39 protein-coding genes and 1 pseudogene (1 of these 40 only partly in view) are annotated in these 45931 nt (G+C 58.6%); 12 read left to right on the top strand and 28 right to left on the bottom strand.

The features are described 5' to 3' along the window. Window positions 1-24 precede the first annotated feature (24 nt). Window positions 25-1604: pseudogene (locus tag BN1115_RS20510) on the top strand (alpha-glucosidase). On the opposite strand, the gene BN1115_RS20505 reads toward BN1115_RS20510, so the two are convergent. Then, window positions 1605-2981, bottom strand: a complete 1377-nt coding sequence (locus BN1115_RS20505; RefSeq protein ID WP_175566100.1) for an MDR family MFS transporter — start codon at window positions 2979-2981, stop codon at window positions 1605-1607. Window positions 2982-3165: 184 nt separating this feature from the next. Here BN1115_RS20505 and BN1115_RS20500 point away from each other — a divergent pair, with 184 nt between their 5' ends. Next, window positions 3166-3762, top strand: a complete 597-nt coding sequence (locus BN1115_RS20500) for an HAD family hydrolase (RefSeq protein ID WP_042658629.1) — start codon at window positions 3166-3168, stop codon at window positions 3760-3762. An 89-nt stretch (window positions 3763-3851) separates the two neighbouring features. Here BN1115_RS20500 and BN1115_RS20495 read toward each other — a convergent pair whose 3' ends face one another. The 19 genes from BN1115_RS20495 to tapM form a co-directional block, all read right to left on the bottom strand. Continuing rightward, window positions 3852-4112: a hypothetical protein gene (locus BN1115_RS20495; RefSeq protein ID WP_042063871.1), complete on the bottom strand. Its 261-nt coding sequence runs from the start codon at window positions 4110-4112 to the stop codon at window positions 3852-3854. A 233-nt stretch (window positions 4113-4345) separates the two neighbouring features. Beyond that, window positions 4346-5143 carry a DUF1338 domain-containing protein gene (locus BN1115_RS20490; RefSeq protein ID WP_042658628.1) on the bottom strand — a complete coding sequence of 266 codons (798 nt, stop codon included), beginning with the start codon at window positions 5141-5143 and terminating at the stop codon, window positions 4346-4348. Window positions 5144-5334: 191 nt separating this feature from the next. Continuing rightward, window positions 5335-6804 carry a succinylglutamate-semialdehyde dehydrogenase gene (gene astD, locus BN1115_RS20485; protein WP_042658627.1) on the bottom strand — a complete coding sequence of 490 codons (1470 nt, stop codon included), beginning with the start codon at window positions 6802-6804 and terminating at the stop codon, window positions 5335-5337. A gap of 72 nt (window positions 6805-6876) precedes the next feature. Further along, the gene (gene astA / locus BN1115_RS20480; protein ID WP_042658626.1) at window positions 6877-7896 is read right to left on the bottom strand and encodes an arginine N-succinyltransferase; all 1020 of its coding nucleotides are present in this window, start codon (window positions 7894-7896) and stop codon (window positions 6877-6879) included. Window positions 7897-7972: 76 nt separating this feature from the next. Continuing rightward, window positions 7973-9190, bottom strand: coding sequence for an aspartate aminotransferase family protein (locus BN1115_RS20475; protein ID WP_042658625.1), 1218 nt, complete (start codon window positions 9188-9190; stop codon window positions 7973-7975). Between the two features lie 276 nt (window positions 9191-9466). Then, on the bottom strand, window positions 9467-10048 hold the full coding sequence (locus BN1115_RS20470; RefSeq protein ID WP_042658624.1) for an aminodeoxychorismate synthase component II: 582 nt from the start codon (window positions 10046-10048) through the stop codon (window positions 9467-9469). 21 nt (window positions 10049-10069) lie between these two features. After that, window positions 10070-10285, bottom strand: a complete 216-nt coding sequence (locus BN1115_RS20465) for a hypothetical protein (RefSeq protein ID WP_033137571.1) — start codon at window positions 10283-10285, stop codon at window positions 10070-10072. A 117-nt stretch (window positions 10286-10402) separates the two neighbouring features. Next, window positions 10403-11407, bottom strand: a complete 1005-nt coding sequence (trpS, locus tag BN1115_RS20460) for a tryptophan--tRNA ligase (RefSeq protein WP_042658623.1) — start codon at window positions 11405-11407, stop codon at window positions 10403-10405. Between the two features lie 42 nt (window positions 11408-11449). After that, on the bottom strand, window positions 11450-12118 hold the full coding sequence (locus BN1115_RS20455; RefSeq protein ID WP_042658622.1) for a phosphoglycolate phosphatase: 669 nt from the start codon (window positions 12116-12118) through the stop codon (window positions 11450-11452). Next, the gene (rpe, locus tag BN1115_RS20450) at window positions 12105-12779 is read right to left on the bottom strand and encodes a ribulose-phosphate 3-epimerase (protein WP_042658621.1); all 675 of its coding nucleotides are present in this window, start codon (window positions 12777-12779) and stop codon (window positions 12105-12107) included. Before rpe ends, BN1115_RS20455 begins: the two co-directional genes overlap by 14 nt. Before the next feature lie 189 nt (window positions 12780-12968). Beyond that, entirely contained in the window at window positions 12969-13841 is an 873-nt protein-coding gene (locus tag BN1115_RS20445; protein ID WP_042658620.1) for a Dam family site-specific DNA-(adenine-N6)-methyltransferase, read from the bottom strand. Window positions 13842-13911: 70 nt separating this feature from the next. After that, window positions 13912-15492, bottom strand: a complete 1581-nt coding sequence (locus tag BN1115_RS20440) for an SPOR domain-containing protein (RefSeq protein ID WP_042658619.1) — start codon at window positions 15490-15492, stop codon at window positions 13912-13914. Then, window positions 15482-16564 carry a 3-dehydroquinate synthase gene (gene aroB, locus BN1115_RS20435; protein ID WP_042658618.1) on the bottom strand — a complete coding sequence of 361 codons (1083 nt, stop codon included), beginning with the start codon at window positions 16562-16564 and terminating at the stop codon, window positions 15482-15484. The genes BN1115_RS20440 and aroB overlap by 11 nt, the downstream gene beginning before the upstream one ends. A gap of 14 nt (window positions 16565-16578) precedes the next feature. Then, window positions 16579-17097, bottom strand: a complete 519-nt coding sequence (gene aroK, locus BN1115_RS20430) for a shikimate kinase AroK (RefSeq protein WP_005335014.1) — start codon at window positions 17095-17097, stop codon at window positions 16579-16581. A gap of 191 nt (window positions 17098-17288) precedes the next feature. Beyond that, the gene (locus BN1115_RS20425; protein ID WP_042658617.1) at window positions 17289-19508 is read right to left on the bottom strand and encodes a type IV pilus secretin PilQ; all 2220 of its coding nucleotides are present in this window, start codon (window positions 19506-19508) and stop codon (window positions 17289-17291) included. A 16-nt stretch (window positions 19509-19524) separates the two neighbouring features. Further along, window positions 19525-20058: a pilus assembly protein PilP gene (locus BN1115_RS20420; protein ID WP_042658616.1), complete on the bottom strand. Its 534-nt coding sequence runs from the start codon at window positions 20056-20058 to the stop codon at window positions 19525-19527. Then, on the bottom strand, window positions 20055-20654 hold the full coding sequence (gene tapO / locus BN1115_RS20415; protein ID WP_042658615.1) for a PilO family type IV pilus biogenesis protein TapO: 600 nt from the start codon (window positions 20652-20654) through the stop codon (window positions 20055-20057). Before tapO ends, BN1115_RS20420 begins: the two co-directional genes overlap by 4 nt. Beyond that, the gene (tapN, locus tag BN1115_RS20410) at window positions 20651-21229 is read right to left on the bottom strand and encodes a PilN family type IV pilus biogenesis protein TapN (RefSeq protein WP_042658614.1); all 579 of its coding nucleotides are present in this window, start codon (window positions 21227-21229) and stop codon (window positions 20651-20653) included. The genes tapO and tapN overlap by 4 nt, the downstream gene beginning before the upstream one ends. After that, window positions 21217-22278 (bottom strand): PilM family type IVa pilus assembly protein TapM, encoded by a 1062-nt coding sequence (tapM, locus tag BN1115_RS20405; protein WP_042658613.1) that lies wholly within the window; start codon window positions 22276-22278, stop codon window positions 21217-21219. Before tapM ends, tapN begins: the two co-directional genes overlap by 13 nt. 300 nt (window positions 22279-22578) lie before the next feature. Here tapM and BN1115_RS20400 point away from each other — a divergent pair, with 300 nt between their 5' ends. Beyond that, window positions 22579-25050, top strand: a complete 2472-nt coding sequence (locus tag BN1115_RS20400) for a penicillin-binding protein 1A (RefSeq protein WP_042658612.1) — start codon at window positions 22579-22581, stop codon at window positions 25048-25050. Between the two features lie 49 nt (window positions 25051-25099). Here the strand turns inward: BN1115_RS20400 and oxyR are convergent, their stop codons facing one another. The 4 genes from oxyR to BN1115_RS20380 form a co-directional block, all read right to left on the bottom strand. Beyond that, window positions 25100-25999, bottom strand: a complete 900-nt coding sequence (gene oxyR / locus BN1115_RS20395) for a DNA-binding transcriptional regulator OxyR (RefSeq protein ID WP_042658611.1) — start codon at window positions 25997-25999, stop codon at window positions 25100-25102. A 156-nt stretch (window positions 26000-26155) separates the two neighbouring features. After that, window positions 26156-27793, bottom strand: coding sequence for a methyl-accepting chemotaxis protein (locus BN1115_RS22925; RefSeq protein ID WP_042658610.1), 1638 nt, complete (start codon window positions 27791-27793; stop codon window positions 26156-26158). Between the two features lie 175 nt (window positions 27794-27968). After that, window positions 27969-28613: a DsbA family protein gene (locus BN1115_RS20385; RefSeq protein ID WP_042658609.1), complete on the bottom strand. Its 645-nt coding sequence runs from the start codon at window positions 28611-28613 to the stop codon at window positions 27969-27971. A gap of 74 nt (window positions 28614-28687) precedes the next feature. Beyond that, window positions 28688-29548 (bottom strand): Vmh family MBL fold metallo-hydrolase, encoded by an 861-nt coding sequence (locus BN1115_RS20380; protein ID WP_042658631.1) that lies wholly within the window; start codon window positions 29546-29548, stop codon window positions 28688-28690. Between the two features lie 126 nt (window positions 29549-29674). Between BN1115_RS20380 and BN1115_RS20375 the strand changes: the two genes are divergently transcribed. Continuing rightward, complete coding sequence (locus BN1115_RS20375; RefSeq protein WP_042658608.1) at window positions 29675-30574, top strand: LysR family transcriptional regulator; 900 nt, start codon at window positions 29675-29677, stop codon at window positions 30572-30574. A gap of 66 nt (window positions 30575-30640) precedes the next feature. Here BN1115_RS20375 and BN1115_RS20370 read toward each other — a convergent pair whose 3' ends face one another. Further along, window positions 30641-31420 carry a BPSS1780 family membrane protein gene (locus BN1115_RS20370; RefSeq protein ID WP_042658607.1) on the bottom strand — a complete coding sequence of 260 codons (780 nt, stop codon included), beginning with the start codon at window positions 31418-31420 and terminating at the stop codon, window positions 30641-30643. A gap of 296 nt (window positions 31421-31716) precedes the next feature. Between BN1115_RS20370 and BN1115_RS20365 the strand changes: the two genes are divergently transcribed. Next, the gene (locus tag BN1115_RS20365) at window positions 31717-32538 is read left to right on the top strand and encodes a peptidoglycan DD-metalloendopeptidase family protein (protein ID WP_042658606.1); all 822 of its coding nucleotides are present in this window, start codon (window positions 31717-31719) and stop codon (window positions 32536-32538) included. Between the two features lie 73 nt (window positions 32539-32611). On the opposite strand, the gene BN1115_RS20360 is transcribed toward BN1115_RS20365, so the two are convergent. Beyond that, complete coding sequence (locus tag BN1115_RS20360) at window positions 32612-33949, bottom strand: MATE family efflux transporter (protein ID WP_042658605.1); 1338 nt, start codon at window positions 33947-33949, stop codon at window positions 32612-32614. Between the two features lie 154 nt (window positions 33950-34103). Here BN1115_RS20360 and mscM point away from each other — a divergent pair, with 154 nt between their 5' ends. From mscM to frdD, 7 genes are all read left to right on the top strand, one after another. After that, on the top strand, window positions 34104-37385 hold the full coding sequence (mscM, locus tag BN1115_RS20355) for a miniconductance mechanosensitive channel MscM (RefSeq protein WP_042658604.1): 3282 nt from the start codon (window positions 34104-34106) through the stop codon (window positions 37383-37385). 24 nt (window positions 37386-37409) lie between these two features. Next, complete coding sequence (locus BN1115_RS20350) at window positions 37410-38093, top strand: glycerophosphodiester phosphodiesterase (protein WP_042658603.1); 684 nt, start codon at window positions 37410-37412, stop codon at window positions 38091-38093. 151 nt (window positions 38094-38244) lie between these two features. Then, window positions 38245-40122, top strand: a complete 1878-nt coding sequence (locus BN1115_RS20345; protein WP_042658602.1) for a methyl-accepting chemotaxis protein — start codon at window positions 38245-38247, stop codon at window positions 40120-40122. A gap of 509 nt (window positions 40123-40631) precedes the next feature. Then, entirely contained in the window at window positions 40632-42416 is a 1785-nt protein-coding gene (gene frdA / locus BN1115_RS20340; protein ID WP_042063911.1) for a fumarate reductase (quinol) flavoprotein subunit, read from the top strand. After that, window positions 42409-43143, top strand: a complete 735-nt coding sequence (locus tag BN1115_RS20335) for a succinate dehydrogenase/fumarate reductase iron-sulfur subunit (RefSeq protein WP_042063912.1) — start codon at window positions 42409-42411, stop codon at window positions 43141-43143. Before frdA ends, BN1115_RS20335 begins: the two co-directional genes overlap by 8 nt. A 16-nt stretch (window positions 43144-43159) precedes the next feature. After that, entirely contained in the window at window positions 43160-43558 is a 399-nt protein-coding gene (locus BN1115_RS20330) for a fumarate reductase subunit C (RefSeq protein ID WP_042063913.1), read from the top strand. 10 nt (window positions 43559-43568) lie between these two features. Continuing rightward, window positions 43569-43925, top strand: coding sequence for a fumarate reductase subunit FrdD (gene frdD / locus BN1115_RS20325; RefSeq protein WP_042063914.1), 357 nt, complete (start codon window positions 43569-43571; stop codon window positions 43923-43925). Window positions 43926-44062: 137 nt separating this feature from the next. Here the strand turns inward: frdD and BN1115_RS20320 are convergent, their stop codons facing one another. Together BN1115_RS20320 and BN1115_RS20315 are read right to left on the bottom strand one after the other, a co-directional pair. After that, window positions 44063-44812 (bottom strand): substrate-binding periplasmic protein, encoded by a 750-nt coding sequence (locus BN1115_RS20320; protein WP_128821605.1) that lies wholly within the window; start codon window positions 44810-44812, stop codon window positions 44063-44065. A gap of 91 nt (window positions 44813-44903) precedes the next feature. Then, window positions 44904-45931, bottom strand: partial view of a winged helix-turn-helix domain-containing protein gene (locus BN1115_RS20315; protein WP_042658600.1) — the 3' portion only. It continues 199 nt past the right edge of the window; 1028 of the gene's 1227 nt are visible here — the last part of the coding sequence; the start codon falls outside the window, past its right edge — the gene reads right to left on this strand; the stop codon is at window positions 44904-44906.

Here is a 45931-nt window from a genome sequence, read left to right as displayed (position 1 = left end):
AACCGGGGCGACCATCTATGCGTCATCTACCAGATCTACCCCATGAGTTTTCAGGACAGCGATGGCGACGGCATGGGGGATATCAACGGCATCCGTCAGCGCCTCGACTATCTGGCACAGCTTGGTGTCGATATGCTGTGGCTCACCCCCATCTATCGCTCCCCCAAGCGGGACAACGGCTACGACGTGGCGGACTACCGCGCCATCGACCCCGCCTTCGGCACCCTGACCGAGATGGAGCAGCTGATAGCCGACGCGGCCGCTCACGGCATCGGCCTTATGATGGATATCGTCGCCAACCACACCTCCACCGAGCATGAGTGGTTTGTGCAGGCGCTGGCCGGCGATCCCCGCTATCAGGGCTACTACGTGTTTCGCGACCAGGCCTTTGTAGATGCCCACCCGGTCACCTCCATCTTCGGTGGCAGCGGCTGGCAGTATGTGCCGGCGCTTGATCGTTACTACCTGCACAACTTCGATGTGAGTCAGGCCGATCTGGACTGGGACAACCCGGCGGTGCGCGCCGAAATGGCACAGGTGATCAACTTCTGGCTGGGCAAAGGGATCAAGGGATTTCGCTTCGATGTGATAGACATGGTGAGCAAGGATTGGGACCGGCTTGCCATGAGCAACGGCCCGCACCTGCACGACTATATCCGCGAGCTCAATGCTGCCAGCTTCGGCGGCAAGGGGATCATCACGGTGGGGGAGACCTGGGGGGCCGATCTCGCCCATATGCAGTGCTACTCCAGCACAGATGGCAGCGAGTTCAGTATGGTGTTCAACTTCGAGCATCTGGGGCTGGGCAGTGACAAGTGGACCTCCCGCTTCGATCCTCTCGCCTTCAAACGGGCCATGGCCCGCCACCAGCAGGGCTGCACGGGCGGGGTTGGAACAGCCTGTTTCTGAATAACCACGACCTGCCCCGCGCCGTCTCCCGCTTTGGCGATGACAGACCCGAGTGGCGTGAAACCAGCGCCAAGCTGTGGGCCACGGTGCTGCACATGATGCAGGGCACCCCTTTTATCTATCAGGGGGAGGAGCTGGCCATGACCAATCGCCACTGGCAGGCCGACGAGCTGCGCGATGTGGAGGCAATCAACTACCGCGCCAGCCAATCGGGGCTGGCTCCTGCCGAGCTGAACCGGCGACTCGATGCCATCGGCCGCGACAACGCTCGCACCCCGATGCAGTGGGACGCAGGCCCCCACGCCGGATTCAGCACGGCCGCGCCCTGGATTGCTCTCAACGCCAACCACCTCGAGATAAATGCCGCCGAGCAGCTGGCCCGCCCCGACTCGCCGTTTCACTGCTATCGCCAACTCATCGCCCTGCGCAAGGCTCACCCGGTCATTCGCCACGGCGAGTTCGAGCTGCTGGATGGGGATGACCCCGAGCGCATTGGCTATCGCCGCCACTGGCAGGATCCGGCCAGCGGAGCGAGGCACACCCTGCTGCTACTCGCCAATCTCACCGCGAATCCCTTGCCGATGCCGCACGTTGAACAGGTGGAACAAGGCGCCACCCTGCTGATCAGTAACTACCCCACTCAGCCTGAACCGCTGTTTGCTCCTTACCAATGCGCGGTATGGCTACACGGCTGATCAGGCGCTGATAGTAGCCAGCTCGTGGCGCTTCAACGCCAGCAGGGTCAGCAGCAGCGCAAACGTAGCGATGATCGCCATTCCGATATAGGTGGCACTGAAGCCGGGGGCCAGCAGCTGCGGGCTCAAGGCGCTGAGCTGACTGGCACTGCCAGCAGGCAGCTGGGCATTGAACAGCATGGAGCAGATGGCCACGCCGACGGCTCCGCCGAGCTCACGGCCGAAGTTGAACAGCGACATGCCGATACCGCGATCTTCCCGTGGCAGGGCATTCTGTACCACCACCGAGAGGGCGGGCAGCACCAGACCCAAACCCAGACCGGCAAACCCGAGGGCCAGCTTGACCCAGGCATCGAAGTGGATCTGCCAGAGCGCCACCGCGGCCAGCGCAAACCCCACCGCAACAAAGCTCTTGTAGTGACCGGTACGGCCAATCAGCTTGCCGCCGACAAAAGCTCCAGCGGTGATGCAGATCATGAAGATCACCATGCTCACCCCGCTCTCGCTCGCGCTCAGCCCCTTCTGCCACTGCATCTGCAGCGGCAGATAGACCAGCACGGCAAACATCAGCAACTGGGAGAGCATCACCAGCAGCACGCTCACCAGATAGCCGGGCAGCCGCGCCAGATGGGCGGGCAGGATGGGATCGTGAGCCCGTCGCTCAATCAGGATCAACAGCAGCAGCGAGACCGCCAGCGCACTCGCCAGCAAGACGGCGGGCAGGGCGGTCTCCGGCGAGAGCAACAACAGGGTCAGGGTGGTGACGATAATCAGCAGCGCCGCCCCCTTCCAGTCGAAGCGGCTGTGACGACGAACGTTGAGCTGCTTGAGGTTGCGGTTGATGAGGAAGACAGCCAGCGCCCCGAGCGGCAGGTTGATCCAGAAGATCCAGCGCCAGCTGAGCTGCTCGGTAAAGTAGCCGCCAAGCAAGGGGCCCGCGATGCTGGAGACCGCATAGACCGCCGAAATGTAGCCCTGATACTTGCCCACCTCCCGTGGCGGTATGGTGTCGGCAATCACGGTAAACGCGAGGGCAATCAGGCCGCCGCCGCCCAGTCCTTGCAGCACCCTGGCCGCCAGCAGGGTCGGCAGATCCTGGGAGAGCGCGCAGGCCACCGAGCCCGCCAGAAACAGGCCGATGCCGATATTGAGCATCCGCACCCGGCCAAACAGATCGCTCAGTTTGCCATAGAGGGGCAGCACGGCGGTGGCCGCCAGCAGGTAGGCGGTCACCACCCAGGTGAGGGCAGCACCGGCGTGCAGCTCGGCGCCAATCATGGGCAGCGGGGTGGTGACGATGCTCTTTTCCAGTGAACCGAGCGCGATCACCAGCGCCACACTGGAGAAAATGGTTTTGGGGGATATTTTCGAGGTCATAAGCGGACTCGCTGATCTGATATGCCAAAGTATCCGGCAATGAACGGATTATTGTCTCACAAATCAGCAAGAGATAGAAAAAACGGCGGCCACAATCTGCCCAACCATGAAGCAGATCCCACAAACTGCCGACCGGTTCTGTTAGCCTGCGCTATTTAGTCCGAATTCAGTCCGAGGAGTCCCCATGAACGAGCAGTACCGGTTTGATCACTACGATGCCCTGATTTTCGATATGGATGGCACTCTGGTGGATTCCATGCCCCTTCATCTGGATGCCTGGGAACTCACCTGTGCCGAGTTCGGCATCCCCTTCGAGCGGGAGCAGCTCTATCAGTACGGCGGTATTCCCACCCGCAAGATCATCGCCATGTTGGCCGAGCAGCAGGGGTTGACGGTGGATGTCGAGGCCTTTACCCACCGCAAGATTGCCCTCTATATGGCACATATCGACAAGGTTTGCGTCTTTCCCAAGATGTGGGAGCTGGTCAGGCACTATCACGGCAAGGTGAAGATGGGAATTGGCACCGGCTCACCGCGCAGTCAGGCGGACTCCATCCTGAAAAGTACCGGGCTCGATGCCTATATCTCGGTGGTGGTCAGTGCCGATGATGTCACCAATCACAAGCCTCACCCGGATACATTTCTGAAAGTGGCCGAACAGCTGGGGGCCAATCCAGCTAACTGTCTAGTCTTTGAAGATACCCGTATCGGCCTTGAAGCAGGCAAGGCGGCAGGGATGGATACAGTGCTGGTTATCGAAGGTGATCTGCACCAGCGGTAAACGGCTCAGGGCAAGCAGGCAAACCGATAAGAGGGTGCCATGACCATGGCACCCTCTTTTTACCTACGCGGGCATGGCGCTGGCGAGGTTCAGTGCCCGGTCAGCGCGGCGATCGCCGCCGGAATAGCGGCCACCGTCAGGCAAAGGGCGTTGGCCTGCGCCTCATCTTGCAGCGCCTGATGAGTGCGCAGCAGCTCAAGGGCTTGGGCCGGGGTATCTGCAAAGGTGGGGGCGGCGATGGCGGCAAATCCCTGTTCAACCAGTTGACGACGCTCATCGCTATAGCTGGGCGCATTGGCATCTAGATAGGTAAGCGCCTGACCCTGCTTGAAAAAGTGATAGTTAGGCATCGATTGGCCCCGCAAAAATAAAGCGTCATTCTACTCCTTTTTGCTCCACCGCCTGCGTCAATCTGTGGCGCGTCAGGTGATCTCGTTCACATTTTTATCAACAAATCTTTATCAGTTGGGCGCCGTACAAATCCCTTTCACTGAGGTGTCAGGCAACACCCGCCACCCTCACTCGGCGCCAAACAAAACGCCTCCGGCGAGGAGGCGTTGCGACTGAAACAGGGTGGTTCCCGTTACATGGCATTCGTCGACTCGAAGATCTTGTCGGCCGACGCCTCGACAAAGCCCGGATAGAGCACGCCATCCGCCTGCGGGTAGCGCAGGGCAAACTCGTAGAAGCAGCTCGGGATGGTACGCACCCCATCACTGAACGGCACCTCGGCTTTGTCGGCCATGGTGGAGGATTGCTCCAGCATCACCTGCGGGTCTCCCTTCACCTCGCCACCCACGCTGTTGAGGACAAAACCCGCAGCCTTCAGTGCCGCATTGACCTGATGGATGGTGTCGAAATCCTTCAACTTGTTGATATTGACCGTGAAGTGGTTGGCACGATAGCCCCATGCCGCCATCCAGGCCGCATACTCGCTCTCCGCCAGCAGGGTCTGGTAATCGGCATAGGAGACCTGCCAGGGGGCACCGGTGTAGAGAAATGCCGGGGTATCGGTCAGATGATCGGGCACCTGATCCGCCAGCTGGTGGATGATGGCCTGCGCAGCCGGGGAGAGCTCTTCCACCTTCAGCTCGCTGATAAATACCTTGGGTGCGTCCGGATCCTGATGCTCGAAGTGCTTGGCGTAGAGCTTCTTGGCCTTGAACACATACTCGCCCTTCTGCTCGTAACCGAGCGCCAGGAAGTGGGCGGCCAGCTTCGCCAGCCCCAGCTTGGGCAGGTTGTAGGTACGAAACGCCACGTGATCGTTGACGATGGGCTCGCCGCCACCCAGCAGGGTGTGCACCTTGAGGGCGCTCGGGGTCACCTTGATGTAGTTGTCCCACAGATGGCTGAACAGGGTGTCGATATCCTTTTGCATCTCTCTTTCCTTTGATTGCGGGTACAGATCGGGGCACCGCTGGATGCCCCGTGTCGTTATTAGAAGCGCAGGCCGGGCGACAGCTGATCCGGCATGGCGGCCTTGCTGTCTTCGACGGAGGCAACCGGGGATATGACACAGTTGTCGGCGGCGTTGAGCCATCTCTGCTGCATTGGCATCCCCATTTGCTCTTAAAACGTCAAGCCAGGCGACAGCTGCTCCGGCATAGCGGCTTTGCTGTCTTCGACAGAGGCAACCGGATACGCACAGTAATCAGCGGCGTAGTAGGCGCTCGCTCTGTGGTTGCCGGAGGCACCCACGCCACCAAACGGCGCGGCACTGGAGGCTCCGGTGATGGGCTTGTTCCAGTTGACGATGCCGGCGCGGATCCGCTTGAAGAAGTGCTGCCAGTCCGCCTCGTTATCACCCAGCAGACCGGCCGAGAGACCATAACGGGTGGCGTTACCCTGATCGATGGCGGCATCAAAATCGTCGTAACGAATGAGCTGCAGCAGCGGGCCGAAGTACTCTTCATCAGGCAGCGCGCTGACTGCCGTCACGTCGATAATACCCGGGGAGACAAAGCCGGTACCCGCTTCCAGGTGCTTGAGGGTAAGCAGGTTCTCACCACCGAGGCGCTGCAGGTTGGCTTGCGCCTCGACCATGCCGAGCGCAGCTCGCTCGCTGATCATGGCGCCCATGAACGGCTGCTCGGTGGCGTCATAGAGGCCGACCTTGATCTGGCCGACCACCTCCACCAGACGCTTGACCAGCGCATCGCCCCGGGTGCCGCGCTCGACAAACAGACGGCGCGAGCAGGTGCAGCGCTGACCGGAGGTGATGAAGGCGGACTGGACGATGGCATGGACGGCGCCGTCGATGTCGCTCACGTCTTTCACGATCAGCGGGTTGTTGCCGCCCATCTCGAGAGCCAGAATTTTGCCCGGCTGACCGGCAAACTGCTGATGGAGGAAGTGACCGGTGCGGGACGAACCGGTGAAGAAGAGGCCGTCTATATCGGGATTGCCAGCCAGCGCCTTGCCGGTCTCGACCTCCCCTTGCACCAGATTGAGCACGCCCTTGGGCAGCCCAGCCTCCTGCCACACCTTGACCATGGCTTCGGCCACCATGGGGGTCAGCTCGGAGGGTTTGAACACCACGGCGTTACCCGCAATCAGCGCCGGCACGATATGGCCGTTGGGCAGATGGCCCGGGAAGTTGTAGGGGCCGAACACCGCCACCACACCGTGGGGCTTGTGACGGACAAACGCCTTGGCGCCCGGCATGGCATTTTCAACGGTGCCGGTGCGCTCGTCGTGGGCACGGATGGAGATGGCAATCTTGCCCTGCATGGCCGCTACTTCGGTACGGGTCTCCCACAGCGGTTTGCCGGTTTCGCGGGCGATGGTCAGTGCCAGCGCCTCTTTCTGCTCGCCGAGCAGGTCGGCATAACGACGCACTATGGCCAGGCGATCCTCAAGGCTCATGTCCGCCCAGTGGTAGAAGGCGGCGCGGGCGGCCTTGACGGCAGCATCCACTTGCGCCGCGCTGGCGGCAGCCCCCTGCCAGATCACCTCGTTCTTGGCCGGGTCCTTTGACTCGAACGGCTTGCCTTCACCGGCAAGCCACTGACCGTCGATAAATTGCACTGACTGGCTCATCCATTCACTCCCTGTCGCTGGCAGGCAGCCTCGGCTGCCTGTCTGATAATCGGTTTGCTTGTCCTGTTTGCCTCAGTCGAGGTCAACCACCCGCACCATGTCGCCATCCTGCACCTTGAGTGCCGCCGCCATCTTGGGCGGGATGATGGCTTCGTGCTTGTCGAGATCGACCCGGATATTGCCGTAGCAGGCGCGGTAATGTTCGAAACGGCTGTTGCAGAGCAGGTGGGTCTTGCCACCGATGGGCTCGCCCACCAGCACCCGCAGCTTCTTGCTGCGGCGCACGCTGCGGATATTCTTCACGTCACACTCGACGGTGGGGCCCGCATCGAAGATATCGACGTAGCCACGGTTCACGAAGCCCTCGTCCTGCAGCATCTTGATGGCGGGACGGGTCTTCTCGTGGGTCTGGCCGATAACGGCCCGCGCCTCTTTGCTCAGCAAATTGACGTAGATGGGGTACTTGGGCATCAGCTCGGCGATAAAGCGCTTCTTGCCGATGCCGGTCAGATAGTCGACGGTGGGAAAATCCATCGAGAAGAAGTGGGTTTGCAGCCACTCGTAGAAGGGGCTGTGACCGTCGGCATCGGAGACGCCACGCATCTCGGCGAAGACGGTCTCGTCAAACAGCTCGGGGTGCTCGGCCATAAACAGAAAGCGGTGCTTGGAGAGCAGGCGGCCGTTGAGCCCCTCGCGGGCACATTCGCGCAAGAACAGGGTGCAGAGCTCGGAGTTGCCGGTGTAGTCGTTGGAGAGGGTCAGGGTTTCAACGACGTTGTAGATGCCGAGCTTGGGTGAAGAGTGCACCACCTTGCCGATGTGGTAGTTGTAAAACGGCTGGGAGAGACCCACCGCGGCATCGATGGCGCAGGTGCCCACCATCTCGCCGGTCTCCAGATCCTCGGCCACGAAGAAGTAGAGGCAGTCCCCTTTGCCAGCAGGCTTGTCGGAAAAAGTCTGGGTAGAGGCGTCAATCTTGCGCTGCAGCAGCTCATCGTTGACGGGCAACGAGGTCATGCCGGTGCCGGACTCGATGGCGCAGGTCTTGAGCCCGGCAAAATCTTTTTGCTCGATGGGACGGATAACCAACATAAATGACAACTCCCTTTCATTGACGACAGGTGGGGTCCCGGCTCCTGCCGGGAGAGCTCCCCACCTCAATTTGAAATCAGGCGTTAACCACCTGGGCAACCGCCTTCTCGAAACGGGCCAACCCTTCCTTGATGTCCGCTTCCGGGATCACCAGTGAAGGAGCAAAACGGACCACGTTGGTACCGGCCACCAAAGCCATCAACCCCTTATCGATAGAGGCCAGCAGGAAGTCGCGCGAGCGCCCCTTGTAGTCGTCGTTCAGCACGGCGCCCAGCAGCAACCCCTTGCCACGCACTTCGCTGAAGCAGTGGTATTTGGCGTTGATCGCCTCGAGCCCGTCGCGGAACAGCTGTTCGCGCTGCTTGATGCCGCTCAGCACTTCGGGGGTATTGATCACGTCGATCACCGCTTCGGCGACCGCACAGGCCAGCGGGTTGCCGCCGTAGGTAGAGCCGTGAGTGCCCACTTTCAGGTAAGCCGCGATCTCATCGGTGGTCAGCATGGCGCCGATGGGGAAACCGCCCCCCAGTGCCTTGGCGCTGGTGAGGATGTCCGGCGTGACGCCGAGCCCCATATAGGCGTAGAGATCACCGGTACGGCCGACCCCTGACTGCACTTCGTCATACACCAGCAGGGCATTGTGTTTGTCGCACAGCTCGCGCACCCCTTTGGCAAACTCGTCGGTAGGACGAATGATGCCGCCCTCGCCCTGCAGCGGCTCCATCACCACGGCGCAAGTGTTGTCGGAGATCACCGCAGCCAGTGCCGCCAGATCGTTGTAGGGAACATGGGTGATATCACCGGGCTTGGGGCCGAAGCCATCGGAATAGGCAGCCTGGCCACCGACGCTAACGGTAAAGAAGGTACGACCGTGGAAACCCTGATTGAAGGCGATGATCTGGGTCTTCTGCTCGCCAAACTTCTCGATGGCGTAGCGGCGGGCCAGTTTGAGAGCGGCTTCGTTCGCTTCGGCACCGGAGTTGCAAAAGTAGACCTTGTCGGCAAAGGTGGCGGCGACCAGTTTCCTGGCCAGACGCAGGGCCGGCTCGTTGGTCATCACGTTGGAGAGGTGCCACAGCTTTTCGCCCTGGGTTTTCAGCGCCTCGACCAGCTTGGGATGACAGTGACCCAGGCCGTTAACGGCGATGCCACCGGCGAAGTCGATGTACTCGCGCCCTTCCTGATCCCAGACACGTGACCCTTCACCACGCACCGGGATGATCTTGGCGGGCGCATAGTTGGGAACCATCACTTCATCAAACACTTCACGTGTCACTGCCAACAACTCTGACATATAGCTCTCCTTCGATTCGGCGACAGAATAATCCACCGCCCAAAAGTTAAATCCGTGTAAACGTGACGGGATTATCACAGAAATAAAGTAAAAAGTCTGTAACAAGACGGCCTATGAGGAACAATGTTCGATTGACCTTGAGATTTTAGGCAACCGCATTGCATAACGACTCAGGGGGGCTTGGCAAGAGATAATTTGGGCAGGAGAGGGGGTGAATAAAGTGTCAGGGAAATTTTTTTTGCCTTCTCTCGAACTTGAGAAGGCGATCACAACTTTTTATGTATGCGCCAGAAAATTGGCCAGCAACTGATGGCCCTGCTCGCTCAAAATACTCTCCGGATGGAACTGAACCCCTTCGACAGGAAGTGTCTTGTGGCGCAGCCCCATGATCTCGTCAAACGCGCCATCGGCATGCTCGCTCCAGGCGGTGATCTCGAAGCAATCGGGTAGCGTGTCGCGCTCCACCACCAGCGAGTGGTAACGGGTCACCCGCAGCGGGTTGTTGAGCCCCTTGAACACTCCCTCATCCCGATGGCGGATGAGCGAGGTTTTGCCGTGCATCACCTGACGGGCACGCACCACCCTGGCACCGAAGGCTTGCGCCAGCGACTGATGACCGAGACAGACACCGAGAATGGGCAACTTGCCAGCGAAGTGGCGAATGGCGTCGAGGGAGATCCCCGCCTCATTGGGCGTGCAAGGTCCAGGGGATATAACCAAATAACGAGGAGATAGCTGCGCTATGGTATCCAGCGTCAGTTCATCATTACGCCTGACCACAACTTCTTGTCCCAGGGCGCCGAAATATTGCACCAGGTTCCAGGTAAAAGAGTCGTAGTTATCGATCAACAACAGCATGAGATAACCAACAGCGGAGAATTAACGATCGAGATAACGACCCTGTTCCATTTCCCGTTCACGCTGACACTCGGCCAGATAGATGGCAGCAGCAACGGCAGGGGTTTTATGGTGCTTGTCGATGGCATTGGAGACCATCAACTGCAGGGTATTGAGGTTTTTCGCCTTGCGAAATTTACGTAGCCAGTGACCTTTGTCACTCAGCTCTTCAGCAGAAATAGTTGGTTGAACAGACATGCTTTCTCTTGGGGATATTACCCACGGTGAAATAAATAAATTAAACAAATAGCCGGTCAGAAAATAAAGAAAGCCAGGCAAATACCCAGCTCTCTTCTACTACACCTTCCCAGTATGTCAGGCTCGAGGAACGAAGCCGACTACATCATATACGCTGGTCAGGGTTTTTTCAGCTCTTTCACGCGCCTTTTGTGCCCCTTCGGCCAGAATCGCGATCAGATGGGCCTCATCCTGACGCAACTCGTGGAAACGCGCCTGGATCGGTTCCAGCAGCGCAACCACGGCTTCGGCGGTCTCGGTCTTGAGGTGCCCGTACATCTTGCCTTCGAAGTGCAGCTCCAGCTCGGGGATGGAGCGGCCGGTGACGCCGGACATCAGGGTCAGCAGGTTGGAAACACCCGGTTTGTTCTCCGGATCGAACCGTACCACTGCCGGCTCGTCGGAGTCGGTCACTGCACGCTTGATCTTCTTGACGATCTGCTTGGGATCTTCCAGCAGACCGATGAAGTTGGCCTCGTTGTCATCCGACTTGGACATCTTCTTGGTCGGATCCTGCAGGCTCATCACCCGCGCCCCTTCGGTCGGAATGAAGGGCTCCGGCAGGGTGAACACCTCACCATAGAGGTTGTTGAAACGGGTGCAGATGTCGCGGGTCAGCTCCAGATGCTGCTTCTGGTCGTTGCCGACCGGCACCTGATTGGCCTGATAGAGCAGGATGTCAGCGGCCATCAGCACCGGATAACCGAACAGGCCGACGTTGACGTTGTTCTCGAAACGGGCGGACTTGTCCTTGAACTGGGTCATGCGCGACAGCTCACCCATCTGGGTGTAGCAGTTGAGGATCCAGCCCAGCTCGGCGTGCTGCGGCACGTGCGACTGGATGAAGACGGTGCTCTTCTTGGGATCGATACCGACCGCCAGATAAAGGGCGGCCGCATCCAGGCAGGCCTTGCGCAGGGCAACCGGATCCTGACGGGTGGTGATGGCGTGCAAGTCGACGATGCAGTAGAGGCAGTCGAACTCATCCTGCATGTTGACCCACTGACGCAGGGCCCCCATGTAGTTGCCGATGGTCAGTTGGCCGGAGGGTTGCGCCCCGCTCAATACGATTGGTTTGGTCATGAGAGTGTTAATCCTTGTTATTCAGCCAGTCCCGCGGTGCGATTAGCTCAGCAGCGCATCGAGCTGGGAAAAATGTTCGAACACCCAGTCAGGCCGGGAGTCGGCGATGGGGCGGCCATAGTTGTAACCGTAGGTGAGCCCCACCACCTTCATACCAGCCGCCTTGGCCGCCAGCACGTCATTTTCGGAGTCGCCCACCATCAGGGTGCGAGCCGGGCTCACCCCCAACTCCTGGCAGGCGTGCAGCAGCGGCTCCGGGCTCGGCTTCTTGACCGGCACGCAGTTGCCACCGAGCCAGAGCGCGAAACAATCGCTGATGCCAAGGGCATCGAGGATCGGTGCCACGAAGTCACTCGGCTTGTTGGTCACGATCGCCTGTTTGTAGCCCAGGGTTTGCAGGCGACGCAGACTCTGCGCCACCCCGTCATACATCGCCAGCCCTTGCAACAGGCAGGCGTTGTAGTGCTGGAAAAAGATCGGGCGAGCCTTGGCAAACAGCTCGGGGTCGGCCTCGCGATAGGCGAGCGCCCGCTGGATCAGCTTGTCGGCCCCGTTGCCGACCCAGGTACGGATCACGGCTTCATCGGCCTGCGCCAGACCCAGATCGGTCAGCGTCAGATTGACCGCCAGCGCCAGCTGGGCGGCGCTGTCAATCAGGGTGCCGTCCAGATCAAACAGCACCAAATCAAATGCGCGCTCAGCGTGTGACATGAGCCAGCTCCGCACGCATCTTGTCAATCACCGCCTTGTAGTCAGGCTGGCTGAAAATGGCAGAGCCGGCGACGAACATGTCGGCGCCCGCTTCGGCGATCTCGCGGATGTTGTCGACCTTGACCCCACCATCGATCTCGAGGCGGATATCGCGGCCGCTCTCGTTGATCAGACGACGCACCTGACGCAGCTTGTCGAGGGTGCCGGGGATAAAGCTCTGGCCACCGAAGCCCGGGTTGACCGACATCAGCAGGATCACGTCCAGCTTGTCCATCACATACTCGAGGCAGGAGAGCGAGGTGGCCGGATTGAGCACCAGACCCGCCTGGCAGCCCATCTCCTTGATCAGGCCCAGAGAGCGATCAACGTGGTCGGACGCTTCCGGATGGAAGGTGATGAGGGAAGCACCGGCCTTGGCAAAATCGGGAATGATGCGATCCACCGGCTTGACCATCAGGTGCACGTCGATGGGGGCCTCGATACCAAAGTCACGCAGCGCCTGACAGACCATGGGGCCAATAGTCAGATTGGGGACATAGTGGTTGTCCATCACGTCGAAGTGAACCACATCGGCACCGGCAGCCAGTACCTTGGCGACATCGTCACCCAGACGGGCAAAATCGGCAGAGAGGATCGAGGGGGCAATCAGAAAGTCTTTCATCAGCATCATCCATTGGCAGCCAGGGAGAAAAAGCGGCGCAATTTTAACGTAAAAGGCGGGCGAAAACGACTCGAATGCGGGGTAAATGGGGCAATCGCCTCCCCTCCCCCAGCCACCCGGGTTATGGGACATCGGCACGGGCGCTGACTCGCCCATAAAAAACGGCGCCCCTGGGCGCCGCATTGTCTGTTACGCCAGTGGCAGCAGTTCGCTGTCGCTGGGGTAGTAGCCCTGCTCCGGCTCGATTCCGGGCGGATAGAGCGCCAGCAACTCGGCCACCTTGTTGCGGGTGCCGCCGTTGCGGCTGATGGTGCGCTTGACCAAAATCTCGTCGAGACGGGCACCGCGATAGAGCTCACGGGTCAGCTCGATATCGTGGTTGCTGATCAGCACCGGCACCCCTTTGTGAGCGGCAGTGTGACGAGCCAGTCGCGCCAGGATCGCCTGATCATCCAGGGTAAAACCGCCGGAGGCATAGCTGGTAAAGCTGGCGGTCGTGGAGAGCGGCGCATAGGGAGGATCACAGTAGATCACCCAATCCTCTTCGGCCCGCTTGATGGCATCGGCGTAGCTCTCGCAGATAAAGGTCGCCTTCTGCGCCTTTTCGGCAAAGGCCCACAGCTCTTTTTCCGGGAAATAGGGCTTCTTGTAGGAACCGAACGGCACGTTGAAGCCGCCCTTCTTGTTGTAGCGGCACAGTCCGTTGAAACCGTGACGGTTGAGAAACAGGAACAACAGTGCCCGCTCGAAGGTAGTCTCGGTCTGATTGAACTGGGTACGCAGCCGGTAATAGGCAGCTTTGTGGTTGTGTTCAGCCACAAACATCTTGCGCGCCTCGGCGATGAATCGGTCAGGCGTCAGCTTGAGGTGGTTGTACAGGCAGATCAGATCCGGATTGATGTCGTTGAGCACATACGCGTCGTAGTCGGTGTTGAGAAACACAGACCCGGCCCCGACGAAGGGCTCCAGCAACACACGCCCGGCCGGCAGGCGCTCGGCAATCTCTTCAACCAGGGAGTATTTTCCCCCGGCCCATTTTAAAAAAGCGCGTGTTTTTTTCATGGAAATCCGGTGTGTAAGAAGGCAAGACCCAAAAAGGGGGACGATTCTACCCCCTTATCCGGTATCAAGGCTATTGCTTCAGCTCTTTTTGTACCTGTGCAAACGACTTGGGCCAGGGCTGACCTTTCAACAAGGCAGGCGAGAGCTTGCGAATGGCACTCTTGGCCTGGGTCAGACCGGCATAATCCCCTTGCAGCACCACGTACCAGGGGCTGCCACGGAACTTGGTCTGATAGACCCATACCTTGCCCGCCAGACCATGCTCGGCGACAAACTGATCCACCGCCTTGGTGTTGCTCGCCCCCATCAGCTGAACGCTGTAATGGTTGCGCGGCTTCTTGTTCAAGGTGGCGACCGGTGTCAGGGCGACCTTGGGTGCGGGCGCGGCAACCGGCTCGCTGCTGGCGGTGTTGGTGGTAGCCGCAAGTGTTGGGGTTGTCACTGGGCTCTGTGCCTTGCTGGTGCTGGCTGGCGCTGTGGTTGCGATAGCGCCACTGGTGGTTGCGCCGTTCGGGGTCTTGCCGGTCAGCTCGTCCACCACGTCAGTAGGCAGTGCGCCGCTCACCTTGGGTTCGGTCATCAGCTTTTGCACGACCTCGTCAGAGATCACCACCCGACGCCCTTCGTAATTGGTTGATTCGGTGGTCACGGTTTCGCTCTCCACCGATTTGGGCAGCACTTTTGCTTCCGGCTGCCAATCCTTCACCACCCCGTTGGGATTGCTGGCTGCATCACTGTCTTGTACGCCTTGCGCAGCAGCATCGGTATTCGAGTCGCCTGCGGTGAGGGGATCGCCTCCCGCTACCGGGATCGGCAATGCAGTGTTCTGCACAGGATCCTGCAGCGCCGGTTTGCTTTCATTGTCAAACAGCGCAGGCAGCAGGTAGCTCATCGCCAGCAGGCCGCCAGCGACCAGCGCGATAGCGGTGGCAATCTTCTTGACAGGCAACTCCGCCTGACGCTTCTTGGGCCTTCTGTCGGTCATGATATCCTCCAGTAACTGCATGATGGTGGACGGATGTCCGTTCGCCGTTTTCAGGATCTCCTCCACTTGCGGCTTGGGCAAGAGGGTCGCCGGGATCTTGAGCTCTTTGGCTTTCTCATACAAGAAGATGCGCTGCTCGGGCGGGCTCAGGGGCGGCACTTCCAGCTCAAGGGCTGGCATGGCGCGCCCTTTGAGCTGCAGTCGTTGGGTACGACACCAGACGTCACTGCCCGAGACGATAATGGCCAGCTGATGGGGCGCAGCCAGAGAATCGTTATGACGGATGATCGCCCACAACTCTCCCAGTAGCTCGGCTGGTAACTGGTCCGCCCGCTCGATCATCAGCAGCAGGGTGGCAGGCTTGCTCCCCTCCAGCATACGAAAGAAGCTCTCTGCCAATGCATCCTGTGGATTGAACAGCGGCCGCGCCACCACCTGTGGCAGCAACAGCTGGCGCACATCCACCATCTTCATGGCTGGCGTACCGATCAGGCTCACCACCCGCACTTTTTCCGGCAACACGCCAAGCAGGGATTCGCACAGGGTACCGCGACCACAACCGGGTTTACCGGAGAGAAAAACGAAAGGGTGATTGAATTCAATCAGATGCAGCAGCCGGTCAACCAGCTGCCGCTGGGAAGGAAGTTTTAGCAGTTTATTCGTCACGACCAGACTCGATCACCGCCAGCAACTCAGCATCGGACACATCCCCCACCACCTGCGCATGGCCGATGCCAACCGGCAACACCAGACGCAGCTTGCCTTCCAGCACCTTCTTGTCACGGCGCATATGGCGAATAAAGGCGGAAAAATCCATCTCGGCAGGAGCATGAATGGGCAAATTGGCGGCCAGCAGCAGGGCGCGCACGCGTTCAACGTCCGCTTCGCTCATCTCGCCACGGGCCTGCGCAGTCCAGGCAGCCAGCATGGTGCCAGCTGATACCGCCTCACCGTGCAGCCAGTTACCATAACCCTGCTCGGCCTCGATGGCATGACCAAAGGTGTGGCCCAGATTGAGCAGCGCACGGACGCCGTGCTCGGTCTCATCCTGACCAACTACATCGGCTTTGATCTCGCAGCAGCGTTTGATGGCGTAAGCCAACGCGGCAGGTTCCAGCTGTTGCAGACGCACCATGTTCTGCTCCAGCCAGCTGAAGAAATCAGCATCCCAAATGATGCCGTACTTGATCACCTCGGCCATCCCTGCGGCAAATTCGCGGGCAGGCAAGGTACTCAGACATTCGGTATCGATAACAACCTGTTTGGGCTGATAAAAAGCCCCAATCATGTTCTTGCCGAGGGGGTGGTTGACAGCGGTTTTACCGCCGACAGAGGAATCAACCTGGGAGAGCAGGGTGGTCGGGATCTGGATAAAAGGAATGCCACGTTGATAGCTTGCTGCCGCAAAGCCCACCAGATCCCCGATCACGCCGCCCCCCAGAGCGATCAGCGTCGTATCGCGTCCATGGTTGGTTTCAAGCAGAGCAGACATGATCTGCTCAAAGGTCGCCAGGTTCTTGTATGCCTCGCCGTCAGGCAGGATCAGGTGTTCAACCTGAAAACCCGACAGCAGGGCCGTTACCCGTTCAAGATAGAGCGGAGCAACGACCGTGTTGGTCACGATCATCACCCGCTTGCCCTTGATGGTCGATACCAGCGCCTCGGGGCGCTGCAACAACCCGGCAGCTATCTCGATGGGATAGCTGCGTTCACCCAGTTCGACCTTCAACCGTTCCATGGACGTCCTCTAGATTACATACCGATCAGCTTTACAATTTGATTGGCAACGATTTTTGCGCTCTGGTCATCGGTATGCACAACAAAGTCGGCAACCTCTTCATACAGGGCATTGCGCTCTTGTGCCAGACGTTCCAGCACTTCGCGTGCCGGTTCTTCGGTCTGTAGCAGAGGGCGGCGTTTGTCTCGCTGTGTGCGCGCCAGCTGCTTTTCAATAGTGGTTTCGAGGTAGACCACGATGCCACGAGCAGACAACTTGTTGCGGGTTTCGCGACTCTTGATGGCACCGCCACCCGTCGCCAGCACGATACCCTGCTGCTCTGACAATTCGCCGATCACCTTCTCTTCGCGAATCCGGAAACCTTCTTCGCCTTCAACATCGAACACCCAGCCGATATCAGCACCACTGCGGCGCTCAATCTCATGATCTGAGTCGAAAAACTCCATATGCAGTTGTTCTGCCAGATGTCTACCTATGGTGCTCTTGCCCGCACCCATGGGACCTATCAGGAAAATATTGCGTTTCTCAGCCATGTCTTTTCGTTAGTAATTACAAACTGTACGACCCCGATGAATACTGGATCGGGGTACCTATGAACCTTATCTTGCGATGGATCAGGAGGGGGATTATCTCAATAGATATCGGGACTGGCAACCGCAGCCCTTACGCCCCAGCCTCATTGGGGCGTAAGGTTATATGTGTTTTACCCTTACATGTAAAGCATTCAGAAGGCGTCGGTGACAATCTTGGGCGTCACAAAAATCAGCAATTCCCGCTTTTTGTTCTCGCTGGTGGTCTTGCGGAACAAGGCCCCCAATCCGGGAATATCACCAAGCAGCGGCACCTTGGTTACATCGCTCTTGATGGTCTGCTGATAGATACCGCCGAGCACCAGCGTCTCGCCATTGTTCACCAACACCTGGGTGGTGATGGACTGGGCGTTGATGGAAACCGCATCCCCAGTACCGGTCGGTACCGTTTCACCCTTGGTATCCTGGGTCACGGTCAGATCGAGAATAACCCGATTATCTGGCGTGATCTGCGGGGTAACCTTCAGACTCAACACCGCCTTCTTGAAGGTGACCGAGGTGGCCCCGCTGGAAGAGGACTCCACATAGGGGATCTCGGTACCCTGCTCGATCAGTGCCGGTTTCTGGTTCGCCGTGGTCACCCGCGGACTGGCGATAATCTCGGCCTTGCTCTCTTTTTCCAGCGCCGACAACTCGAGATCCAGCAGGGTACCATCGGCCAGACGGGCCACCTGGAAGGCCAAAGTACCGGCCGCATTGGTCACCGGCAGGTTAACGTTCATCCGATCCTCTACGGAGGGCTTGGTATTGGTACCTGTTCCGTTACCAGAGCCATCATTCCCCTCGATGGAGCCGGACGTGCTGTTGCCATGGCCATCGTTTTTGGTCACGCCCCAACGCACCCCGAGCGCTTCATCAAAACCGTCATCAATGGTCACCATCCGCGCCTCGATCACCACCTGCTTAACCGGAATATCGAGGATATCGAGCATCCGCTTGATGCTGCTGATGACATCGGCGGTATCCTTGACCACCAACACGTTGGTACGCTCATCCACGCTCACCGCACCACGGGGTGACAGCAACTTGGTACTTTCGGAAGAGAGCAGGGCCGCCACTTCCGACGCCTTGGCATAGTTGATCTGCAGATATTCGGTATAGAGCTGCGCCAAATCAGCAACCTGATTGCGGCTCTCCAGCTGCTGTTTCTCGCGGGCTGCAATTTCCTCGGCCGGTGCCACCAGCAGAATGTTGTTGTCCAGTCGTTTGTCCAGCCCCCGCACCTTCAAAATGATGTCGAGCGCCTGCTCCCATGGCACCCCATCCAGACGCAACGTAATATTGCCCCCCACCGAATCTGTGGTCACCAGATTGAGATTGTTGAAGTCAGCGATCAGCTGCAGCACGGTACGTACAGGAATGTCCTGGAAGTTCAATGAGATGGGTTTACCCTGATACTGCTTGGATGCAGTGGCCGTTGTCCGCTTTTTCACCTCGATAATGAAGAGCTTGTCTGCCTGATCATAACGGTAATCAAACTGACCATTGATCGACAGCTCAAACAGGGTATCGCTCCCCTGCCGAGAGACTTCAACCTGAGAGACCGGCGTTGCAAAATCCTGCACATTGATCAGATTAAGCAAGCCATCGGGCACCCGAGTACCATGAAACTTGGCCAGAACGGTCTGGCCGCGACTGCTCACATCGACGGCGGCCGAGCTGTTATCCAGCGTGACCAGAAATTCCCCCTGACCATCCTTGCCACGACGAAAATCCACACCGGTAACCGAATTGAAATAGGCGCCGCCCCCACGGCTCTGATAGTTGTTGAGCACCGGCTTGCTGGCGGGCTGTGCTGCTACAGGCGCTGTCACGGGTGCAACCGGCATCGACCTGGCAACAACCTGAGGATTGAGCAACGCCGAGGAGGAGGTGGTAGCCACCATCGCAGAGGGTGCTGACACCGGGGTAACCGAGGTAGCGGGTGCAATCAGGGCGCTCTCACCATTGATGAGCCCGGAGGACGCCCCCTCACCCAATGACACCAGCAATTTGTTACCCTGTTGCTGTACCTGATAGGGAGCCAGCTGATCGAGCGCGATCTTGATATCCAGACCGGCACCCTTGCCTTCCACCTTGATATTATCCACCCCCTGGCGCTGGATAGGCAGCGGGTTGACCTTGAGCGCCCCCACCGCACCGGGAACATGCAACAGCAGTTGATTGGGTTGATAAGAGAGACGATCAGTAAAGCCGGTGACCGGCTCACTGAAACTGAGCTCCACCAGCAGTTGATCAGCAAGCAGAGGATTAACCTTGATCTCCTGCAGGGTTGCCACTGCCCACGCCTGACTGACGGCGCTGGCGCAAAACAGCAAAGCCACTTTGGTTACACGCTCGATTGTTGTTCTCATTGCTGTTCGTCCCTGATTATTGTTTTTCTTGCACATTGGCCATCGCCAACTGGGTTTCTCTTGTTACCCAGCACCCCTTCCCGTCCGGAATGGTTTCCAGCAAGTCCACTGCAGTGTCGGTAATCTTGATGACCCGCCCCTGATCAAGCCCCATATACTGATTGAGACCAACCCGCATCGATTTGCCATCCGGGGTACTGATCAGTGCCCATAACTGCCCCGCCTTTCCCAAAGAGCCATGCATCGACAGGCTTGCCAGCGAATAATTTTCCAGTACCTCTTTCTCCCGGTCCATCAAGGTCTGAGCACAATCCGGCTGAGCCTTGGCACTGCTGGTACTTCCGACCGCCGCCTCGGGCTGGGGAATCATAAAGGGGCTGCGCAACTCCCGCTGCTGGTATTGCATGGGGGCAAAAGGCTTCAGCTCGGGTAAGGGCTCGATAGGTACGGGAGGCCTTGCCTTGGTCTCGGCGACATAGCTATCCATGTCCTCCTGGCCACCACACGCCGCCAGCAAGAGGGCAGGTAACAACCAGCAGATGCGTCTCATTGTTTCGACTCCACTGTTTTACCGTTGTACTTGTAGGTCTTGGCCAGCATCGACATCGAAATCAGATCTCCTGCATCCTTGCTCTGACCCAGGGTGAAGGAGTCGAGGATGACGATACGGGGCAAAGCAGCCATATCAGCGGTGAACTTGCCAATTTCATGGTAAGTACCCACGACTTCGATACGCATCGGAAGTTCGGTCGAAAACTCGTGCTTGAGCTCGGGTTCCCAGTTTATCCGGTTCAATTTCAGGCCGTTGTCGGTAGCAATAAAACTGATATCGTCCAGCAGACCGGCGACCTCATGGGTATTGGGCAACTGCTTGAGCTGGGTATCAACCAATTGCTCAAGCTGCACCATTTGCGCCTTGTATGCCCCCAGGTTGGCAGCCAGCATCGCCTTGCTTTCAAACTGGGCTTTCAGCTCGCTCTCCTTCCCCGCTTCCTGGGTCAAATTGGTCAGGGAATTGGCAATCACGTAGTAATAGATGGCACCACCGGTCAACACACAGCAGAGAAGGATGAAGATCCCTTTTGCCCATTTTGGCCAACTTGCAATGTCATTGATATCCAGCTCATTGAGTTGCTGAAGATTCATTTTTGCTCCTTGGCCGCATTCCCGGCAGCCGCAGCATTGTTGGCAATCAGGAACATCATGGAAAACTGGCTCAATGACACTGGTGCAACATCAGCTGCAAAAATAGTGCTTATCTTTGACTGGCCCAACCAGCCTGAACCATCAATCCGCCGCATCATGCTGGCTACCCGGCCATAGGCTTCAGTCTTGCCGTTCACATCTATCGTATTGTTCTGCATCGAGAGGGTATTGAGGTAAACCCCGTTGGGCACCAGCGAGGGCAGCTGATTGAAAAGGCGTACCGGCACATTGCGGCGCATCTGTAACTGCTCGATAAGCTGCATCCGATCGATCAGCTCCTTGCGACGCTCCTTGAGCAGACGGATCTCCCCCAGCTGGGCATCCAGAATCGTCATCTCCTGAACCAGCCGCTGGTTGCGTTGCTGCTGGGCGGCGATCTGGCGTTCTACCAACCAGTTGGCAAAAAATCCCAGCGCCACCGTGGCCAGCACAAAAATCCCCAGCAAGGCCCCGAACTGTTTCTTTTGGCGCTGTGCAAGGGCTTCACGCCAGGGCAGAAGGTTTATATTTGACATGGTGTGAAACTCCTCAGAGCCAACCCGAATGCCGTCATATACTTAGCGCCATGTACCAGCTCGGCCTCCCCTTTCGGTTTGCCAAACAGGGCAAAAAGATCCGGATGCAACACCTCGCAATTGACCTCTTCTTTTACCTGCACCAGCAGGCCTGGCAATAGACTGCCACCGCCCGTCAGCACCAGTTTTGCAATGTCGCGGTAACCGGACGAGCTGCAAAAGAGCTGAATATTTCGTCGCACCTGCTGCAACAGCAAGTTGATGTGAGGCATCAGCACATCCAGCTCATGGTCCACGGGCAAGGTACCGCTGGTCTTAGCCTGTTCAGCCTCATCGAGCGCCATACCATAAAAAGAGGAGAGCGCCTGACTGTACTGATCGCCACCGAAGTTCTGCAAACGGGAGTAGATCACCTCCCCTTTGACCAAGGCGGCAAAGGTCATGGCGCTGGCACCGATATCGATCACCCCGATCGGCCGTTCACTCTCTTGCAGCTCGGGCAGACAGGCCACTACAGCGCGCCCCAGCGCATGGGCGCCCACATCCACCACCTTGACGGCAATGCCTGCCTCGGCGAGAGCGCTGACCCGACCGTTTACACTCTCGGTTCTCGCGGCACTGAGCAGGACATCCTGACGATCTTCGCTATTGCCGGTGCCCAGCACCTCAAAATCGAGGCTCACTTCGTCGAGGGGGAAGGGAATGATCTGTTCGGCCTCAAGCTGAACCTGATTCTCCAGCTCCTTGTCGCTGAGACGGGCATCAATCTGGATCACCTTGGTAATCACGTTGGAGCCGGTCACTGCGGTAGCGGCATAGTCGCTATGGCCCTGAATCAGGCGCTTGAGAGTCTTGAGAGATTGGCTGACGCGCTCGATATCCTGTAATTGATAATCGACCAGCGTCCCTTTCGGGGTAGGAACATCGGCGACTGACTCGAGATGCAGCTTGCCCGGGCGGCCACTGAGGGTGACGGCCTTGATGGTCTGGCTACCGAAATCAATGCCCACCAGAGGGAGGAGGGAGCCCTTATTAAATAGCCCAAACATATACACATCCATGCGTTATTTGGTGTTATTCCTGAACTGAGTGTAGGACACCCGATCAGAGGAGTGCTTGACTCATCCTAAATGCTCTAACTATCAATGTCATAAAGTTTATACCGAAAAGTGACCCATCTCGCTTTCTTAATCAGGCAGGGCCCTCCTTGGTTATTGTTTCCTGTAGTGCTAACCTCTCGCATCCTTTTGAGGCAGGTGGCTCGCCACAGGAAAACCTCGAATTCCCGATGGCAAAAGGGCTATACTCTGCGCCCGTTGGCTAATTTTAAGACGATTGGTAGTTCTTCCATGCTGAAATGGCTCGTTCGCCTGTTTATTGTCATGATGCTGGGTGCTGTGCTGGGTGTTGCCAGCCTCATCGGTATCTACTTCTATATCAAACCCCAACTGCCCGATGTCACCGCATTGCGTGACGTCAAGCTGGCAACCCCGATGCGGGTTTACAGCCGGGATGGGGAATTGATCGCCCAATATGGCGAAATTCGTCGCATTCCGTTGCGTCTGGACGAAATTCCGCAACCCATGATCGATGCCGTTCTGGCGACCGAAGATGCCCGTTTCTATGAGCACCCGGGCATTGACCCGATTGGTATCATTCGCGCCGCATCGGTGTGGGCTGTCTCCGGCCATGCCCGTCAGGGGGCCAGTACCATCACCCAGCAGGTTGCCCGTAACTTCTTCCTGAACAATGAGAAGACCATCATCCGCAAGGTCAAGGAGGTCTTCCTGGCCTGGCGGATCGAGCAGAATCTCTCAAAAGACGAGATCCTCGAACTGTACCTCAACAAGATCCCCCTCGGTTATCGCTCCTTCGGGGTCGGTGCTGCGGCGCAGGTTTACTTTGGTAAAGAGGTCAAGGATCTGGGACTGGACGAGATCGCCATCATTGCCGGTCTGCCGAAAGCCCCGTCCATGCTCAACCCCATCCGCTCCCCCGAGCGTGCCTTTGCGCGCCGCAACGTCGTGCTGGGCCGGATGCTGGAAACCGGCAAGATCACCCAGGCCCAGTTTGACGAAGCCTCCAGGATGCCGATCAAGGCCCGTTACCACGGTGCCGAAGTGACCCTGCATGCCCCCTATCTGGGGGAAATGGTGCGCCAGAAGATGGTCGAGCAGTTTGGTGAAGATGCCTACACCATGGGCCTGCACGTCTACACCACCGTCTCTGCCGAACGTCAGCGGGCGGCCAGACAGGCGCTGCTGGATGGCGTCTTTGCCTATGACATGCGCCACGGCTATCGCGGCCCAAGTGCGCAGTTGTGGAAAGCGGGTGAAACCAGCTGGGATTACGAACAGATCGTCGCACACCTTGGCAAACAGCCCACTTATGATCCGCTGATGGCGGCGGTCGTGACCAAGCTCGGTGACCGCAGTGCAACGCTGGTGCTGAAAAATGGCAAGGAAGCGGAACTGGGCTGGAACGGTGTCAAGTGGGCCCGCTCATTTATTACCGACGACCGTCAGAGCTACGCCCCGAAATCGGCGCGTGATGTGCTGAAAGTGGGCGCCCAGATCTGGGTACGGGAAGAGGGCGAAGAGCTGCTGCTGGCCCAGATCCCGGATGTGAACGCCGCACTGGTTGCCATGAACCCGAAAAATGGCGCGCTGGAAGCACTGGTAGGTGGTTTCAGCTTCGAGCTCTCCAAATTCAACCGGGTCGATCAAGCGCGTCGCCAGATCGGTTCCAACATCAAGCCTTTCCTCTATGCCACCGCGCTAGAGCATGGCTATACCCTTGCGTCGCTCATCAACGATGCACCGATCAACCAGTGGGATCCGTCAAAAGGGCCCATGTGGCAGCCCAAGAACTCCCCGGCCGTCTATGATGGCCCAACCCCGCTGCGTCTGGGTTTGGCCAAGTCCAAGAACGTGATGTCGGTTCGACTGATGCGCGCCATCGGTCTGGATACCTATATCGACGGCCTGACTCGCTTTGGCTTCCCGCGCGACTTTATCTCTCCCCATGAGTCGCTGGCGCTCGGGGCTGCCGAATTCACCCCCCTCGAGGTGGTACGTGGTTATTCGGTACTGGCCAACGGCGGCTTCCTGGTAACCCCTTACTTCATCGACAAAGTGACCGACAGCCTGGAGAACACCCTCTATCAGGCCAGTCCTGCCATCGCTTGCACCCGCTGCGAACAGCAGGCCGCGTCCGAGCAGAGCACACTGCCGGAGCCAACTGTTGATGGAGCAGCGCAAGATGGCACGCAGACCCCTCTCGCGCCGACCATAGCCCCGCATACTATCAGTGCCCAGAGCGCGTTCCTGATCACCGACACCCTGAGCACCGCAATCTGGGGTGGCAACGGCTGGCGCGGTACTGGCTGGCGTGCAGCCCGCGACCTGAAACGTCACGACATCTCCGGTAAAACCGGTACCACCAACGAATCGCGGGATGCCTGGTTCTCCGGCTACACCCCGGATATCGTCGCCACCTCCTGGATCGGTTTTGACAACCACCAGCGTGGCCTCGGCCGTGCCGAGTTTGGTGGTGGCGCCGCGCAGCCTATCTGGATCGACTTCATGAAAGTCGCCCTCAAAAAGCTGCCTGAGCACAAGATGCCGGTTCCCGAGGGGATCATGACGGTGAAGATTGATAGCGAAACCGGCCTGCTGGCAACCAGTGGCGGCACCGACGAATACTTCAAGGAAGGGACCGAGCCGACCCGCTACGCAGCACCGAGCTCGGATGGCAATCAGGTCTACGGTGGTGACAACCCCGATGTGGAAGGGCCTGTCTCAACCGACGATATCTTCTAAGCTGCTCTTGCGGCAGAAGCAAAACCGGCAGCCTTGGCTGCCGGTTTTTTTATTGGGCCAACTGCTTGCTCATCAGTGTGGCGATCGAGGCGGCCAACTCATTGAAGCAGGGACGACGCACCGAGTAGTGGCGATAGAGCAGCGAGATGGTACGCCCCGGCCCAGGGTCAACCACGGGACGATAGCTCACCCCGCCCTCATCATGATCGGCAGGTACGGCCAACTTTGGCACCAAAGTCATGCCACTACCGGCAGCCACCATGTTGCGCAGGGTCTCGAGACTGGTGCCCTTGAAGCGTTGATCCTCACCTATCCCGCCGGCGAAACAGAACCCCATCGCCTGATCCCGCAAACAGTGACCATCGGCCAGCATCAGTAATTTCTTGCCCTTGAGATTACCAAGCGGCACCTGTCTGGCCTGTGCTTCGGGGTGATGGCAAGGCACCGCCAACCACATCGGCTCATGATAGAGCTGGATTGAACCAAACCCTTCCATCCCCGGCATCTCGGCCAGAATGACGCAATCCAGCTCCCCCTCTTCCAACCGCTTGAGCAGGGTTTGGGTCTGCTCCTCATAGAGGTAGAACTCCAGCTGGGGAAAACGCTCACGCAGGGTCTGGATAATACGGGGCAACAGGTAGGGGCCCACGGTTGGAATAAAACCGATATGGATCTCCCCGGACATCGGCTCGGAGAAGTGCTGACCGATGCTCTTGAGCTCGCGCACCTCCTTGAGCACCCGACGCGCCTGATGGGCCATGGCATCGCCAGCCGGAGTAAACAGCACCTTGCGCGAGGTACGTTCGATCAGAATGACCCCGAGTTCATCCTCCAGCTTGCGCAGCTGGCCGCTCAGGGTGGGTTGACTGACAAAGCAGCGTTCGGCGGCTTTGCGAAAATGTTTTTCCTCATCCAGCGCCACCAGATATTCGAGATCGCGAAGATTCATACAGCAAGAGTCCTGCCTGGAAAATGGGTCATCAGCATGCACAATATCGTCCGGCGGGACAAGTCATCCGCTCGCAGTGAGCCTCTCTGGCTGCAGCGCAAAAATAGAAAGCCCGATCACCTCGCGGCAATCGGGCTTGTTTGACTCGCCGATGGATTACACCCTGAAGCGGCGCACCATATCCTGCAGCTGGGTAGCCAGATGGTTCAGCTCGTTGCACGCCTGAGCCATCTGGGTGGCACCGGCAGCCACCTCTTCGGAAGCATGGCTGATATTGACCACGTTGCGGTTGAGCTCTTCGCTCACCGCCCCCTGCTCTTCGGTGGCCGTCGCAATCTGGATGTTCATGTGGGAGATGCTGCTGACCGAGCCACTGATCTGGGAGATGGACTCGCCAGCTTCCCGCGCGGTAGACACCGTGGTGTTCATCAGCTCCTGACTCTGTTGCATGGTACTGCCCGCCTGCTCGGCACGCTGCTGCAACTCGGCAATGATGGTGTTGATCTGGGAGGTGGAGTCCTGAGTGCGCTTGGCCAGCGTACGCACCTCATCGGCCACCACCGCAAAACCCCGTCCCTGCTCACCGGCACGGGCCGCTTCGATGGCGGCGTTGAGCGCCAGCAGGTTGGTCTGCTCGGCAATGCCGCGGATCACCTCCAGTACCATGCCGATATTGCGGCTGTCATCACCCAGCTGGCGGATCACCGCTGCGGTACTCTCGATGGCACCAGCGACCCGTTCAATACGTTGAATGGAGTCATTCACCGTTTGCGCACCTAGTTCAGCCGTCTCACTGGCCGAGGTAGCTGCACTGGCCGCATCGCTGGTGTTGCGAGAGACCTCCTGAACCGTGGCCTGCATCTCGTTCATCGCCGTCGCCAGCTGATTCAGCTCATGTTGTTGAGAATTCATATTGTCTGCCGACTGCCGTGCCACAGCACTGATCTCTTCTACCGCAGAGCTCATCTGTACAACCGAACCGGATACTTCCCCAACCAGTTTGCGCAAATTTTCTTGCATCTGCACAAAGCCTTTCGCCAGTTGTCCCAACTCATCCTGATTGAACGCATTCAAATCCAAACGATGGGTCAAATCACCAGCGGCGACACTCCCTACCACTTCCAGTAAACGGTTAACGGGCCGTTTGATTTGTTGGCTCAAATACCATGCAATCAACACCACGAAAACGAGAGTCGCTGCACCGGTCAAGATGCTGAGGAATTTGGAACTGTTGTACGCCTCTTCCCCTTGGGCATCCATCTCCTTGCCAATACGTTCATTGATCTCTCGTAAATCCACGGTTAATTTTGTGGCTTGTTCCAGCGTTGTTCTGATATTCCCTTGCAGAATATCTCTTATCTTGTCACTACCCTGTTTCACCGCCTGATAAAGTGGATCATGAGCTGTAAAATAGGCATCACCAGCAGTTTTCAACGCGTTAAAGGTTTGCTCTTCATCAGCAGCATTAAAAGCCAATCCACCATAATCAGCCGCAGCCTTATCAAACCGGCTCTTTGCCTCCATCACACCTTGCTGAGTGCGTTCAATATCTGCGCTGTCGTTGTGGCCCATCGCGATCACCATGGATAATTGGAAACGCCGAGCATCGAGCAGTGCGATATTCATCTGACTGGCATAACGGACGGACGGGATCAGATTCTCTGCCAATACTGTGTTTTGTTGATTGAGATACGACAGTCGCGAGACGCCATACCCGGCAAGCAGACATACGCAAAGTGCCAACACTGCAAAGCCAGCACTCAACTTCTGGCCTATGGACATATTCTGGAGCATAGATTCATCCTTAACTGCGTGTCATCGTTTAATGTCGGTTTTGATAGGGGCTATGTGTTCATATTTTTGTAATTGAGCATAGCCGTAGAGCAGGGCTTTTGTAGTTTGGATAAGCACCATATATCGCTATCGACACGCAGAGAGGGCACTTTAACTAACGCAAACTAATAACGCTTTACTCTATTGCTCGCACCAGTCGTGGGATCAGCAACTCCGGCTCTCCCAGATACTGGTTGGCCTCTATCCTTTCGAGTTTGCCTCCTCGTTCTATACCCAAAGTGGGATAACCCTGACCGCCCAGCTGTTTCATCCAGCCCTGGCTATCTGCCAGATGTTGCAGCAAAGGGGCCTGCAGATAAGCTTGCTGGAATGCCTCGGCAGCAATCCCCTGCTCTGCCGCCAGCGTGGCGAGAAACGCCGGTTCACCAATCCAGAGCCCGTCCCGATAGTGGGACTGCTGGATCCGGTGCAGCATCGCAAGACCATCGCCCCCCAGTGACGTGACGGCCAAAACCGCACGGATCGGCGGCTCGGAGTCCAGCAGACAGCCTTCCCGCAGCAGCAGTTCGTTAAAGTAGCGTTCGCCAAAATGCTGGCCAGTCAGCGCTTCAATCCGCTGATCATGGGGGCGCACATAATCACGCAATGCCTCACCCATCGGCTGACGGCGGCTGCCCAGCCAGAGGCCGCCCGCATGCAATTCAATCTTGAGGCCGGCAATGGTGGCTGCCGCCTGCAGCAGTGGGGCGGCACCGTAGCACCAGCCACAGAGCGGGTCATAGACATAATGGAGGGTGGTTTGTTGTTTGCTCATCGTCATTCTCGCTTCAATCTTGGATAAAAAACCGGGCCCTGGGGCCCGGTAAAAAACACAGGGAGAGCAGGCTCAGTGGCTTACCACTTCATCTCGCCGGTATTGACCTTGGCGCCGATGGCCAGACCATCGTCAACCGGCAGTGCCGGGTAGGCCTTCTTCAGAGCCTCGATCAGCTCGCCAGAGTTTTTCGCCTTAGCCAGCGCCTGCTCGAAACCCTGTACATAGTCACGGGTAAAGGTCACTGCGGCAGTGCCTTTGGGAGCAGTGCCCAGGAAGTGACCCGGCACCACGCGCTCGGGTTTCAGTGCCAGCAGGTTATCCAGCGCCTTGACCCAGTTGCTGCGGGCCGCTTTGGTCTGGCTGTCCGCCATCCAGACATGCACCCCGTGATAAACCGGCACACCACCAAAAGCTGTCTTGATGGAAGGGGCCCAGAGGTAGGCATTCGGGGTGTTCATCTCTTTGATTTCAATCTTCTCGCCATCCAGCGTCAGGTGGCTGGCAGTCATCACTTGCGGCACGGTCAGGCTCTTCGGTGCGCCCTTGCCCAGGATCGGACTCCAGTAGCTCAGCTTGGCATCCTTGGTCTGGTTGATATGGTCAACCACATGCTGGTCAGCCAGCACTTTGACATCCGGGAACGCGGCCATGACCGGCTCCAGACCGAAGTAGAAGTCGGGGTCACCGGCACTGATATACACAGTGGTCAGCTTCTTGCCGCTCTTCTTGATCATGTCCACCAGCGCCTGACCATTTTGCACGTCGAACTGGGCATCGATCAGGATGGCCTCCTTGTCACCGGTCACCAGTGAGGAGGAGACCGGGAAGATCGCCTTCTCGCCAGGGTTGTAGACGATCACGCTCAGGGGGGCGGCCAGGGCAGCGCCACTCAGCAGGGTGGTAGCCAGAGTCAGGTTGCGGATCAGGGTGTTGTTCATCATCTATTCCTCATTAAGTATTCGGGGGTTCATTTGATGGACAGAGTGTATTGGATCGCCTAAGTTGCAAATACAGCGTAAAAAGCGCATCACTGTTGCATATATCGAACATATAGAGAGCCATAGATGGATCGACTGACCGCATTGCGGGTCTTCGTCAGCGTTGTCGAGCAGGGGAGTCTGAGCGGCGCCGGGGAGAAACTGGATATGTCGCGCGCCATGGTGTCGCGCTATCTGGCCGAGCTGGAGAGCTGGATGGGCGCCCGCCTGCTGCACCGCACCACCCGCCGTCTGAGCCTGACCGGGCCGGGAGAGGAGGCACTAAACCGGGCCCGCGCCATGCTGGCGCTCGGCGAGGAGATGGAGCAGATCGCCGTGAAGAGTGATGACGCCCCCAAGGGGCAACTGCGGATCACCAGCAGCTACTCCCTGTCTGAAGCGCTGCTGGTCGGGGCTGCCAACGACTATCTGGCGCAATACCCGGGGACGGCCATCGACATTCTGCTGCTCGACAGAACCGTCAATCTGGTAGAGGAGCGGATCGATCTGGCGGTGCGCATCACCAACGACCTCGACCCCAATCTGGTGGCGCGCCGTCTCGGCACCTGCCACTCGGTAGTCTGCGCCAGCCCGGCCTATCTGGCCCGTCATCCGATGCCACACAAGGTGCAGGATTTGGCGCTGCACAACTGCCTCACCTACACCTACTTCGGCAAGAGCCTGTGGGAGTTCAATGGACCGGACGGCCCCGAGTCAGTGCCGGTCAGCGGTAACCTGAGCGCCAATATCTCCAACCTGCTGCTGGAAGCAACGCTGGAAGGTGCCGGGATCAGCCTGCAACCCCGCTACTCGGCCCAGCCCTATCTGGAGCGCGGAGAACTGGTGCCCCTGCTGACCGACTGGCAGCCCAAGCGCCTCGGGGTCTACGGGGTGTATGCCACCCGCAAACAGATGTCGCCACTGCTGCGCAGCTTCCTCGATTTTCTGCTGGCCCGCATGGCGGCGGATCCCATCTGGCAGGAGTAAGCACTCCGCACACTCAAACATAACGAAGGGGCCGCTGCGGGCCCCTTCTTCACTCTGATCCCTTGATCAGGCTTCAAATCCGAATGGTTCTGAATGCGGCGCTTCCGGCAGAGCACTCTCGTCCAGGAAAATATCCCGATAAGCCACATAGATGGAGTAGTTGAGCGCCGGGATCACCACCAGCAGACCTACCAGCAACAGCACAGCGCCAAACAGCAACAAAATGGCTGAGAGCAGCCCCCACCAGAAGAAGGGAAAAATATTGCGCCAGCAGCCGAAGAAGCTCAGCCGTACCGCCTGGATGATGCCGATATCGTGGTGGTAGATCAGCGCCGGAGCAAAGGTGACCCCCATCAGCACGGGAATGATGAGCAGCATCCCCACCAGCAATACCAGCAGCAGTTGTTGCAACTGGCTGGCTGAGACCACCATGCTCTCGGGATCCTGCGTCAACAGCGGGAGCAGCCCCCACATGGAGAGCAGACCGAGACAGACGAGGCCAACCAGGCTAAACAGCAGCAACACCAGCAGACCGCCTAGCATCAGCGGGGTCAACTTGTGGCGAAAACCGGCGAAGAGATCGACAAACTGCAGTGGCTCCCCCCGATAACCCCGAGTGGCGACCGCCACCCAACCCGCGCCCCACACCATATAGAGCAGCTGAGAGATAAGGCCACCCGCCGGCAGTTGCTCCAGCAGAATGCCCACCATAAACCAGACCAGCACCATGGCTACGCTGATCCCCATCCCCTTGTTGAAGATATCGAACCCGCTGCGAACCCAGAGCCAGCCACGACCTGTCGTGTACCGGGCCGGTGTAGTGCGCAAAGGGGGTAATCCGTTCATATCGTCTCCTCGGAGTGTCGGTGGCATCAGTGCCGGAAGCCGATTCTAGAGCCAGGGCGGGGGGCGACTCAATGGCGAAGCAACCCGACCACGACATAAAACCTGACGCAGCGATGTACAAAAGGGGCGTCAGCCATGCCTCGCCTCTGGCTGCCCCGACTATAACGAGGCACAATCTGTGTCCCTCCCCCAGCCGCGCCTGTCGTGGCCAGCGTGCCGTGGTCACCCTTTAGTGATCGACGAATGCCGGACAGGGGGTTGTCATCGCGGGCGTTTTAACATCGAGTGGTATCGTCATGAGAGTTGTTTGTTGTCTGTTGTTGTTACTGACCAGCCAGTCAGCCCTGGCCGAGGGTTTTATCAGTCGCCTGCTCAACCATCCGGTGCCGGGTGGCGTTGCGGTGATCCCTCTTGGCACGTCACCCACTGCCCCCACGGCCCGCTATCACGACAAACCCGTGCTGGTGGTGCGCGAAGACAACCAGTGGATCGCCATCGTCGGCATCTCTCTGAAAAGCACGCCCGGCGCCCAGCAACTGAGCACAGGTGATGGCCGTACTCTCGGCTTCACTGTGACCCCCAAGCACTACCGCGAGCAGCACATCAAGCTCAAGAACAGCCGTCAGGTCAATCCGCTCGCCGAGGATATGACCCGCATCAACCGCGAGCTGGCGGAGCAGACCCGGGCTTACCAGACCTTCAGCCCCAACCAGCCGAGCAACCTGATGTTCGACAAGCCGGTCAACGGCCCCCTCTCCAGCCCGTTTGGCCTGCGTCGCTTCTTCAATGGCGAGGAGCGCAACCCCCACTCCGGCCTCGACTTCGCCGTGGGCGCCGGCACCCCGATCAAGTCCCCCGCCGCAGGCAAGGTGATCCTGATCGGCAACTACTTCTTCAACGGTAACACCGTCTTTGTCGACCACGGTCAGGGGCTCATCAGCATGTTCTGCCACATGTCGAAGATCGATGTGAAGCTGGGTCAAAACCTGCCGCGCGGCGGCATCGTCGGGCGAGTCGGTTCGACCGGTCGCGCCACCGGCCCCCATATGCACTGGAACGTCAGCCTCAACGACACCCGGGTCGATCCCGCCATCTTTATCGGTGCCTTCAAGCCCTGAATCTGTCCCGCCCGTTAACAAAACAGGCAGCCCATGGCTGCCTGTCTGCTATCTGCACGTCGAACCTGATTGTCTATCCGGCCAGTGCGTGGGCGCCAGACTCCCGACGCATCGCCCGCCACATCACCAGCACCAGCAAGGAGCTGCACGTTGGCAATGCCAGCCAGACGCCGGGCACGCCCCACAAGGTCGAGAATCCCCACAAGAAACCGCCGATCAGCACCAGCTTGCCGCCGGTGAGCAGGGAGGCGATACGGGCCCGGTTGATGGCCTGGAAGTAGGTGGCCCCCACCAGCAGCAAGCCCTCCATCGGCAACCCCCAGAAGTAGAGCCAGATCCCGAGGCTTGCCACCGGCAGCAGGGTGGCATTGTCACCGGCAAACAGATAGACCGCAGCCTCCGGCCACAGATAGAGCGGGATCATGGCGCACAGAGCGATCCCCAGCGTCACCCCGAGCGCCAGGTTGCGCACCCGCAGCACCCGCTGCCAGTGACCAGCACCCGCGTTGAAGCTGGCGATGGGCTGGATACCCATGGCGATCCCCTCGAACACCAAGTAGAAGAAAGCCTCGGTGTAGCTGATCACTCCGTAGGCGGCCACATGCAGCGACGTACCCACCGCCAGCAGCGCCTTGTTGTGCAGCGCCAGCACCACCGAAAGGTAGAGGTACATCAGAAAACTGGAGATCCCGAGGCGCACCGTCTCGCCCATCAACCGCAGATCGGGGCGCAGGGTGTCCCAGCTGATCCGCAGCTGACTGCGCGGCGTGAAGAAGTGCCACAGGCAGGCGAGGCCCGTCACCGCCTGGGAGAGCATGGTGGCCGTCGCCACCCCGGCCAGCCCGAACGGGAACACCACCATCAGCAGATAGTCGAGCAGCACGTTTAGCAGCCCCCCGACCACCATGATGATGGTGACAAAGCCGGGACGACCATCGTTGCGCAGCAGCGAGCTGAACGCCATCGACAGCACCGCAAAGACGCCAAGCCAGGCGTAAGCCTGCAGGTAGGCGAGCCCGGCGGTGAAGATCTCCCCCTCCGCCCCCATCCAGGCCAGCATCGGCTCGCCATAGCGGATCCCGATAAAACTGAGCAGCAGCGATGTCAGCAACACCATCACCAGCGCATTGCCGACAATATGGCGGGCTTTGGCCGCATTGCCCTGCCCCAGATAGAAGGAGACCAGCGATGAGGCTCCCATGCCGATCAGGGCCCCCACCGCATAGAGCACGGCGCAGATGGGGTAAGCCAGCATCAGACCGGCCATGCCATCCTGACCCAGCACATGGCCAACGAAGATGCCATCGATGGTGACATAGATGCCGGTGATCAGCATGGCCGCCACGGTCGGGGTTACGTAACGCCAGAAAAGGCGAGATAGCGGGGCTGTGCCCAGATCAACAGCTGACATATTCAACCCGGTGGAGAGAGAGCGGCCGGATCATAGCTAAACGGCAGCATGACTTCCTGTTATTTGTGTTATGAATCATTAATATGGACTGCTTTACCCGCCTCCCTGCCCTGTTTTAGGCTAGGGCCACCTCTTCTGAACGGAAACGAGCCTCATGTTGCAACGCCTGCTCACCCTCTTGCTGCTCTCCCTTATCTTGTTGCCGCCAGCCGTGCGCGCCGACGATGCCATTGACCAAATCGAAGCATTGCTACAGAGCGTGCCCAAGAGCGACACCCCGGAAAACCAGAAACTGCGGGAGAGTTACCAGCAAGCGCTGCAATTTGCCAGAGAGGCCGAGCGCTACCGGGAGCAGAGCAAGGCCTATCAGCAGATCCTCATCGATTACCCCAAGGAGTCGGCGCGCCTCAAGGAGAGCCTGCACAACTATCAGCCCGCCGATCGCCCGCCGCTGACGAGCCTCAAGGAGGAGGCACTGCGTCAGGCCATTGGCCTGAGCAGCAACCGCCAGCTCAACCTGCGCAAGGAGCGGCAGGGGGTGATGGACAGCCTCAACCAGCTGGAGAGCACCGGACAGGAGTATCACCTGCGAGTGGATGATCTGCGCAAACAGCTGCAACTGACCCGCAGCCAGCTGGAGCGGCTGAGCTTCAGCAGCGAATCGGATCGCCAGCAGGAGGCCCAGCTGCTGCTGACCAGAATGAAGGAGCAGAGTCTCTCCGACCGGATCCAGATGCTGGAGCTGGAGCAGCTCTCGGCCCAGCAACGCAACGATCTCGGCAAACTGAAGCTGCAGGAGCTCAATCTGGCCATCGCCGACGAGGATGAGTGGCAAGCCAGCCTGCTGACCCAGCAGAACCAGCTGCGGCGGGAGAAGACCGAGCAGGCACTGGAGGAGAGCGAGCGGCTGCGCAAACAGCTCACCACCGACATGCCGCTGCTGCTGGAACAGCAACAGCAGAATCAGGCGCTCTCGATCCAGCTCGGCACGCTGGAGGATCAGATTGAGCGGGTGCAGGACGAGCAACGCAGCGTCGACAAGAATCTGTTTGAACTGAATGAGCTGGTCAACTCGGTGCGCGAACAGCTGGAGTGGCTGCAGATCAGCAACGCCTACGGCGAAAACCTGCGCAGCAAACTCTCCGATCTGCCCCCCCTGTTCCCCCTCGACAAGCTGGAGTCCGCCATCGTCAACGCCCGCATGGCCAAGTACCAGTACGAGAGCGAGCAGGATGGCCTCAAGGATACCCGTCTGTTGCGCGACAAGCTGCTGGCCGAAGAGGAGGTTACGCTGGATCGCCCGCAATTGTCGGTGCTCGACAACCTGCTCAAGGCCCGTCGCCAGCTGCTGACCCGGCTCAACGACGCCTCCGATACCCTGATCCAGGAGCAGACCCGGCTCAAGCTGCTCTACAGCCGCCAGAACAGCAAGATCGACGAGATCCGCGAGATCAGTGCCAGTCACCTGTTCTGGATGCCGGATGTGCGCCCCTTTACCCCACAGGTGATGCTCGGTATTCCCGCCGCGCTGACGCTGGCCTTCAACCCGGACAACTGGCTGCAATTGCCCTATGCCATCGCCGAGAACAACCCGCTGAGCCTCACTCTGGCCGGTATTGGTCTGCTGGTGCTGGCCTGGAGCTGGTTCAAACTGGCCCGTCACCTGAACCAGTATTGCGACCATATTGCACCGCGGATCGGCAAGGTGACCCAGGACAAATTCAGCCTCACCAGCCGCTTGCTGCTGCGCTCCCTGCTCGCCTCGCTCCCCTTGCCCGCCATGGTGCTGATGGTGCGCGGCCTGCTCGAAGGGGCCTGGCAATACCCGTTTGCGGTGGCGGTAGCGCGTGGCCTTGGCGAGATCTGGTTTCTGCTGCTGGCGCTGGTGATGGCCCGCCATCTGACCCTGGAGAAAGGGATCCTGATCCACCACTTCCGCTGGCCGAGAGAGCGGGTGCAGCAGGTTTGGAACCAGTTTCGCACCCTGCTGCTGGTGCTGATCCCGAGTTTCTTCGTACAGGGGATGGCCAACAGCTATCAGGAACACGCCTTCTACGACTCCCTCGGCCGGATGGCCTTCATGATCGGCGCCCTCTGGCTGCTCCTTTTCTTCGCCCGCCTCAACCGGGAGCGGCTACCGCTCACCTGGGGCCAGATCGACATGACCAAGCCCCACCTGCTGCACCACTTCATCTGGAACAGCCTGATGCTGGCACCACTGCTGGCGGTGATCGGTGCCCTGTTTGGCTACTTCTACACCTCGCGCATCCTGTTGCGCCAGCTGGAGCTGAGCCTGCTGATGGGGCTGGGCTGCCTGTTGGTCTACTATCTGGCCAGACGCTGGATGCTGATCCAGCGTCGCCGTCTCGCCTTCGAGCGCGCCAAGAGCAAACGGGCCGAAATCCTGGCCCAGCGTGGTCGTGACGACAATCAGGAGGAGCTGAGTTCGGAGATCCCCGATGTGGTGGAAGAGACCGAGCTGGATCTCGATACCATCAGCGCCCAGTCGCTGGGGCTGGTGCGCACCCTGCTGATGCTGGGCTTCACCATGCTGGTGGTGGTGCAATGGTCGGATCTCAACTCAGCCTTCAGCTTCCTCAGCAATATCGAGGTGTGGCAGGTGAGCAGCAAGATTGGCGGCATCGAGCAGCTCTCGGCGATCACCTTGCAGGATCTGATGCTGACCGCCTTCGTCTTCATCCTGACCGTGGTGACTGCCCGCAACCTGCCGGGGCTGATGGAGCTGACCCTGTTGCAACACCTCAGCCTCTCCCCGGGTACCGGCTTTGCACTCACCACCACCAGCAAGTATCTGGTGATCCTGATCGGCGCCCTCACCGGCTTCTCCATGCTTGGCATCGACTGGTCGAAGACCCAATGGCTGGTCGCCGCCCTCTCGGTGGGGCTGGGTTTCGGTCTGCAGGAGATCTTCGCCAACTTTGTCTCCGGCCTCATCATCCTGTTTGAAAAGCCGATCCGGCTCGGTGATACCGTCACCATCCGCGATCTCACCGGCACGGTCACCAAGATCAAAACCCGGGCGACCACCATAGTGGATTGGGATCGCAAGGAGATCATCGTGCCCAACAAGGCCTTCATCACCGAGCAGTTCATTAACTGGTCGCTCTCCGATGCCATCACCCGGGTCAAACTGCGGATCCGGATCGGCCTGACCCGGGATCCGAAACTGGTACAGCGCATTCTGGAAGAGTCCATCCAGGCATCAACCCTGGTGCTGGAGACGCCGACGCCCGAGGTGTTCCTGATCGAATTTACCGACTCGGCGCTGATCTACGAGATCCGCCTCTACGTCAACAACATGGATCACCGGATGCCCATCACTCACGAGGTTCACTCGCTGGTGCTGGAGAAGATGCAGCAGCGGGGACTTACCCTGCCCCATCAACAGATCGACATTCACCTGAGCCGCGGCTGACCCGCGAGGTAAAAGGAGCAGAACATGCAGATTATTGCCCACCGTGGCGCCAGCGGTCTGGCACCGGAGAACACCCTCAAGGCGATGGCCAAGGCGCTGGAGCTGGGAGCGCCAGCCATCGAGATCGACGTACAGGCGGCCGATGGCGAGTTGTGGGTCTTTCACGACCGGCGGCTGGAGCGCTGCACCAACGGCAAGGGGGTGTTAACCGAGCAATCGCGCTCCTATCTGGAGCAGCTCGATGCCGGTGAGGGAGAGCTGATCCCGACCCTGTGGCAGGTGATGGAGATCATCGCCGGACGCTGCGAGTTGCATATCGAGCTCAAGGGCGCCCATACCGCCGACGCGGTGGCAACCCTGACCCGACGGGCAGAAGCCGAGCTTGGCTTTACTCCCTGCCAGTGGGTGGTTTCTTCCTTCCATCACCCGGAGCTGGCCCGCTTTGCCGCCTTGCGGCCCGATATCCGGCTCGGCGCCCTGACCGCCAACCTGCCGCTCAACCTGGCGCTGTTTGCCGACGAGCTGGGAGCCTGGTCACTCAACTGCGACGTGGATTTCGTTGACCCGACGCTGGTTGAAGATGCCCATCGCCACGGGTTAAGGGTGCTGGTTTATACCGTTGATTACCCTGAGGATTACGAAACGCTCGCCAGAATGGGGGTCGATGGAATCTTTACCAATCGGCCGGATCGTTTTCTGGCGCCATAAGGGCGCGATACACATATGGATAACCACTGATTTAGGCACTAACTTTAAATAGCTGACCGGGATACAAAGAGTTCAATTTCGGCCGATAAGAACAGGCTCATAACAATAACTAGTTTCCAACACTCAGACTGACGCTCACAAGGATGTAATTATGAACTTATCCATTAAAAACAAGCTGGTCCTGGCTATAGGTATCATCATTCTGGTGATCACCGGCCTGCAGGTCTGGTACAACACCTCACAACTGCGCAGCGAGACCCAGCGACTGGTCTGGAACATCATCGACGAGAGCTCGATGGCCAACGTCAAGGGGATCTCCCGCTGGGTCGACTCCCGTATCAGCATGGTCAGCACCACCAAGGAAGCATTCACCAAAGAAGATGAGCCCATCAGTCATCTGGCCCAATCCATGAATGCCGGTGGCTTCGACCTAGTCTATGCCGGCACCGCAGACGGCAAGATGATCCAGAGTAAACCCACCAACCTGCCTGCCGGTTATGATCCCCGTCAACGTCCCTGGTACAAGGATGCGATGGCAGCAGGCAAGCTGGTCATCACCGCGCCCTATGCCGATATCTCCACCGGCCAACTGATCGTCACCATCGCCGAGCCGTTCCAGCGTGGTAACACCCAGGGGGTCATCGCCGGAGACGTCTCTATCAGCGCCCTTATCTCGGACATTCTGGCAGTCACCAGCGAGGGCACTTACGCCATGCTGGTCGACAGCAACGGCACCATCATCGCGCACCCCGATGCCTCCATGAGCCTGAAACCCGCCACCTCGCTGGCCCCTGAGTTGACCGCATCCTATATCAACCAGATCGCCCATGACGGCATGATCAACGAGCTAATAATCAGCGGCAAGAAAGAGGTCTTTGACTTCAACGCGATCCCCAATACCAACTGGTATTACGGCATGATGGTGGATGAGGAAACCGCCTACCAATCGGTACGCAGCATGGTCACCTCATCCCTCATTCAGGGGCTCATTACCATACTGATCGTGGCTGGCTTCTCCTATGTCGCCATCAACGGCTCGCTGGCCCCCCTGAAAACCTTGGGCGAGGCGATTGCCGATCTCTCCCGTGGCAACGGCGATTTGACCCGCCGCATCAAGATCGAGCGTGAAGATGAAGTGGGCGCGGTTGCCAAACACGTCAATACCTTCATCGACCGGATCCATGTGATGGTGCAGGATATCTCCAACTCCTCCGGCCAACTCAACCAGCAGGCCAAGTCCTCCCACAGCATGGCGGAGAAGGCCAATCAGGGGCTGGCACGCCAGCAAAACGAGATCTCCCAGATCGCCACTGCAGTGCACGAGATGTCCGCCACCGCGGTCGAGGTTGCCAGCAACGCCGAGCAGACCGCCGAAGCAGCCCGCAGCTCCTCCAGCAGTTGCGAGCATGGCAAACAGGTGATCGCCCGCAACCAGCGCTCCATCACCGATCTGGCCACCCAGGTGGAGCAGGCCTCCAACATCATTCAGGAACTGGAGAAGAACGCCCAGGAGATCAACACCATCCTCTCCACCATTCAGGGCATCGCCGAGCAGACCAACCTGCTGGCGCTCAACGCCGCCATCGAAGCGGCGCGGGCCGGTGAACAGGGCCGTGGCTTTGCGGTGGTGGCCGATGAAGTACGCGTCTTGTCACAGCGCACCCACAGCTCGACTGTCGAGATCCGCAGCATGATCGAAACCCTGCAGCGCAATACCCAGGGCGCGGTCAGCACCATGCACGAAGGCCAGCAGCTGGCCCAGAACAGCGTGGATGACGCCAACAACGCCACCCATGCGCTGGAGCAGATCACCACCTCGATCAACCAGATCTCCGACATGGCGACCCAGATCTCCAGCGCAGCCGAAGAGCAGCGAGCCGTCACCGACGAGGTAAGCCGCAACATTCAGGCGGTCAAAGATGTCTCGGACGAACTGGCTGTGGATGCAGACAGTTCGCGCCATCTCTCTGAACAACTTAAAAATATTTCGGGTGAACTGAGCAATCAGGTCGGCATGTTCCGCATTTGAGCATGAGTAAAAGGGGCCGTACAGGCCCCTTTTATTTTTCTAAATAGCGCTTAATTTTCAGTGATTAATCTCATATTACCCGCCAAATCCCCGGCACTTAAATCCTTGTGATTCATCTGGATTTATCCAATCATCTCCGCAGCAGTCGCCGCAATTCGGATTATTTATTTTTATCCAAATAAATAAATGCCAATAATTCTCATTAAAAAATTACAATAAAAAACTTAAAATTTTTTTCGTGAGTACCTAAAAAGAGAGGTGATTCGCATTTTATTGAAAGAAAACTACGTACAATCCAGAAGTTAAAGTATGCGTAGCAAGGTGTTCAACTGCTCAGTAACACCAAAAAATGGCGATAATAACGACATTTTCATCCAGGGATTTGGGTGTTTTATAGAAAAATAACCAATAAAAATGGAATAAAACCTAGCAGTTTGACTTGCATCAAGCCTGAATTTTTTTCATAGAGCAAAATCGTGCCCAGCAAATCTATCCCTAAGGAGGCAGATGTGGATATTATCAAGACCGATGTTGCCATCATCGGTGCCGGTGGTGGTGGCCTGCGTGCCGCAATCGCCATTGCAGAAGCCCACCCGGAGCTGGAAATCGCCCTGATTTCCAAGGTCTATCCGATGCGCAGCCATACCGTGGCCGCCGAAGGTGGCGCCGCAGGCGTCGTCCGTGATGACGACTCCCTCGAAAACCACTTCAATGACACCGTCTCCGGTGGTGACTGGTTGTGTGAGCAGGACGTAGTCGAATACTTCGTCAACAACGCCACCAACGAAATGATCCAGCTGGAGCACTGGGGTTGCCCCTGGAGCCGCAAGCCGGATGGCAAGGCCAACGTCCGCCGTTTCGGCGGGATGAAGATCCCGCGCACTTGGTTCGCCGCAGATAAATCCGGTTTCCACATTCTGCACACCCTGTTCCAGACCTCCATCAAGTATCCGACCATCAAGCGCTACGATGAGCACTTCTGTCTGGATCTGATCGTGGAAGATGGTCGCGTTCAGGGCGTACTGACCTTCGATATCCAGAACGGTATCACCCGCTTTATCCAGGCCAAATCCGTGGTGCTGGCGACTGGCGGTGCCGGTCGCGTTTACCGCTACAACACCAACGGTGGCATCGTCACCGGTGACGGCATGGCGCTGGCCTACCGTCACGGCGTACCGCTGCGTGATATGGAGTTCGTCCAGTATCACCCGACCGGTCTGCCGGGCACCGGCATCCTGATGACCGAAGGTTGTCGTGGTGAGGGTGGCATCCTGCTCAACAAGGATGGCTACCGCTACCTGCAAGACTACGGCTTGGGCCCGGAAACCCCGGTTGGCCAGCCGAAGAACAAACACATGGAGCTGGGTCCCCGTGACCGTCTCTCCCAGGCATTCTGGCAAGAGCAGCAGAAAGGCCGCGTGATCCAGGGCCCGATGGGCGACGTGGTTCACCTCGACCTGCGCCACCTCGGCGAGAAGTACCTGAAAGAGCGTCTGCCTTTCATCTGCGAACTGGCCAAGGCCTACGTGGGTGTGGATCCGGTCAAGGAGCCGATCCCGGTACGTCCGACTGCCCACTACACCATGGGTGGTATCGAAACTGACGGCAAGTGCGCAACCCGCATGCCAGGCCTCTACGCCGCTGGCGAGTGTGCCTCCGTCGGTCTGCACGGTGCCAACCGTCTGGGTTCCAACTCCCTGTCCGAGATCGTGGTATTCGGCAAGGTGGCCGGTGAACAGGCAGCCGAATTCGCTGCAACCCAGCAGCACGGCAACACCGAAGCGCTGGTCGCCAAGGCCGAGCAGTTGATCAAGCAGCACCTCTCGCTGATGGATATCGACGGGACCGAAAACCCAGCCGACATCCGCAACGAACTTGGCATGTCCATGGAAGCTGGCGTTGGTATCTACCGTACCGAAGAGCTGATGCAGGGCACCATCGACAAGATCAACGAGCTCAAAGCCCGTTACAAGAAGATCAAGATCAACGACAAGTCCTCTGTCTTCAACACCGATCTGCTGTACGCCATCGAACTGGGCTACATGCTGGACGTGGCCGAAGCCATGGCTCACTCCGCCATCAACCGTAAAGAGTCTCGTGGTTCCCACCAGCGTCTGGACGGTTATGAGGAGCGTGATGACGTGAACTTCCTCAAGCACACTCTCTCCTTCTATGCACCGGAAGGGGCCCCGACCATCGATTACTCCGATGTGAAGATCACTAAATCCCAACCGGCAAAACGTGTGTACGGTTCCGAGGGTGAGAAACAAGACGAGGCTAAGAAGAATGGCTGAGATGATCGAAATTGAAATCCTGCGCTACCGTCCGGAGCAGGATAACGAGCCCTGGATGCAAACCTTCCAGGTGCCTTACCTCAAAGAGATGTCCCTGCTGGATGCGCTGCAGTACATCAAGGATCACCTGGACTCTACCCTGAGCTTCCGCTGGTCCTGCCGGATGGCGATCTGCGGCTCCTGCGGCATGATGGTCAATGGCGTACCCAAGCTGGGTTGCAAAACCTTCCTGCGTGACTATCTGCCAGGCAAGATGACCATTGAACCGCTCAACAACTTCCCGATTGAGCGTGACCTGGTCGTCGATATGTCCGATTTCATCGAGAAGTTGGAGAGCATCAAGCCCTACATCATCCCGAGCGAACCGCGCAGCCTGTGCGATGGCGAGTACACCCAGACTCCGGCTGACATGGCGAAGTATCACCAGTTCTCCATGTGCATCAACTGTGGTCTGTGCTACGCAGCCTGCCCGCAGTATGGCATCAACAAGAAGTTCACCGGTCCGGCGGCACTGGCTCTGGCCTATCGCTACAACGCCGACAACCGCGACAGCGCGTCCAAAGAGCGGATGAAGATCATCAGCCAGGACGAAGGTGTCTGGGGTTGTACCTTCGTGGGCTACTGCTCCGAAGTGTGCCCGAAAGGCGTGGATCCGGCCGCAGCCATCCAGCTTGGCAAGGTCGAGAGCGCCAAGGACTACATGATCGCCATGTTCAAGCCAGATTGAGATCAGGAATGAGACCATGAACAACACCAATAGCAAACGTAAGCCTTACGTCCGCGAAATGAAGAAAGACTGGTGGCTGAAGAACGCCTTCTACACCGGTTACATGATCCGTGAAGGCACCAGTATCTTCGTCTCCATCTACGCCGTTGTGCTGATGTGGGGTCTGATGCGTCTGGTTCAGGGTCAGGAAGCGTTCAACGGCTGGCTGGAATCCCTGCAAAGCCCGATCGCCATCCTGTTCCATGTCATCGCACTGGCGGCGTGCCTGTTCCATGCCAAAACCTGGTTCGCCCTGGCGCCGAAAGCCATGCGTATCTTCCGTGGTGAAGACCTGGTACCGGAGAAGCCGATCGTTCTCGCCCAGTATGTGGCGCTGGCGGTGGTGTCCCTGCTTGTCCTGATCATCGTGGCCTGAGGAGAAATCAATGAGACGTTCTGACGAACCAATTTACTGGGGTCTGTTTGGTGCGGGTGGCATGGTCGTTGCCATGCTGCTGCCGGTCATTGTCCTCATCACCGGTCTACTGGTACCCATGGGTATCATGGACGTGGAAGCCATGAGCTATGACCGCGTGCACGCGTTCGCCAGCTCCTGGTGGGGTGCCTGCATCCTGCTGGTGATCATCGCCCTGCCAATCTGGCACGGCATGCACCGTATCTACCACGGTCTGCACGATCTTGGGATCCACACCACCAAGCTGCACCACTATGTGTTCTATGGCTTTGCCTTCCTGGTATCTGCCATTACCGTCGGCCTGCTGATGGTGCTGGTACTCCAGTAATCACATCTGACTGATTGACCAAACCGGGCCTCGTGCCCGGTTTTTTATTGTCCCTGATTAACCAAAAGGGCCAGCCGGTTTGCACCGGCTAGCCCTCCGTTCATCTGCACCCACAGACGGATTGCAGCACTTCGTGGTTACTCCATCGGTGGCAAGAAGCGGCGCATCACCTCATCCCCATGCCCTCCTTCCTGAAACGCCACCAGTGCCTGATTGAGGGTATTCACCAGCTCATGGGCGCGGGGGGAGCCCTTGCTCACCAGCAGATAGAATCCCTTGCGGCTGGGCAGGGCGAGGTTGAGCAACCCGCTCTCGCTGCGGTAGATGCCAAGGCTGATACCACTCACCAGCGGTTCGATTTCACTCGGCAAAAAGTCGCAGCGATCCCGCCCCATCATGTCCAGCGCCTGCTGCAACTGCTTGACCCGGCGTGGCTCTTGCGCCAGCCCATAGGGGGTGTAGTTGTAACCAATCACCCCGCACACCCGGGAGCGGTTGACCGTCTGCAAGTCCGGCGTCTCGGGAAAGCGGCGCTTGAGATAGAAGAAACCGAGGTGGGTGTAATAGAGCGGCACGCTGTAGAAGGCAAACTCGGCCCGCTCCGGCTTGTAGCTGGCATCCCAGGTCAGCTCGCACAGACCGTTCTGGCGATAGTCCGCCAACTCCTGCTGAACCCGCGCCCAGGGCAGATAGCGGATCTGGTGCGAGAGCCCGCTCTGTTGCAGCGCATCGAGCACCAGCGTAGTGGCTGAGCCGGTCAGGCGGCTGATATCCGGCACGCCGTCCTTGCGCTCCCAATAGGTAAAGGGGGCCCACTCGTTGCCCTCCCCCAGACAGATCTTCACTGGCGGCTCTTGCCCCCATAGCGCGGGGGACAAGATGGCCATCGCCAATCCCGCCCACCATGTTTCCGCTCGTTTCATCTCCCGCTCCCGAACTGTTTATCCCTCTTGCAGCTTAGTCCAGAAGGGATAGTGCTCACTTTGCAGAGACGCTTTCATGCCACAACGCCAGCAAATTGGCCGGAATGACACCACAACGAAGCTGCGGCGTCTGGTGCCACTCGGCCAACTTTTGCAGGGCTTTCGCCAGATCCTGTGCAAGGGTGCGGGTCACTCTAACCCCCGCTTCCAGATAGAGGCTCTTGATCTCGAAGATCCCCTGCTGGCGATGAGCCTTGGCATCCATTCTGCCCACCAGCTTGCCGCGATGGAGCAAGGGCAACACGAAGTAGCCGTACTGACGCTTGGGGGCCGGGGTATAGCACTCGATGCGATAGTCGAAGTTGAACAGTTCACTGGCCCGTTTGCGATCCCACACCAGCGGGTCGAACGGCGACAAGGCGGTGATATGGGTCGCCTTGAGGGTGCCCGCCTGCGCCCTTGCCAGCTCATCAGCCAGCGAGGCATGCACGAAGGCACCGTGCTGCCACCCCTCCACCCGTACCGGCAACAGCTCCCCCTCGTCCGCCAGCTGATGGAGCAGGACGTCGTATTTGCCGCGCCGCAGCCGGTAGTAGTCCGCCACCCAGCCGGTTTTGACCAGCCCCAGCGCCCGGCAGCTGGCGCGCACCATGTCCCGCTGCGCCTGCTCGACGCTTGGCAGATCCCTCTGGTCGCTCCACTCGGGGATGACCCGTTCGGCGAGATCATAGACCCGCTGAAAGTTGCGCCGCTCCCGCACCATCAGCTGACCTGTGGTAAAGAGTACCTCCAGATGGCGCTTCTCCGGCTTCCAGTCCCACCAGCCGTTCCCCTTGCCGGTTGTGCGTTCAAAGTCAGCCGCCCGCACCGGACCATGCTGACGAATGCGCTCGATCAGCTGGCCAATCTCCTGCTGATGGGTGGCGAGCCAGTTGGCTGAAAACTTCCAGCCCATGGCGGCGGGATCGAGCATCCGGTGGCGCAGCAATCGGTAATCCTCCCGGGGCACAAAGCAGGCCTCGTGAGCCCAGTATTCGAAGATCTCGCCGTCGACCAGCAACTGCTCCAACCAGCGCGGTTCGT

It is taken from the genome of Aeromonas allosaccharophila, assembly GCF_000819685.1.
GTDB lineage: Bacteria > Pseudomonadota > Gammaproteobacteria > Enterobacterales > Aeromonadaceae > Aeromonas > Aeromonas allosaccharophila.
Note: the sequence above shows the minus strand (reverse complement) of the source record. Positions and strands in the feature narration are given on the sequence as shown.

Bases quoted from the DNA above. Each gene is read 5' to 3' on its own strand.
- BN1115_RS20400 (WP_042658612.1), top strand. From the start codon at position 22,579: ATGCTGAAATGGCTCGTTCGCCTGTTTATTGTCATGATGCTGGGTGCT.
- BN1115_RS20445 (WP_042658620.1), bottom strand. From the start codon at position 13,841: ATGAAAAAAACACGCGCTTTTTTAAAATGGGCCGGGGGAAAATACTCC.
- BN1115_RS20345 (WP_042658602.1), top strand. From the start codon at position 38,245: ATGAACTTATCCATTAAAAACAAGCTGGTCCTGGCTATAGGTATCATC.
- BN1115_RS20505 (WP_175566100.1), bottom strand. From the start codon at position 2,981: ATGACCTCGAAAATATCCCCCAAAACCATTTTCTCCAGTGTGGCGCTG.
- tapM (WP_042658613.1), bottom strand. From the start codon at position 22,278: ATGTTTGGGCTATTTAATAAGGGCTCCCTCCTCCCTCTGGTGGGCATT.
- frdD (WP_042063914.1), top strand. From the start codon at position 43,569: ATGAGACGTTCTGACGAACCAATTTACTGGGGTCTGTTTGGTGCGGGT.
- BN1115_RS20385 (WP_042658609.1), bottom strand. From the start codon at position 28,613: ATGACGATGAGCAAACAACAAACCACCCTCCATTATGTCTATGACCCG.
- BN1115_RS20465 (WP_033137571.1), bottom strand. From the start codon at position 10,285: ATGTCTGTTCAACCAACTATTTCTGCTGAAGAGCTGAGTGACAAAGGT.
- rpe (WP_042658621.1), bottom strand. From the start codon at position 12,779: ATGAAAGACTTTCTGATTGCCCCCTCGATCCTCTCTGCCGATTTTGCC.
- BN1115_RS20375 (WP_042658608.1), top strand. From the start codon at position 29,675: ATGGATCGACTGACCGCATTGCGGGTCTTCGTCAGCGTTGTCGAGCAG.
- tapN (WP_042658614.1), bottom strand. From the start codon at position 21,229: ATGTCAAATATAAACCTTCTGCCCTGGCGTGAAGCCCTTGCACAGCGC.
- BN1115_RS20365 (WP_042658606.1), top strand. From the start codon at position 31,717: ATGAGAGTTGTTTGTTGTCTGTTGTTGTTACTGACCAGCCAGTCAGCC.
- mscM (WP_042658604.1), top strand. From the start codon at position 34,104: ATGTTGCAACGCCTGCTCACCCTCTTGCTGCTCTCCCTTATCTTGTTG.
- BN1115_RS20470 (WP_042658624.1), bottom strand. From the start codon at position 10,048: ATGCTGTTGTTGATCGATAACTACGACTCTTTTACCTGGAACCTGGTG.
- BN1115_RS20335 (WP_042063912.1), top strand. From the start codon at position 42,409: ATGGCTGAGATGATCGAAATTGAAATCCTGCGCTACCGTCCGGAGCAG.
- BN1115_RS20320 (WP_128821605.1), bottom strand. From the start codon at position 44,812: ATGGCCATCTTGTCCCCCGCGCTATGGGGGCAAGAGCCGCCAGTGAAG.
- oxyR (WP_042658611.1), bottom strand. From the start codon at position 25,999: ATGAATCTTCGCGATCTCGAATATCTGGTGGCGCTGGATGAGGAAAAA.
- BN1115_RS22925 (WP_042658610.1), bottom strand. From the start codon at position 27,793: ATGCTCCAGAATATGTCCATAGGCCAGAAGTTGAGTGCTGGCTTTGCA.
- trpS (WP_042658623.1), bottom strand. From the start codon at position 11,407: ATGACCAAACCAATCGTATTGAGCGGGGCGCAACCCTCCGGCCAACTG.
- aroK (WP_005335014.1), bottom strand. From the start codon at position 17,097: ATGGCTGAGAAACGCAATATTTTCCTGATAGGTCCCATGGGTGCGGGC.
- BN1115_RS20370 (WP_042658607.1), bottom strand. From the start codon at position 31,420: ATGAACGGATTACCCCCTTTGCGCACTACACCGGCCCGGTACACGACA.
- aroB (WP_042658618.1), bottom strand. From the start codon at position 16,564: ATGGAACGGTTGAAGGTCGAACTGGGTGAACGCAGCTATCCCATCGAG.
- BN1115_RS20350 (WP_042658603.1), top strand. From the start codon at position 37,410: ATGCAGATTATTGCCCACCGTGGCGCCAGCGGTCTGGCACCGGAGAAC.
- BN1115_RS20475 (WP_042658625.1), bottom strand. From the start codon at position 9,190: ATGTCAGAGTTGTTGGCAGTGACACGTGAAGTGTTTGATGAAGTGATG.
- BN1115_RS20330 (WP_042063913.1), top strand. From the start codon at position 43,160: ATGAACAACACCAATAGCAAACGTAAGCCTTACGTCCGCGAAATGAAG.
- BN1115_RS20380 (WP_042658631.1), bottom strand. From the start codon at position 29,548: ATGAACAACACCCTGATCCGCAACCTGACTCTGGCTACCACCCTGCTG.
- BN1115_RS20500 (WP_042658629.1), top strand. From the start codon at position 3,166: ATGAACGAGCAGTACCGGTTTGATCACTACGATGCCCTGATTTTCGAT.
- BN1115_RS20455 (WP_042658622.1), bottom strand. From the start codon at position 12,118: ATGTCACACGCTGAGCGCGCATTTGATTTGGTGCTGTTTGATCTGGAC.
- astA (WP_042658626.1), bottom strand. From the start codon at position 7,896: ATGTTGGTTATCCGTCCCATCGAGCAAAAAGATTTTGCCGGGCTCAAG.
- BN1115_RS20425 (WP_042658617.1), bottom strand. From the start codon at position 19,508: ATGAGAACAACAATCGAGCGTGTAACCAAAGTGGCTTTGCTGTTTTGC.
- BN1115_RS20495 (WP_042063871.1), bottom strand. From the start codon at position 4,112: ATGCCTAACTATCACTTTTTCAAGCAGGGTCAGGCGCTTACCTATCTA.
- BN1115_RS20490 (WP_042658628.1), bottom strand. From the start codon at position 5,143: ATGCAAAAGGATATCGACACCCTGTTCAGCCATCTGTGGGACAACTAC.
- BN1115_RS20360 (WP_042658605.1), bottom strand. From the start codon at position 33,949: ATGTCAGCTGTTGATCTGGGCACAGCCCCGCTATCTCGCCTTTTCTGG.
- tapO (WP_042658615.1), bottom strand. From the start codon at position 20,654: ATGAATCTTCAGCAACTCAATGAGCTGGATATCAATGACATTGCAAGT.
- BN1115_RS20420 (WP_042658616.1), bottom strand. From the start codon at position 20,058: ATGAGACGCATCTGCTGGTTGTTACCTGCCCTCTTGCTGGCGGCGTGT.
- astD (WP_042658627.1), bottom strand. From the start codon at position 6,804: ATGAGCCAGTCAGTGCAATTTATCGACGGTCAGTGGCTTGCCGGTGAA.